The organism is Novacetimonas cocois, from assembly GCF_003311635.1.
In the GTDB taxonomy this organism is placed as follows: Bacteria; Pseudomonadota; Alphaproteobacteria; order Acetobacterales; family Acetobacteraceae; genus Novacetimonas; species Novacetimonas cocois.
The window spans coordinates 2,010-58,103 of record NZ_QEXL01000011.1; the positions used below are offsets into that span (position 1 = coordinate 2,010).

The 56,094-nt window shown below is 59.1% G+C and carries 53 protein-coding genes and 3 pseudogenes (1 of these 56 cut by a window edge); 33 read left to right on the forward strand and 23 right to left on the reverse strand.

Annotated features, from left to right (window positions below):
• A partial coding sequence (locus NJLHNGOC_RS16340; protein WP_456306359.1) for a transposase occupies positions 1-439 on the reverse strand: 439 nt, incomplete at its 3' end.
• A gap of 185 nt (positions 440-624) precedes the next feature.
• Here NJLHNGOC_RS16340 and NJLHNGOC_RS09200 point away from each other — a divergent pair.
• The 15 genes and pseudogenes from NJLHNGOC_RS09200 (at position 625) to NJLHNGOC_RS09270 (ending at position 19,045) form a co-directional block, all read left to right on the forward strand.
• Positions 625-1,647, forward strand: a complete 1,023-nt coding sequence (locus tag NJLHNGOC_RS09200; RefSeq protein ID WP_014106763.1) for a ParA family protein — start codon at positions 625-627, stop codon at positions 1,645-1,647.
• Positions 1,647-2,528 (forward strand): ParB/RepB/Spo0J family partition protein, encoded by an 882-nt coding sequence (locus NJLHNGOC_RS09205; RefSeq protein ID WP_010511481.1) that lies wholly within the window; start codon positions 1,647-1,649, stop codon positions 2,526-2,528. The genes NJLHNGOC_RS09200 and NJLHNGOC_RS09205 overlap by 1 nt, the downstream gene beginning before the upstream one ends.
• A 90-nt stretch (positions 2,529-2,618) precedes the next feature.
• Entirely contained in the window at positions 2,619-3,437 is an 819-nt protein-coding gene (locus NJLHNGOC_RS09210) for a replication initiator protein A (RefSeq protein ID WP_010511482.1), read from the forward strand.
• Positions 3,438-4,596: 1,159 nt separating this feature from the next.
• Positions 4,597-9,696, forward strand: coding sequence for a lactate dehydrogenase (locus NJLHNGOC_RS09220; RefSeq protein ID WP_113596135.1), 5,100 nt, complete (start codon positions 4,597-4,599; stop codon positions 9,694-9,696).
• A 177-nt stretch (positions 9,697-9,873) separates the two neighbouring features.
• The gene (locus tag NJLHNGOC_RS09225) at positions 9,874-11,799 is read left to right on the forward strand and encodes a ParB/RepB/Spo0J family partition protein (RefSeq protein WP_113596136.1); all 1,926 of its coding nucleotides are present in this window, start codon (positions 9,874-9,876) and stop codon (positions 11,797-11,799) included.
• Between the two features lie 182 nt (positions 11,800-11,981).
• Entirely contained in the window at positions 11,982-12,320 is a 339-nt protein-coding gene (locus tag NJLHNGOC_RS09230) for a hypothetical protein (RefSeq protein WP_113596137.1), read from the forward strand.
• Entirely contained in the window at positions 12,313-12,726 is a 414-nt protein-coding gene (locus NJLHNGOC_RS09235) for a hypothetical protein (RefSeq protein WP_110532199.1), read from the forward strand. Before NJLHNGOC_RS09230 ends, NJLHNGOC_RS09235 begins: the two co-directional genes overlap by 8 nt.
• Positions 12,727-12,883: 157 nt before the next feature.
• Positions 12,884-13,915: a phosphoadenosine phosphosulfate reductase domain-containing protein gene (locus tag NJLHNGOC_RS09240; RefSeq protein ID WP_113596138.1), complete on the forward strand. Its 1,032-nt coding sequence runs from the start codon at positions 12,884-12,886 to the stop codon at positions 13,913-13,915.
• 31 nt (positions 13,916-13,946) lie between these two features.
• Positions 13,947-14,255, forward strand: a complete 309-nt coding sequence (locus NJLHNGOC_RS09245; protein WP_113596139.1) for a DUF5983 family protein — start codon at positions 13,947-13,949, stop codon at positions 14,253-14,255.
• 123 nt (positions 14,256-14,378) lie between these two features.
• Positions 14,379-14,585: pseudogene (locus NJLHNGOC_RS09250) on the forward strand (DUF3085 domain-containing protein); the annotation flags it as partial.
• A gap of 608 nt (positions 14,586-15,193) precedes the next feature.
• A complete protein-coding gene (gene ltrA / locus NJLHNGOC_RS15965) occupies positions 15,194-17,053 on the forward strand; it encodes a group II intron reverse transcriptase/maturase (RefSeq protein WP_165837909.1) in 1,860 nt (619 codons plus the stop codon).
• Between the two features lie 91 nt (positions 17,054-17,144).
• A pseudogene (locus NJLHNGOC_RS09260) lies at positions 17,145-17,456 on the forward strand (DUF3085 domain-containing protein); the annotation flags it as partial.
• Between the two features lie 218 nt (positions 17,457-17,674).
• The gene (locus tag NJLHNGOC_RS15970; RefSeq protein WP_010512122.1) at positions 17,675-17,830 is read left to right on the forward strand and encodes a hypothetical protein; all 156 of its coding nucleotides are present in this window, start codon (positions 17,675-17,677) and stop codon (positions 17,828-17,830) included.
• Positions 17,831-17,902: 72 nt separating this feature from the next.
• Positions 17,903-18,802 carry an ArdC family protein gene (locus NJLHNGOC_RS09265; RefSeq protein WP_113596141.1) on the forward strand — a complete coding sequence of 300 codons (900 nt, stop codon included), beginning with the start codon at positions 17,903-17,905 and terminating at the stop codon, positions 18,800-18,802.
• Positions 18,803-18,859: 57 nt separating this feature from the next.
• Positions 18,860-19,045, forward strand: a complete 186-nt coding sequence (locus tag NJLHNGOC_RS09270) for a hypothetical protein (protein WP_239021444.1) — start codon at positions 18,860-18,862, stop codon at positions 19,043-19,045.
• A gap of 31 nt (positions 19,046-19,076) precedes the next feature.
• On the opposite strand, the gene NJLHNGOC_RS09275 is transcribed toward NJLHNGOC_RS09270, so the two are convergent.
• Together NJLHNGOC_RS09275 and NJLHNGOC_RS09280 are read right to left on the reverse strand one after the other, a co-directional pair.
• Positions 19,077-19,499: an SMI1/KNR4 family protein gene (locus NJLHNGOC_RS09275; protein ID WP_113596142.1), complete on the reverse strand. Its 423-nt coding sequence runs from the start codon at positions 19,497-19,499 to the stop codon at positions 19,077-19,079.
• A gap of 229 nt (positions 19,500-19,728) precedes the next feature.
• The gene (locus NJLHNGOC_RS09280; RefSeq protein WP_113596143.1) at positions 19,729-20,241 is read right to left on the reverse strand and encodes a hypothetical protein; all 513 of its coding nucleotides are present in this window, start codon (positions 20,239-20,241) and stop codon (positions 19,729-19,731) included.
• 358 nt (positions 20,242-20,599) lie between these two features.
• Between NJLHNGOC_RS09280 and ssb the strand changes: the two genes are divergently transcribed.
• The 5 genes from ssb (at position 20,600) to NJLHNGOC_RS09305 (ending at position 25,929) form a co-directional block, all read left to right on the forward strand.
• Complete coding sequence (gene ssb / locus NJLHNGOC_RS09285) at positions 20,600-21,070, forward strand: single-stranded DNA-binding protein (protein WP_113596144.1); 471 nt, start codon at positions 20,600-20,602, stop codon at positions 21,068-21,070.
• Between the two features lie 580 nt (positions 21,071-21,650).
• Positions 21,651-22,850, forward strand: coding sequence for a DUF3991 and TOPRIM domain-containing protein (locus NJLHNGOC_RS09290; RefSeq protein ID WP_113596145.1), 1,200 nt, complete (start codon positions 21,651-21,653; stop codon positions 22,848-22,850).
• Between the two features lie 129 nt (positions 22,851-22,979).
• Positions 22,980-23,315, forward strand: a complete 336-nt coding sequence (locus NJLHNGOC_RS09295) for a hypothetical protein (RefSeq protein WP_113596146.1) — start codon at positions 22,980-22,982, stop codon at positions 23,313-23,315.
• Complete coding sequence (locus tag NJLHNGOC_RS09300; protein ID WP_113596147.1) at positions 23,312-25,363, forward strand: ATP-dependent helicase; 2,052 nt, start codon at positions 23,312-23,314, stop codon at positions 25,361-25,363. Before NJLHNGOC_RS09295 ends, NJLHNGOC_RS09300 begins: the two co-directional genes overlap by 4 nt.
• Before the next feature lie 131 nt (positions 25,364-25,494).
• A complete protein-coding gene (locus tag NJLHNGOC_RS09305; protein WP_113596148.1) occupies positions 25,495-25,929 on the forward strand; it encodes a chorismate mutase family protein in 435 nt (144 codons plus the stop codon).
• Here NJLHNGOC_RS09305 and NJLHNGOC_RS09310 read toward each other — a convergent pair.
• Positions 25,923-26,528, reverse strand: a complete 606-nt coding sequence (locus NJLHNGOC_RS09310) for a nuclease-related domain-containing protein (protein ID WP_239021445.1) — start codon at positions 26,526-26,528, stop codon at positions 25,923-25,925. The genes NJLHNGOC_RS09305 and NJLHNGOC_RS09310 overlap by 7 nt on opposite strands.
• A 154-nt stretch (positions 26,529-26,682) precedes the next feature.
• Positions 26,683-27,096 (reverse strand): winged helix-turn-helix transcriptional regulator, encoded by a 414-nt coding sequence (locus NJLHNGOC_RS09315; RefSeq protein WP_206059757.1) that lies wholly within the window; start codon positions 27,094-27,096, stop codon positions 26,683-26,685.
• A 100-nt stretch (positions 27,097-27,196) separates the two neighbouring features.
• Between NJLHNGOC_RS09315 and NJLHNGOC_RS09320 the strand changes: the two genes are divergently transcribed.
• The 4 genes from NJLHNGOC_RS09320 (at position 27,197) to NJLHNGOC_RS09335 (ending at position 30,293) form a co-directional block, all read left to right on the forward strand.
• A complete protein-coding gene (locus NJLHNGOC_RS09320; RefSeq protein WP_113596151.1) occupies positions 27,197-28,216 on the forward strand; it encodes a zinc-binding alcohol dehydrogenase family protein in 1,020 nt (339 codons plus the stop codon).
• A gap of 65 nt (positions 28,217-28,281) precedes the next feature.
• Positions 28,282-28,716, forward strand: a complete 435-nt coding sequence (locus tag NJLHNGOC_RS09325) for a cupin domain-containing protein (protein ID WP_014106786.1) — start codon at positions 28,282-28,284, stop codon at positions 28,714-28,716.
• Between the two features lie 523 nt (positions 28,717-29,239).
• Entirely contained in the window at positions 29,240-29,920 is a 681-nt protein-coding gene (locus NJLHNGOC_RS09330) for a hypothetical protein (RefSeq protein ID WP_113596152.1), read from the forward strand.
• 70 nt (positions 29,921-29,990) lie between these two features.
• Positions 29,991-30,293: a hypothetical protein gene (locus NJLHNGOC_RS09335; protein ID WP_102325775.1), complete on the forward strand. Its 303-nt coding sequence runs from the start codon at positions 29,991-29,993 to the stop codon at positions 30,291-30,293.
• A 352-nt stretch (positions 30,294-30,645) separates the two neighbouring features.
• On the opposite strand, the gene NJLHNGOC_RS09340 is transcribed toward NJLHNGOC_RS09335, so the two are convergent.
• The 5 genes from NJLHNGOC_RS09340 to NJLHNGOC_RS09360 form a co-directional block, all read right to left on the reverse strand.
• Positions 30,646-31,053: a hypothetical protein gene (locus tag NJLHNGOC_RS09340; protein ID WP_113596153.1), complete on the reverse strand. Its 408-nt coding sequence runs from the start codon at positions 31,051-31,053 to the stop codon at positions 30,646-30,648.
• Between the two features lie 13 nt (positions 31,054-31,066).
• Positions 31,067-31,879, reverse strand: coding sequence for a hypothetical protein (locus NJLHNGOC_RS09345; RefSeq protein WP_113596154.1), 813 nt, complete (start codon positions 31,877-31,879; stop codon positions 31,067-31,069).
• 110 nt (positions 31,880-31,989) lie between these two features.
• Positions 31,990-32,484 carry a hypothetical protein gene (locus NJLHNGOC_RS09350; protein WP_113596155.1) on the reverse strand — a complete coding sequence of 165 codons (495 nt, stop codon included), beginning with the start codon at positions 32,482-32,484 and terminating at the stop codon, positions 31,990-31,992.
• Complete coding sequence (locus NJLHNGOC_RS09355; RefSeq protein ID WP_113596156.1) at positions 32,484-33,314, reverse strand: FAD-binding oxidoreductase; 831 nt, start codon at positions 33,312-33,314, stop codon at positions 32,484-32,486. The genes NJLHNGOC_RS09350 and NJLHNGOC_RS09355 overlap by 1 nt, the downstream gene beginning before the upstream one ends.
• Before the next feature lie 3 nt (positions 33,315-33,317).
• Positions 33,318-33,893, reverse strand: coding sequence for a hypothetical protein (locus NJLHNGOC_RS09360; protein WP_113596157.1), 576 nt, complete (start codon positions 33,891-33,893; stop codon positions 33,318-33,320).
• 392 nt (positions 33,894-34,285) lie between these two features.
• Between NJLHNGOC_RS09360 and NJLHNGOC_RS09365 the strand changes: the two genes are divergently transcribed.
• The 5 genes from NJLHNGOC_RS09365 (at position 34,286) to NJLHNGOC_RS09390 (ending at position 40,071) form a co-directional block, all read left to right on the forward strand.
• On the forward strand, positions 34,286-35,038 hold the full coding sequence (locus NJLHNGOC_RS09365) for a BRO-N domain-containing protein (RefSeq protein ID WP_113596158.1): 753 nt from the start codon (positions 34,286-34,288) through the stop codon (positions 35,036-35,038).
• Positions 35,039-35,097: 59 nt separating this feature from the next.
• Positions 35,098-35,391: an HU family DNA-binding protein gene (locus NJLHNGOC_RS09370; RefSeq protein WP_025440137.1), complete on the forward strand. Its 294-nt coding sequence runs from the start codon at positions 35,098-35,100 to the stop codon at positions 35,389-35,391.
• A 126-nt stretch (positions 35,392-35,517) separates the two neighbouring features.
• Positions 35,518-35,739, forward strand: coding sequence for a hypothetical protein (locus NJLHNGOC_RS09375; protein ID WP_373852479.1), 222 nt, complete (start codon positions 35,518-35,520; stop codon positions 35,737-35,739).
• Positions 35,739-38,957 carry a MobF family relaxase gene (gene mobF, locus NJLHNGOC_RS09380; RefSeq protein ID WP_113596159.1) on the forward strand — a complete coding sequence of 1,073 codons (3,219 nt, stop codon included), beginning with the start codon at positions 35,739-35,741 and terminating at the stop codon, positions 38,955-38,957. Before NJLHNGOC_RS09375 ends, mobF begins: the two co-directional genes overlap by 1 nt.
• A gap of 628 nt (positions 38,958-39,585) precedes the next feature.
• Positions 39,586-40,071: a MucR family transcriptional regulator gene (locus tag NJLHNGOC_RS09390; RefSeq protein WP_007396651.1), complete on the forward strand. Its 486-nt coding sequence runs from the start codon at positions 39,586-39,588 to the stop codon at positions 40,069-40,071.
• 389 nt (positions 40,072-40,460) lie between these two features.
• Here the strand turns inward: NJLHNGOC_RS09390 and NJLHNGOC_RS09395 are convergent, their stop codons facing one another.
• Positions 40,461-42,005: a Fic family protein gene (locus NJLHNGOC_RS09395; RefSeq protein WP_113596161.1), complete on the reverse strand. Its 1,545-nt coding sequence runs from the start codon at positions 42,003-42,005 to the stop codon at positions 40,461-40,463.
• A gap of 306 nt (positions 42,006-42,311) precedes the next feature.
• On the opposite strand from NJLHNGOC_RS09395, the pseudogene NJLHNGOC_RS09400 reads away from it, so the two are divergent.
• Positions 42,312-42,540 (forward strand): annotated as a pseudogene (locus tag NJLHNGOC_RS09400) (MucR family transcriptional regulator); the annotation flags it as partial.
• 78 nt (positions 42,541-42,618) lie between these two features.
• Here NJLHNGOC_RS09400 and NJLHNGOC_RS09405 read toward each other — a convergent pair.
• From NJLHNGOC_RS09405 to NJLHNGOC_RS09460, 11 genes are all read right to left on the reverse strand, one after another.
• Positions 42,619-43,224: a hypothetical protein gene (locus tag NJLHNGOC_RS09405; RefSeq protein WP_113596163.1), complete on the reverse strand. Its 606-nt coding sequence runs from the start codon at positions 43,222-43,224 to the stop codon at positions 42,619-42,621.
• A 227-nt stretch (positions 43,225-43,451) separates the two neighbouring features.
• The gene (locus tag NJLHNGOC_RS09415) at positions 43,452-44,756 is read right to left on the reverse strand and encodes a DUF1173 family protein (protein ID WP_113596164.1); all 1,305 of its coding nucleotides are present in this window, start codon (positions 44,754-44,756) and stop codon (positions 43,452-43,454) included.
• Positions 44,753-47,095 carry a type IV secretory system conjugative DNA transfer family protein gene (locus NJLHNGOC_RS09420; protein ID WP_113596165.1) on the reverse strand — a complete coding sequence of 781 codons (2,343 nt, stop codon included), beginning with the start codon at positions 47,093-47,095 and terminating at the stop codon, positions 44,753-44,755. The genes NJLHNGOC_RS09415 and NJLHNGOC_RS09420 overlap by 4 nt, the downstream gene beginning before the upstream one ends.
• Before the next feature lie 3 nt (positions 47,096-47,098).
• Positions 47,099-47,704: a hypothetical protein gene (locus tag NJLHNGOC_RS09425; protein WP_113596166.1), complete on the reverse strand. Its 606-nt coding sequence runs from the start codon at positions 47,702-47,704 to the stop codon at positions 47,099-47,101.
• Positions 47,679-48,860 (reverse strand): secretion/conjugation apparatus DotM-related subunit, encoded by a 1,182-nt coding sequence (locus NJLHNGOC_RS09430; protein WP_113596167.1) that lies wholly within the window; start codon positions 48,858-48,860, stop codon positions 47,679-47,681. Before NJLHNGOC_RS09430 ends, NJLHNGOC_RS09425 begins: the two co-directional genes overlap by 26 nt.
• A complete protein-coding gene (locus NJLHNGOC_RS09435) occupies positions 48,857-49,366 on the reverse strand; it encodes a lytic transglycosylase domain-containing protein (RefSeq protein ID WP_113596168.1) in 510 nt (169 codons plus the stop codon). The genes NJLHNGOC_RS09430 and NJLHNGOC_RS09435 overlap by 4 nt, the downstream gene beginning before the upstream one ends.
• Positions 49,363-49,785 carry a hypothetical protein gene (locus NJLHNGOC_RS09440; RefSeq protein WP_010511856.1) on the reverse strand — a complete coding sequence of 141 codons (423 nt, stop codon included), beginning with the start codon at positions 49,783-49,785 and terminating at the stop codon, positions 49,363-49,365. Before NJLHNGOC_RS09440 ends, NJLHNGOC_RS09435 begins: the two co-directional genes overlap by 4 nt.
• On the reverse strand, positions 49,782-50,030 hold the full coding sequence (icmT, locus tag NJLHNGOC_RS09445) for an IcmT/TraK family protein (protein ID WP_025440148.1): 249 nt from the start codon (positions 50,028-50,030) through the stop codon (positions 49,782-49,784). Before icmT ends, NJLHNGOC_RS09440 begins: the two co-directional genes overlap by 4 nt.
• The gene (locus NJLHNGOC_RS09450; protein ID WP_113596169.1) at positions 50,030-51,193 is read right to left on the reverse strand and encodes a type IV pilus twitching motility protein PilT; all 1,164 of its coding nucleotides are present in this window, start codon (positions 51,191-51,193) and stop codon (positions 50,030-50,032) included. Before NJLHNGOC_RS09450 ends, icmT begins: the two co-directional genes overlap by 1 nt.
• Positions 51,190-52,230, reverse strand: coding sequence for a type IV secretory system conjugative DNA transfer family protein (locus NJLHNGOC_RS09455; RefSeq protein WP_113596170.1), 1,041 nt, complete (start codon positions 52,228-52,230; stop codon positions 51,190-51,192). The genes NJLHNGOC_RS09450 and NJLHNGOC_RS09455 overlap by 4 nt, the downstream gene beginning before the upstream one ends.
• Positions 52,223-52,681, reverse strand: coding sequence for a DotD/TraH family lipoprotein (locus tag NJLHNGOC_RS09460; protein WP_113596171.1), 459 nt, complete (start codon positions 52,679-52,681; stop codon positions 52,223-52,225). The genes NJLHNGOC_RS09455 and NJLHNGOC_RS09460 overlap by 8 nt, the downstream gene beginning before the upstream one ends.
• A gap of 326 nt (positions 52,682-53,007) precedes the next feature.
• Here NJLHNGOC_RS09460 and NJLHNGOC_RS09465 point away from each other — a divergent pair, with 326 nt between their 5' ends.
• Positions 53,008-53,397, forward strand: coding sequence for a hypothetical protein (locus NJLHNGOC_RS09465; RefSeq protein ID WP_113596172.1), 390 nt, complete (start codon positions 53,008-53,010; stop codon positions 53,395-53,397).
• Positions 53,398-53,607: 210 nt separating this feature from the next.
• On the opposite strand, the gene NJLHNGOC_RS09470 is transcribed toward NJLHNGOC_RS09465, so the two are convergent.
• Complete coding sequence (locus tag NJLHNGOC_RS09470) at positions 53,608-54,768, reverse strand: pyridoxal phosphate-dependent aminotransferase (RefSeq protein ID WP_165837911.1); 1,161 nt, start codon at positions 54,766-54,768, stop codon at positions 53,608-53,610.
• Positions 54,769-54,979: 211 nt separating this feature from the next.
• On the opposite strand from NJLHNGOC_RS09470, the gene NJLHNGOC_RS09475 reads away from it, so the two are divergent.
• Positions 54,980-55,351 (forward strand): helix-turn-helix domain-containing protein, encoded by a 372-nt coding sequence (locus NJLHNGOC_RS09475; protein WP_113596174.1) that lies wholly within the window; start codon positions 54,980-54,982, stop codon positions 55,349-55,351.
• Between the two features lie 207 nt (positions 55,352-55,558).
• Positions 55,559-56,094 carry the 5' portion of a type II toxin-antitoxin system HipA family toxin gene (locus tag NJLHNGOC_RS09480; RefSeq protein WP_239021446.1) on the forward strand. 496 nt of this gene lie beyond the right edge of the window, so only the first 536 of its 1,032 coding nucleotides appear in the window; the start codon lies at positions 55,559-55,561; the stop codon falls past the right edge of the window.

Consider the following 56,094-nt stretch of genomic DNA (forward strand, 5'->3'; position numbering starts at 1 on the left):
GTCGGCATCGATTTTCGTGCCGTCGATCGATACTACACCCAGACGCAGCAGACCCGTCTCGCGCGCCAGAAGCAGGACNCTGCGCAAATGTAGCTTCAATGGCTGTCCGGTTCGTCCGGCGGAAGGTCGCAATCGTATCATGATCCGGATGCAGGTTCGCCGCCACGAAACGCACCCCTATGTCGCGATATGTCGCCCGCTCGATCCGGCGTGAGGAAAACAGCCCGTTCGCATAGCTGAAGATCAGAAGGGCCAGCATCAGGCGCGGATGGTACTGTGCCTTGCCACCCGTGCGTACTGGCACGGAAAACGCATTCATCGGAACCCGTTCAACGGCAACTACAACGAAATGCGCCATATCATCAGCCGGAAGCCACAACTTCAGATCAGGAGGCAGAAGATACGGCTGAGACCGGTCAAACGGGATGAAGCTGCTCATCACACCACCTTACAACCTCTCCCCTTCATAGGGTACCCCAACCCGACAGGCTGTTAGGGCTTCATATCAGCCCATATGTCGTCGATTTTTTCCTTGACAAGAAAGACTGATAACAATCAACATCAACCATCATCGTTGATGTTGATGCTATTTTACGCATCAAAAGTCTGTCTGGGGAAGCCATAATGAACGGTCAAACATTTCGAAATAGCCGACTGACTTTGCGATTAAGTCAGGCCGACATCAAAGATGAACTCAACCGCAGACTCGGCCGAAGCTATGATAAACCCAAGATTAGCCGCTGGGAAAACGATAAAGAACCGATCCCGGATGATGTCGCCGAGGTGATACGTAATATGGCTGGCGCAGTTCAAGATTCTGCAAGAATACTTGTGCTGGCAAACCAAAAAGGCGGCGTTGGGAAAACAACGTCTTCGCTCAATCTTGCATACGCGTTGTCATCACTGGGAGGACGCGTTCTTCTCATTGATATGGATCCCCAAGCAACAGCTACAGCCGGAATACTCGCTGGCGCCAGTGTTGAACTTTATCATCAGGGCAAAACGACAGCCCACCTCATTCTCGGTGGGAAACCTCTCTCTGAAATCGTGGTTGCGGCAGGCACGCTACCAGACGGACGCGAACTGCCCTTCGATTTCATCGCCAGCCATATTGACCTAGCTGAAACGGACGGCCGGAGAGAGCCCGGTTTTGACGCCGCGCTACGGGAAGCCATTGATCCTGTCCGTGAGGACTACGACTGGATCGTGATCGATGCACCTCCCAATCTCGGCATGCTTACATGGATGAGCCTTGCTGCTGCCGATGACGCAATTGTCCCTGTGAGAACCGAGCCTTACGACACAATGGGCGTTGGCCTGATTATCGGCACAATTGGCAAGATCCAGCGTCGTCTGAATCCAGGACTTCGACTTCTTGGTATTTTACCGACGCAATATAACGCACGCAAATCTGTGGACCGTGAAGTCCTTCAACACTTATGTTCCATGATGAAAGATCGCGCCCCAGTTCTGGAACCCGTGCCTTCAAGCGCTGTGTACGGTCATGCTGCACGCGCAGGCAGGATTGCGTTGGAGTCCTCTTCTTCAGCGGCCGCAACGGCACCGTACCTTCGGCTGGCACAAGCACTCCAAACGAAGACAGATTTTCCGCTTGCAGATATCGAACAGCCTGAAGGTAATGCGTGATGGCAACCCGACGCAAAACAAAAGCCCCATCTCCTATTCTTGGCGTAGCCGCTGGGCTCATTGACGACGCCAGCAACAGTTTTGTTCGCCAGGACGGCAAATTTCGACATACATTCGAAATTCCTTTGACAGAAGTAGCGCCAGATCCGGACCAACCACGAAAAAGTTTTGACGACGAGAGTATCGCAGCACTGGCAGAAACAATGGTCGCTGAAGGACAGCTTCAGCCCATTCTCGTACGTCGTGTCACGAACTCACAATCCGACAAACGGTGGGTCATAGTCGCGGGCGAACGCCGTTGGCGAGCCGCGCAACATGCTGGCTGGTCCAGCATGCTTGCAATTGAACACGACGGTGATGCTGAAGTCGCAGCGCTCATTGAGAACCTTCAGAGAGTGGACCTAAACCCTCTGGAAGAAGCAACCGGCATCCAACGACTGATTGAAAAAAGAGGCTGGAACCAGAGCCAGGCAGGTGAAGTTCTTGGAAAAAGTCGCGGCGAAATTAGCTCTATCCTGAAAATCCTGACGCTCCCAACCGATATCCTTGAAGAGTTGACGTCAGAGCGAGGTGTGGCACGAAATACCCTTGTGGAACTCGCAAGAGTCCCGGATCCTGTGAGACAACAAGAACTCATTGAACAAGCCAGAACCGGACAACTCACAGTAAAAGCTATTCGACTGGGTCGAGCTGACCTCGAACGGCCGGAATCCGCACCGACCCGCAAACCTTCCGGATTTACGTTTACATCCGTAGACAGGATGGCCCAGCGTCTAAGTGAAGTCCGTGCCCAACAACTCCCGCTTAATTCGGAAGACCGTGAACGCTTGCGAAGGCTCCGGGCCGAGATTGATCAGGTGCTCGGTGACGAAAATACGTAACACTGACGAGAGAATCATTGACCCTGGTTGTATTAACCGGTTTGTTTGCATTCGGAACATCGCGCACAAAAGGCAGGGCTGGGGTAGATAATGGCTAGCAACGAAGCTGACCTGTTTGTCGACTCCCTAATAGGGGCTCCGTTAAAGGATGACAGAGCCCTTATGGAATATCCGTTCTTCAGCATCCAGAAGCAACCGCGCATGGAGCCTCTGGTATATGACGACGGGAAAATACAAATTACCATAGAACCTGGCCCAAAAGGGCTTGCGACGATTTGGGATAAAGACATACTTCTTTATGTCGTCTCTCTTATCAATGAACGCATTGAGCGAGGGATGACTGTCGACCATACAGTCCGCTTCGCTGCGCATGATCTCCTGCGCGTCACCGGTCGAGGAACAGGTAAGCGCAGCTACGACCTTTTGCTCGATGCGCTTCATCGTCTGAGATCTACGAACATCATGACAACAATCGAATCTGCAGACGAACGCGACCGGCGCGGGTTTGGCTGGATAGAGACATGGCGCGTAGTCGAGCGGAAAACATCGACTGGACGTAAAATTATGGCAGCCATTGAAATTACGCTCAATGACTGGATGTTTCGTGCCCTCGTCAAGGAACGCAGGGTGCTGACAATTAACCCCACTTATTTTAGTCTCGATAGTGGGTTGGGTCGCCGTATTTATGAGATCGGACGAAAGCATCTTGGTAACCAAGAAATATGGAAAATTAGTCTAGATAAACTCGCCAAGAAAATCGGTACTACACGCGAATTACGATTTTTCAAAAGAGATCTTCTCAAAATTATAGGCGATGACGTTATCCCCGATTATCAGCTATCCCTCGAAGTAGGTCCAAGGGGAGGGCGTCCCGTAGTGATTTTTGAACATCGAGAATCACAATCTTAGCGATAAAATATGAGCAGGACATGTGCGCGATGTTCCGAACCATGAGACGCTGTCGCGTTTGTTTTCCTGGGCGGCTGTGAAGCGCAAAATACCCAAGATATCAAGCCTGCTAGTTATCGGATGCCATAACTTGTCATCGCCTAAGGAATCAAACGCACGGACGTCCGAACGCCAGAGACCTACCTTAAACGTGCGCGATGTTCCGAATTCATGGCGTTTTGGCAGAGACTGCGCCTCATCAACACCTTGGGCAACTATCGGCGTGAACTTGATAACCGAATTAGCAAGGTGAAGATCGTTAATGTGCGCGATATTCCGAAATTTTCTCTTTCTTATATCCATTCCCAAAAATTGGAGGCCTGTTGCAGTTGTTCTTGACGGTCGCAAGGTATGCCTTCTGCCCTGTCGACGATGATTACTCCCATTATTCACAGCAACGCGATTCTCGTTCGGAATATCACGCACGTCTTATCGGAACATCGCGCACATCCCAACGGAATATCGCGCACGTTTTCTTTCGGAATATCGCGCACGCCTTATCGGAACATCGCGCACAGAAATAGCGCCTAACCAAATGATATTAAACGCGCTTTTCATCCTTTAACTTTTTAACAGTTTAAAAATAACCTTCTAACTCGACCGTTGGGGATAAGTCTGCGTTCATTGCATTCCATCTTCAGTTCGCGCTAAGACGCATTATCTTTCGGTATGTAAGCAGCAGCTTTCCCTCCCCCTTGAAGAAGCAGCTTATTCGACGTTGAATTAACGTCGCAATCTCTGCAACTACACCAATCAAGAAACACCCTTTTAGGGATATGATTTAGATTCGAGAATCCAAAAGCTAATAAACCGAGAATAAAAAGCTATAATAGAACTATAAGCCAGTATGTAAAAGCACCAGATCGACCAGCACGCCGCAAGGGGTAGCTCCTCCCCGTGCTCGGCGTCTGCGTCGCCTGCGCGCGGGTCCGGTGCTGCCGCTACGCGGCACCCTTGCCCCGCACTGCCCGACCCGGTCGCAATAAGAGCTGAAGGAAAGAGTAATCAGGCGACACAACCTGATTAGCACGCCCGTTCCTGACATCCCGAAAACCTGACCCGGAAACATCCCGGCCTGCAGAAGCAGTGCCGGGCTCCGGCGTTTGTACGGAGCACGGCCATGTCGTTCCAGCTCAACCTCTTCGGCACAACCGCTCTCGCAGATACCCAGAACGACCTTTTCTGGGGCGAACTTGAAGGCGAAGACGGCGCGTCCCCCGTCCCGCCCGCCACACCGGCCGCAATGGTCCTTCCCAAGATCGACTTTCATATGGTGGCCGACCGAGGCCTCGCTGACACCTGGAAACAGCGGGCCCGTGACAATGCACTGGCAATCGAACTGCTCAAGGAGATCGAAGAAGCAGACCGAAACGCCTCGTCCCCCGAACAGATCGTCCTCTCACGCTTCATCGGCTTTGGAGCAGGAGAACTGGCGAACAACCTATTTCCATCCGGAAGCAATAGCGCCCGCCCGGGCTGGGAAGAGATTGGCGAGGCGATCCATGTCTCCACGACAGACATTGAGAGGGCAGGACTGAAGCGCGCGACACAATATGCGCATTTTACCCCTGAACTGATCGTGCACGCACTCTGGAACAAAGTGCTGCAGATGGGCTTCAGAGGCGGTTCCGTGCTTGAACCCGGCTGCGGGACCGGTCTTTTCATCGCGGCCCGACCGGAAAGGCTCGAGGGACGCATCGCCTTTACCGGGATCGAGAATGATCCGATTACGGCAAGGATCGCACGCAGGCTCTATCCGAACCAGTGGATCCGCAGCGAGGATTTCACGACAGTGAAGCTCGCAGACGGGTATGACCTTGCGATCGGTAATCCACCCTTTTCCAATCGCACCGTGCGTGGCCCGGAAGGTCTGGGACGGCTTGGCCTGAGCCTGCATGATTTTTTCATCGCCCGATCCATCGAAGCACTCCGCCCGGGCGGCATCGCAATGTTCGTGACGTCCCGCCATACGCTGGACAAGACGGACAGCACCGCGCGCCGGACCATCGCCGAGATGGCTGACCTCGTGGGGGCGGTCCGGCTCCCCGCCGGGGCAATGCGCGATGACGCCGGCACGGACGTGGTGGTGGACGTACTGGTGTTACGCAAGCGCATGATCGGCGACATGGCCGATGACGAGACCTGGCTGGAAACCGACGCCCTTACGGATAGCGACCAGGGTAACGGTCCACTCCTCGTCAATCGCTACTTTCTCGACCATCCGGAGCAGGTGCTTGGCCATCACGGCTGGACCACCACCCAGTTCGGTCCCGATTACACATGCGACGCGCGTGCCGACGGCAGGCTCGATGTGATGTTGCCCGGGGCCCTGAGCCGGATCGGGCAGGACGTGCGCTTTCCGGAACCCCTGGACCAGCGTATTGTCCGGCCGGTGGGAGCCGGTGTGCTGGTCGGCACGGCTGCCGATGGCGCCCAACTGAAAGAGGGCTCCTACTTCGTCACGAAAGGCGTCCTGCAGCAGATCTGCGACGGACAGGCCACCACGGTCGCCATCAGGAAGGGGGATCAGAAGGATGGCCTCTTCCAGAAGCATGCCCGGATCATTACCGCGCTGATACCCGTCCGGGATGCGGCACGCGCGGTCCTGCGGGCGCAGATGGAGAACCTGCCCTATGGACGCCTGCAAGGTGACCTGAAGCGTGCCTATTTCAGCTTTGTCCGACAGTTCGGCCCGATCAACCTGATGAATGTGACGGTCCGAATCGATCCGGAAACCGGGGTCGAAAACGAAACCCAGCGGCGACCGAACCTTACGCCATTTTACGATGATCCCGACGTCTGGCTGGTCTCGTCCATCGAGGAATACGACGAGGCGACACAGAAAGGCCGGATGGGACCAATTTTCTCGGAACGGGTCATTCATGCGCCTGTCGAACCCGAGATCCATTCCGCCCACGACGCCCTGGCCGTCTGCCTGCATGAAACAGGCGGCGTGGAAATGCCGCGGATCGCGGAACTCATGGGACAGTCCGAAGCCGAGGTCGCGGCCGCGCTGGGGGATGCGGTCTATCTCGATCCGGTACGGAGCGTGGATGGTCGCGATATCTGGGTCACGGCTGATGAAATGCTCTCCGGCGCCGTGCGTACCAAGCTGGAAGAGGCACGCGATGCGGCCCGGATCGATGGGCGCTACGCCCGGAACGTCACGGCGCTGGAAGCTGTCCAGCCAGCCGATCTGCGTCCGTCGGAGATCACCGCGCGCCTTGGCGCTCCGTGGTTGCCGGTCAGCGACATCATCGCGTTTACCGCCGAGGTGCTCGGGGTCGAAACGGTCATCTATCACGCGCCTGCTGTCGCCTGCTGGACCGTGGAGAAACGGGCATTCATGGGCAAGGCCGAGGCAACGTCAGTCTGGGGAACGGAACGGCGACATGCCGGCGAACTGCTGGAAGATGCCCTGACGCAGGCATCGCCAAAAATATGGGATGTCTGGCGTGATGGCGATGGCAATGAGCACCGCGAACTGAACACACAGGAGACGGAAGCCGCAAAGGAAAAACTGGCAGCGATCAGGCGTGCGTTCGAGACATGGGTCTGGCAGGATGGCGATCGGGCCGAGCGGCTGGTCAGGCTGTATAACGACACCTACAACAACCTCGTGGCTCGCGCGTTTGATGGCTCCCATCTGCGCCTGCCCGGTGCAAGCACCACGATCAGCCTGCGCCCGCACCAGAAACGGGTCATCTGGCGGATCATCGCCGCGGGCGGCACGTATATCGCGCACGCGGTCGGCTCCGGAAAGACGTTCTCGATGGTTGCGGCTGTCATGGAGCAGAAGCGGCTTGGCCTGATCAGCAAGGCGATGATCGCCGTCCCCGGTCACTGCCTCGCCCAGATGGCTCGCGAATTCCTCATGCTCTACCCGACCGCACGGATCCTCGTCGCCGACGAGACGAACTTCGTGAAGGCAAAGCGCCAGCGGTTCCTCGCGCGGGCCGCGACCGGAAACTGGGATGCGATCATCATCACGCATGATGCATTCAGGTTCATCCCGGTGGAGGGGAATTTCGAGCGCCAGATGATCGAGGCGCAGATCGCGTCTTACGAGGAAGTGCTGGAAAGCGTCGACGCGTCAGACCGTCTGTCGCGCAAGCGGGTCGAGAGCATGAAGGAGAAAATGCAGGCGAAGCTGGAAGGCCTTTCCGCTCGCAAGGACGATCTCGTGCATCTGGGCGAGATCGGTATCGACCAGATCCTCGTCGATGAAGCGCAGCAGTTCCGGAAGCTGAGTTTTGCAACCAACCAGTCCGACCTCAAGGGGGTCGATCCGAACGGCTCGCAGCGGGCCTGGGATCTCTTCGTGAAGACGCGCTACCTGGCGGCAAAAAATCCGGAACGCCCGCTGATCATGGCGTCCGGCTCCCCGATCACCAATACGCTCGCCGAGATGTGGACGGTCAGCCGCTATATGGATCTTGAGGCGCTGCAGAAGCGCTACCTGCATGAATTCGATGCCTGGGCAGCCAATTTTGGCGAGACCCGTACCGAACTGGAACTGCAGCCAAGCGGGCTTTACAAGCCGGTCACGCGCTTCACCGAGTTCGTCAACGTCGCCGACCTCATGGCGATGTATCGCGACTTCGCGGATGTCGTGCAGCACGATGACCTGCGCCAGTACGTGACTCTGCCAGCAATCCGGGGCGGGCGTCGCGAGATTATTGTCGCACCGACAAACGATAACTTCAGGGCCTACCAGAAGACGCTGGCGGCCCGCATCAACGCCATCGAAGCACGCCAGGGGCGTCCCCAGAAGGGCGATGACATCCTCCTGTCCGTCATCACGGATGCCCGTCATGCCGCGATCGACCTGCGCTTCGTCGCCCCTCTCGCCGCGAATGATGACACGTCGAAGCTCAACCTGATGATCGGGAACGTGTTCCGGATCTGGCAGGAGACATCGGAAAGCCGTTACAGCGATCCTGAAACCGGTCGGGCGTACGACCTGCCGGGGGCGGTGCAGATGATCTTTTCGGATCTGGGCACCGAGAGCGCGATGGAGACACGCGGTTTTTCCGCCTACACCTGGATCCGCGATGAACTGATCCGACTGGGCGTGCCGCGCGCGGAAATCGCGTTCATGCAGCACTACAGGAAGAGTGCGGCGAAGCAGAAGCTGTTCGGTGATCTCAATGCCGGCCGCAAGCGGATCCTGATCGGCTCGACGGCGACCATGGGCACCGGCGTCAACGCCCAGCAGCGCCTCAAGGCCCTGCACCATCTCGACGTGCCGTGGCTGGTCTCCGACATCATCCAGCGCGAGGGACGTATCGAGCGGCAGGGCAACCAGCACGCGGAAATCGAACTCTACGCCTACGCCCAGCAGGGTTCCGTTGACGCGACCAACTGGCAGCTCCTCGAACGCAAGCAGCGCTTTATTGGCCTTGCGATGTCAGGTGACCGTTCCATCCGCCGGATCGAGGACATTGGCGGGGAAGGAGGAAACCAGTTCGCCATGGCCAAGGCGCTTGCCTCAGGCGATGCCCGGCTGATGCAGAAAGCCGGGCTGGAGGCCGATCTTGCGCGGCTCGAGAGACTGGCGGCCGCCCATTATGACGACCAGTTCGCCGTAAAACGTGCCATCGACCGGGCCGAGCGTGAGATTGCGGGCGCGGAGCGTCAGATCCCGCTCATCGAGGCGGATATTGCCAGCCGTCAGCCCACGAAGGGGGATGCGTTCGTATTGCGCAGGGACAAGGGGGATGTCAGCGAACGTGAGAAGGCCGGATCATGGCTCCTGTCCCAGGTCCGCCTGGCGGCGAAGAACGGCGAGGCAGGGGTCTGGAACCTCGGACGCATCGGTGGGTTCGCCGTCATGTGCGAAGCTGGGCCTGGCCGTCGCGTGTACTACGAAAAGCGCGCGGTCGACGTGACGCTGTTTGTGGACGCGCGCTCGGGTCGTATTGAAATCGCCGTCGAGGACGACACGAAGGGCCTTGGGCTGACGTCGCGTCTCGAGCATGCGCTGCTTCGGATCGATGACGCGCTCCGTGACGCAATCCGGATGCGGGAGGAAGCGCAGCGTCGCCTGCCATCCTACCGGGCCCGTCTGGGCCTGCCGTTCGCGGAACAGGCGATGCTTGATGAAAAGCGCGCCGAGCTGAAAGCGCTGGAAGACGATCTGGCGGCGACCGCGACCGATGAAGACCCGGTGCATGACGACACCGAGGACAGGGAGAAGGAAAAAGAGGCGGCAGCCTGAGAAGGGCTGCCATCTCCGGTCAGGCGCCGCAAGGGGTGGCGCCTCCCCGTGCTCGGCGTCTGCGCCGCCTGCGCGCGGGTCCGGTGCCGCCGCTGCGCGGCGCCCTTGCCCCGCCAGCCCGGTGCTGGCAGCCGGAGTGCATCAGGAAAGGCGTCCTGAGAACACGGAGTAAAAACCATGGAACTGCGCGAAGTTGATCCGAAAACCCTGCTCGACAACCCCGAAAACCCGCGGAAATCCGCGCCCAACGAGGCGGAAGAGCGCCAGTTGGCGCTGAACGTCAAGGCCGTCGGGATCATCCACCCGCCTCTGGTCCGCGAAACCCCGGGCGGCCTGATGATCGTTGCGGGGCATCGCCGCCGGCGTGCCGCGGTCAAGGCCGGCCTGAAAACCATTCAGGTGACGGTGGCAGGCGACGATGCGGAACTGGACCGGATGCGTGCCGCATCGGAGAACATGATCCGTCAGCCCATGACCCAGGTTGAACAGTGGCGGGTTGTCGCCAGGCTCCGGGAGGAAAAAAAGTGGAATGACACCGCGATCTGCAAGGCGCTGATGCTCACACCGGTGCAACTGAAGCAGATCGGCCGCCTGTCTGCCATCCTGCCTGAGATTCTTGCATGGATCGAGGCGGGCAAGGGTCCTGGCAATCGTGAACTGGCGAGCATCGCCCTTGCGTCAACCGCGCTGCAGGAACAGGTCTGGGGCCATTTCGGGTTTCCGGTTGGCGCGGCGCCGCCCGAGGATGTCGAAGCCTGCGAAGATGAGGGCGCGCAACTGCCCGACGGAAATTGGGAACCCGGTGCTGCCATCCCCGATTGGGACCGGATTGCATCAGCCCTGCGGCAGGACCGTTTTTATGCAATCGAGGCCTCGTTTGATGACGCCATTGCAAAAAGCTGCCGGATCGCCTGGCAGGAAGATCTGTTCGGTGAAGCCGGGAAGGACGGCCGTTATACCGATGACGGCTTCGCCTATGAGAAGGCGCAGCGCCAGTGGCTGGGTCAGAACACGCCTGAAGACGCACCGATCCTGCAGAGCGACGAGAACGGCGAGCCGGTCTTCGAACCCGGCATGGTGCGGATCTACTGGCAGCGCGAGGGCGCCACGAAATTCTTCTGGCTCGATCATCGCCTGAAGGTTCGCGAGGGCTGGTGCGTCCTGCCGGGCAGCGAGGCGGCAGGTCGCGTGATGCCGTCCGCGGTCATTGAAGCCCAGCCCGAAGGGCCACGGGAACGGCCCGATATCTCGGGGCGCGGTTTTGACATGATCGGCAGTTTCCGCACCCAGGCGCTGCATGCCGCATTGGATGGCATGCGGGGTTCTGCCGATCCATGGGTCCTGGTCGGGCTGATGATCGCGGCCCTCAACGCGCAGAATGTCCGGGTGGACGGGGATTCCAACGCGCACTACCCGCAGCGCCGTCCGTCACGCCGGCTCGTGGCTGCCGCCGGACTGTTCCAGGATGGCGAGATGGCACTGGACGAGGCGGTCCTGCGTGGCGCTGCTGTCGACGTGCTCAAAGCCGTGCTGTCCTGCGAGAAGAACGCGACGAATAGCGGCGACTGGGGTGTCCTGGTCGGCCATATCGTGAAAGCGGACGATCATCTGCCCGCCATGGCGGATGAAGACTTCCTGAAAACGCTCAGTAAGTCCGGCATCACGAAGGCCATAAAGGCGGAAGGCATCCTGCCGCGCAATACCGGCAAGGAAATGCGCCGCGCCCTGATGGATCATGTCGGGCAGGGGAGCTGGGTGCATCCTGCAGCGCGTTTCCAGGTCGATGTCGCAGCGCTGAATGCCACCTTCGCGGAAGCGCTCGCCCCGTCATCCGGAGCGGATGACGATGATGGGGACCTGCCGCATGACGACGATATCTACCCGGAAGACGACGCGGATGCTGGTGCGCCGGCGGATGGCCCGGGAACCGATGATCCTGCCGCGACGGGCATTGAGCTCGATGAAGTGACTGACACGCCCACAGACCTGGCGGCAGATCAGGAGGATGACGTCCCGCACGGCAGGGCGGAAAGTCTGGCTCCGCCATCGCAGACACCTGAAGAATTCCTCAGGACGCATGTTGAGTTTGTAGGTTTCAGCTGAGCGAGGCTGTTGCCGCCGTACGGCCCTGGCTCACGGCCCGTCGCCCCCATGATGACGTCCGGCGGTGAGCCAGCAACGGCCTCAGGCAGGACGTCGACCGGGAAATTCTACGATGTGCCCCAACCGGGCTTATCCAGAACGTCAGGTTACGCGTTCACCTGCGTCGGCGAAGGAGAACCGTGATGACCCATGAATACATGACGGAAAAGCGTCTGATCGGCAGGTATGTGGTTGAACTGGGCTTCCACCCGGATGGTGGGGTTCTGATCCGGACGCCTGAAATCTATCCGCCTGCGGCCCGCCGATGGCGGGGACCCTATGAGAGCGTGGAGGCGGCAGTAGTCGAATTTTCCGCTTTCACGGCGGTTCCCAGAGTCACGTCGGACGAACTGGCCCGGCTGAGAGAGCGCGGCTCTGTCGCCGAAATCTGCGGAAAAGACGTGATGGTGTGGCACTGCCCATGGCGGGAAGCCACGACACTGAGCGAATTTGTCCTGGTAAGGGAGGACGGCAATGCCTGATTTTCGTGTCACGCTGGTTGAGCGCCTGTTTGAAGCCGATGCCGGCGATTTCAGGGTCACGGCGACGGATGCCGAGGCGGCTGCGCGGATCGTCCTCAATGCCGTCCCCGACAGTGTGGACTCTGACGGGATCCGGACCACTATTCTGCCTGACGGCCAGGAAGTGGACCTTGAGGTCGAGGAAGTCGTCCATGGCGAGATCGTGGCCATGGTGCACGATGCCGGGACCGGCGTGCTGCAGGGACAGTTTGGGTTTTCCCTTGTTTTCAGCCCGGGCCAAGAGGCAGCCGCCGTTCTCGCCAGAGTGATGGATCGTGTCCTTGCGGATGACGGTGAGCGGGACACCCATGCAGCCTGCATGGTGCTGCGCCGGTATCTGCACGAATACCTGAACGCGGACGCATAGGAAAAGCAGGAAGACACAGGAAAAAATATGCCCGAAGGGCCATCGCGCCTCAAACGGTGGCTCTTGTCCCGCTCCGCGGGCCTGCGATGCCGGCGCACGCGCCGCGTTTGACCCGCGATATCCCGTCGGACCGCCAGAAGACATTCAGACAAGGAGAATGTCCATGGTGACAGCAAGCCTGTCATCCCGCCAGGGAACTGTCGCGCCGGAGCCCGGAGAAATACCTGATCTGGCGCGTTATGATCACGTCATCGTCGCCTGTTCCTTTGGCAAGGATTCCCTCGCCAGTACGCTGCACCTGCTCGAAAAGGGCGTGGCGCCGCAGCGCATCGAGTGGTGGCACCATCTTGTGGACGATGACGGGGACGTTTTTGACTGGCCGCATGTGCCCGATTACGGGCGGCATCTGGCTGCAGCCCTTGGCGTCAGGCTGTATTTTTCCGCCCGCCAGGGCGGGATCGTGCGGGAAATGCTGCGCGAGAATGTGCCGACCGCACCGGTCTGGTTCGATACGCCGACGGGGCGGGTCACTGTTGGTGGCAAGGGACCGCCCAATACGCGACGCCGCTTCCCGCAGGTTTCGGCGAACCTGTCGGTCCGCTGGTGTTCCCCATACGCCAAGATCATGGTTGCGGATGGCGCCCTGCGGAACCAGGCGCGCTTCAGTCATGCCCGGACCCTGTTTGTAACCGGAGAACGCGCGGCGGAGTCCGCGAACCGTGCCCGTTACGCTGTTTTTGAGCGGCACCGGGCAGACTGTCGTGATGGTCGGGCCCGACGGCATATCGATCACTGGCGGCCGGTACATGCCTGGAGTGAAGCGGCTGTCTGGCAGATCCTGCGTCGGCATGGCGTGATTCCGCCGCTTCCCTATCAGCTCGGGTTTGGCCGTCTGTCCTGCCTGGCATGTGTATTCATGTCCGCTGATCAGGCTGCAACGCTGCGTCACATGGACCCGGATCGGTTCGCCCGGCTGTGTGAGTGGGAACGCGCATTTGGCTGCACCATCCGACGCGACCGGGACCTCGGCACGCTGGCCAATGGCGGCACGGTTTACGGCCCCGTGCGCCAGCACCCGGGTCTGGTGCGTCGCGCGCTCTGCCGCCGCTGGCGTGGCTGTGTCCTCACATCCCCCGAACAATGGGTCCTGCCCGCCGGCGCATTTGGCGACAGCGCCGGGCCGGCCTGACCCGCCTCATCCGTAAGCAGGGAGAAACCCGATGTTAGCGCCTTTCCAGATCCGGAAATTCCTCGACCTGAGCACCGGCCACCTCCCCCTGTCGGACCGTGGACACCTTGAGAGATATGCAAGGTCAGGTGGTTCCTTTGGGCTGACCTGCCTGTCCGGCCCGCACGGATGGTTTGTCCATGTCCCGCTGGATCCATACTCCCATGATTGGCCGGGGTCGCGGTCACTGCGGGCCATTCTTGCCCTGGCCCGGAATCACGGCTGTGATTACGTCCTGTTTGACGCGGACGGCCCGGTCGATGCCGCGCTTCGTTTCTTTGATGACGATGAAGATGAATGATCGGCAACGGCATCGGGGGGCACTTCGGGCCAGATGCGCCGGTTGTTATTTCTTAAGGCGGGATACTTCGGTGTCCCGCCTTTTTTGTGTCCTCGCAAGGGGCTCACACAAAGGAATACTGCCATGAAACTTCATTTTGACCACGCCCTGGTGGCGCGTCTTCTCGCTCATGCGCAAGCCGCGAGCGAACATTCCCCTACCTATGATCAGCTTGTTGACCCGGTCTTTCTCAAGGCTGGCGTGTCGTCGCGCCATCCGACCGGTACGGATGTCGACCGTACCAAGATACCGGCAGGCCTCATGCTGGTCGGCGATCATGGGGTGTACCTGAGTGCGCCGGTTCGGCGCTGAATCGAAAGTGCGTTTCAAACGCCGGGAGAACTGACGACTCCCGTCCCCACCAACCTTAGTTGAAATCGAAAGGTGACAATGAACATAGCATGGTTGGAGCAAGGCCCGAATAGCCAAGAACGGTTACGGTTTAGAGGGTCAGGGGAAGATGCATATGGTCAAGGCTATACTGCTTTAACTCCAGTTTCGGTGATGATTAACGCCATAGCAGTCATTAAACCGTTTGATACGACTGTTTCGCAAGGGAAGGGTATCATGAGGTTGCCCAGTCCGAAGCCCCTGTCTATCCGGGGATGTCAGTCTTGCGACACTGCCTCCATACGAGGAATGAAACGAACAGAGGACCTAAGTGCGTCGCATCTTTCATCAGCGCAAAGCCGGGATAACCTAAACAGGCTTCCTAAACCTGCATGGTTACAGAGTCACCATAGTAGCCAAATGCTTTCCTGTAATGGGGCGGACAACCTGCGTTTAAGCAGGGCAAGACACCGTATAAGGTACGAGCGATCGCGCCGAAAGCGTCAGGTCTTGGGTGAAGGGTGGCAGCTCCCAAAACAGTATCCTCTAACGGAAGACGGGTTCTGCTGATGCAAACTGCTATCGTCATGAAGAGATTGGATGCTCTTCCAAAGCTCTCGAAAGCCGGAAAGTCGATTAACGGCCTATTCCGCCTCATGACCTGCCGTGATCTCTGGAAAGCGGCATATGAGAAGGTTGCCCAAAACTCGGGCTCCCTGACCCCCGGTATTGACGGAGATACGCTTGACGGGTTTTCACTCGACAAGCTTGAAGCGTTGATTAGCGAGGTCGTGGAAGGACGTTACCGACCAAATCCGGTTCGTCGGGTCTACATACCAAAATCAAACGGTAAACTCCGACCGTTGGGGATTCCGAGTATTCGGGATCGCCTCGTGCAGGAAACTTTGAGGACGATCCTTGAAACCATATATGAGCCGATTTTCTCTAATCACTCACATGGGTTTCGTCCAAATAGGTCCTGTCATACTGCACTGGAGCATATCCAGAAGGTGTGGAGAGGGACAAAATGGTTCGTTGAGGTCGATATTGTTGGGTATTTTGACAATATCGACCACGACATTCTCGTGAACCTGCTTCGCAAGAGGATTGCTGATAAGAAGATCATTGATCTGATTAGACGCTTTCTTGAAGCTGGATATCTTGAAAACTGGAGGTTCAGCAGGACTTACAGTGGAACTCCGCAAGGTGGCATTGTCTCGCCCATTTTGGCCAACATCTATCTTCATGAACTCGATTTGTTCATGGAAACATGGATGGAGGCTAAAAATAAGGGCGTGAAACGTCGCCGGGAGCAAGAATGGAATCGTCTTTCGAAGTTGATCAATTACAGACAGATGCAAATTCGTCGGATCGTACGATCAGAAGAAAGTCTGTCAGTAGGAGATCAGGGCAGGATAGCGGCTCTCAAACAGGATATAAAAGTCCTCGATAAGGCTCGCAAATCTGTGCCTGCGCTGGCATCACAGGATCCGGATTATCGGCGCTTTCGTTATGTCCGGTATGCTGATGATTTCCTCATTGGTGTTATCGGCAGCAAAGATGATGCCCGGAGAATGATGGATGCCGTTCGACAATTTCTTGGAAACCTGAAACTTAATGTATCTGAGGAAAAGAGCGGCATTCGACATGCCTCGGACGGAGTAGAATTTCTTGGCTATGACATCCATACTTGGAATTCAAACCAAGTAAGGAGCGTGAGGGACACTCTGGGGCGCAACTACACGAAGCGTAATCCAGACGGTCTGATCACGTTGAATGTTCCGCGGACGAAAATCCGCCAGTTCTGTCAACGCCACGGCTACGGTTACCCCGACACGCGTTGGGGTATTGACCGACCGGCATTGATCAATTCGAGCGAGTACGAGATCGCTTCACAGTTCAATGCGGAATACCGCGGGTTTGTTCAATATTACGCGCTGTGCGTGAATGTGAAAGCGCAGCTTCGTTCGCTTCAGTTCGTAGTACAGACAAGCCTTCTCAAGACACTTGCCAATAAGCGACATAGCTCGTTGGCCAAGGTTTTGACTTCCGTCCGTAGTAGGGATGGAGAGTGGTATGTGGCTAGCCGAGACTTAGGTGGGAAATTAAGGAGGGTGCGGGTATGGAAGCTTCGGCATCTCACTCGTCCGTCCGTGAAATTCGCCAAGGTCGACGCACTACCAAGATACATTGCGGCTTTTGCTCGCACGGACTTGGTAGATCGACTGTTTTCTGAAGAATGTGCGCTTTGCGGAACATCAAATCTTCCCGTTGAAGTGCACCACGTCAGAAAGCTGAAAGATCACGTCAACTCGCCTTTGATGGCACAGGTCAGAGCTGCTCGCCAAAGGAAGCGTATCCCGCTTTGCATAAATTGCCATCGCAATGTCCATGCTGGGCGGCAACGTGATCTTCGAATGAGAGCGTAATCGGGGGTGGAAAGCCGTGTGCAGTGAAAGCTGCCCGCACGGTTTGGAGGGGGACGTGGCATTTGCTCTCTGAGCGGTGTCCACGTCTACCCTATTGTCGAATGGTTATCCGGACTTCAGTGACGCTGAGGGTCAGGGGAACCTTGTCGCCTATGCCGTCGAAGCGGACCCGCGCACATGTCCTGACGACTGGTACGACGTCAAACGCGCATCGTTTGGCGGTGATGATGGCGCGGAATTTCTTTCCGCTGACACCATCCGCAAGGCACTGGAAGCGACTGCGGGCAATCGTTTGTGGATTGATGTCACGCCTGCGCGGATCAGTTGCCCCTATCTGGCATCCCCGCAAAAAGCCCGATCCGGACAACCGGATGGCGGCTCTGGAAAGGCCAAATCTGAATAGAAATATAATAAAAATAAAATATAGAAATAAATGAAGCAGTAAAGGAAGGAGGCAGGCACCACAGTCCAGCCTGCCACGCAAGGGGTGGCTCCTCGCCGTGCGCGATGGCTGCGCCATCTGTGCGCGGCTCCGGTGCCGCCGCTGTGCGGCGCCCTTGCCCGCCAGTCTGGCCTGCGGTCGCCGGAAGGGGTCGAAACCCCCGAAAAAAGGATCTGGAAATGGCACAGAACCGCATCGCGCCGCCGTCCCGCCCTGCCGTCGAAATCGCCAAATTCGTCGCCATCGTGCTCCTCTGGACGGCCTCCATGGTCACTTTCCTCCTGCTGCCCGACGTCTTCCTCGATCCGTGCACGGGCATCATCGATCTCAGGTGACACCACCCTCGCCATCCGCTGCCCATCCGCGCCGCCCTTCGGGGCGGCGTCTGTATTTTCTGGAGACTGATTATGGCCAGGACCGAACGTACCGACATCCACCAGTCCGTCACTGACCGCATCATCCGCGAACTTGAAGCGGGAACCGTGCCATGGGTCTGCCCATGGAACCGCGCGAAATGCGGCATTGCCCTGCCGCGTAATGCCGCGACCGATCGGGCCTATTCCGGGATCAACATCCTGATGCTGTGGGGTTCGGTAGAGATGCACGGGTTTTCTACCCAGAAATGGCTGACGTTCCGCCAGGCGCATGCGCAGGGCGGCAATGTCAGGAAAGGCGAGAAGGGAACGACAGTATTTTATGCTGACCGCTTCACGCCAAAATCGGAAGCGGGTTCCGACGAGCCACGTCAGATTCCGTTTCTAAAGCGGTTTACGGTGTTCAATGTTGAGCAGTGCGAGAACCTGCCGGAGAGCATGGTTGCGCCGACCGCGCCGCTGCCGGAACGCGAAATCGTGCCGCACGCGGAAGCGCTGATGCGCGAAACCGGGGCGGATATTCGCATCGGTGGTGACAAGGCATTTTATGCCCCGGATGCGGACTTCATCCGGGTTCCGCCTCAGCAGTCCTATTTCAACCAGATCGACTGGTACCGAACCGTCTTTCATGAGATCGGGCACTGGACCGGGGCTGAAAGTCGGCTGTCGCGCACCTTTGGCAGGCGGTTCGGGGACCATGCCTACGCAGCCGAGGAACTGGTCGCAGAGATGACATCTGCTTTCGTATGCGCGGAACTGCAGATCGAGCCGACGGTCCGCCATGCGAATTACATCGGGAACTGGCTGGAACTGCTGAAGGCTGACAAGCGCGCCATTTTCACCGCAGCGAGCGCAGCTTCAGCCGCGGCCCAATACATTTTCAGCCCATCGGCACATCAGCCGTCCGTCGAGGACGTGGCGTCTGCCGCCTGACATCCAACCCTGAAAACCCGTGCGCCCGCGAGGGCGCGCTGAGCGATGGAGTTCATCATGCCTGTCTTTTCCCTGATTGCCACTCCCGCCGTGCGCATCCGTTCCGACGGCTGCGCCATCCTTCAGGCGCTGCCTATGGAACACCTTGGTGCACGGGGGATGACAGAAGCCCGGACGCTCGCGGAAATCTCGGCTGCCGTAACGCTTTACGGTGAGAGGACCGCCAGCGCGCATCCCGGGTGATCATGGCAGAACAATTATACTCACGTTCGGATTATGCATCTTCCAGCCAGACGTCCTGCACCCAGGTTGCCAGATTTGGCCATGTTTCATCAGATGAACCATTCTGGTCCCAGAAGCGCACAATGCCATTAGGCGTCAGGCAATAATAATCCCCGTTATCTTCACAAATGGGGAGCCAGGCTTTTGGTACGCCCAAAGCATGAGCCTCATCGCATGTCGTTTTGAGTTCGCCGTATACATCTTTCTTCCCGCTCTCCAGGGTGAGCAGTGACAATGTTCCGACAAAAGCATTACTGACGGTTTTCAAAATTTTTTTGTAATCATTGCTAAATAAGAAACCGGTCATTTTTTCATATTTTTCAATAAGTTCGTCGTCCGGCAATGTTCTTTTTCGCCCTGAAGGCGGGTCAATTTGATTTATTTTGTTTATAACTGAGTCTATTGAAGCATTCATGTTCGATTAAATCCGAGTTTATATCCAGGATATTTAGCTATTTTTTAACTGAGAATTTCCAAATCCACCAGTGTCGCGCCGTAATATCCTTGATGTCCATTTGACGTGCGGGTCGCAGCAAAGAACACGTCGTGCGTGACAAAGCGGAATTGGCCCGTCTGCAGGCAAAGCATGGGGGAACAGTGACGGCAGCGGATGCATCCGTGGCCACCGTGCAACTCGGGCTGCTCTAGCCCTGGGCCATGTGCCAGAAGCCATGCCCGTCGAGGCACCTGCCCAGGAACGCCAGTGCGGCACGCGGATATTTCCGGATTTCCAGAACGCTGCCGGTGGGTACCTCCATGTGGTAGGCGCCGATCCGGGCAGCGCAATGCGGCTGGCCGCGCAGGAATTTTATGCCCCTGCCGGTGCGAACTGCCTGCCGTGGACCAAAAACGCCCACAACGTGACGGCCACCGAGGTAAATATCGGCGTTGAACTGGCGCCACAGCGGTGCCCGGACATCCTGCTCGTCGACTTCGACCTGCACGGTGCAGCAGTCATTCCATGCATCTGGCGTGCCATCCACGCCATACAGGGTCTGGCAGAGCTGGCGGATCGCCGGCTCATGTTCGGGCAGGAAGGACCAGCCGATTTCCTTGCCGAGAAATCGTCCCCTGTAACGCCGGGCCTGGATTGCCAGTTCGGGATGAAAGTCGGCCTTCAGGGTGATGCGTCCTTCCGACGCAGTAATCACCGCCATGATGAACTCCCAATGTAGAGACAGGGAAATTCTAGGACGACTATCATAATTGTACAAGAATAAATGACACGATTATGAGCGAAATAGAAAAATAAAACAGAAATCAAAATCCAAAAGCATGACCTCGGCCCCCTGCCGGGTCTCTGACCTGGTCTTTGCGGTCTGAAGCGGTCGTCGTCGGGCGCAACCCCCAGGCCTGCGGTCGGGACGGCACCATGAAGCCGCATGCGCGGCTTCCGCACCACTGCCGCCCCGAGAGGTTGCGCCCGCCGCCTGTGGCCCGCTTCCGCGCGACCGCACCAGGTCAGAGATCCGGCAGGGGCCGGAGACGACCAGGAAGGAAAAAAGGAACAAGACCATGAGCCAGTCAGTCAATCGCGCCATCATCATCGGTCACCTGGGCCGGGATCCGGATCTTGCCGCACGCAGGGAAGGGGAGGGCAAAATCGCATCCTTCGGCGTGGCGACAAGTGAAACCTGGACCGATCGCGCTAGCGGTGAGCGCCGGGAGAAAACCCAGTGGCACCGCGTCGTCTCTTTCAACGATCACCTTTCAGCCGTGATCGAACGTCGGTGCCAGAAGGGAACGCTGGTCTATGTCGAAGGCCATCTCGAGACACGCAAATGGACCGACCAGCAGGGACAGGACCGTTATGTGACCGAGATCATCATTGATCGGTTTGATGGAAACCTGAAGGTGCTGGCCAATGGTCGAAGCACTGGCGATGGACGTTTTGATGAAGAGCGTCCCTCGCGGAGCGCTGCACAGCGCCCCGTTCCTGCCGCAACTTCCAACGCGCAGGAATTGGATGACGAAATCCCGTTTTAGGCCGCGCGGTGTTCCGGGTCGTCAACGACCCGGAGCATTTTGCCCGTTCAGGGAGAAGAAAGTGCGGTTTCTGCCGCGCCAGTTCCCGTCATGAATACTGGTGAGGACTGACAGGCCTGATGGCGCGGGCTGTCGGGAAAGCCTGTCGGCCGATATTGGAACGCCGGTCGTCCGTCCACATCGGGGATGAACTGTGTCTCCCCTGTTTCTCTATCGACCTTTATACGGGCTCGTGAACCTTATTTTTTCGTCAGTCGCATGATGTGGGCGCAGGCAGGATCCTACACAGGGAGTATCTGGCGTCGTGAATGCCCGCTCGTCCATAGTCCCGGTAATGCGTGCGCAGTGGCGCGGGCACGTGCCGTTTGCTGCCGCGCGTAAACTGCGGCCATTCGTGCGTCCTGTATTCTTTTGCAGTTCACGCAGAATAAAAAACCTCAACGCGGATCATCAGGACGCAATATCTCGACGAACCATACAGAGGTCGTCGTGTGTTTCCGCGCGATCATCTCAAATACTCACCGTAAATACCGGAGCGGTCTGAAACACAATCCATGCTGTTCGTGAAGGAGTGTCTTTCATGGCTTACACGTCTTCCCCAGAAGCACAGCAAAGAGAACTTGATGAGCTTCGCAATGCTGTAAACTGCGCCGTTGTTCTGGAGAAAGCCGGGTTCCGGCTGGATCGGCAGGCCACCGCGCAGCGTTCCGCCCGTAACCTGAAATTTCGCCGTGACAGTGAGGCCATTATTGTCAATCACGATGGCAAGGGCTGGTGGGACCCCAAGGGCGACGGCAAGGGCGATGTCTTCAAGCTTGTCCAGTATCTCGATCCCTCGAAGAACCTCGGTCATGTCAGGCAGGAACTTCGCGCCCTGATCGGCAGGAGCCCGACGCTCGAAGTTGTCGAGCGTACGAAGGGAGCCGCTGACAGACCGCGGCGCGATCCCGCTAAACTGTGGAACCGTCGCACCGCACCCGGGCAGGGGACGGCTGCATGGCGCTATCTGACGGAGATCCGTGGGTTGCCCGACCATATTATCGCGATTGCCGGACAGCAGGGGGCGCTGAAGGAAGGCCCGCACGGAACCGCCTGGTTCGGCCACCGGGATGCGGACGGGCAGTTCACCGGGATGGAAATGCGGGGGCCGGATTACAAGGGGTTTTCGACGGGCGGGGTTGGCAAGCGTCTCTTCGGTTTCCGGGCCGACGGGGGAGAAGAACCGGTGACGCGCCTTGTCGTCACCGAGGCGGCCATTGATGCACTGTCCTTTGCTGCACTCGATCGCTTTCCGAAGGGAACGCTCTACACCTCGACAGGGGGCGGCATGAGCCCAGAGAGCGAAGCGAACCTGAAACGGGTCATGATGCAGGTCGCCGCCCAGCCTGAAGCGCGACTGGTTGTTGCCGTTGATAACGACCTGCAGGGGGATCGTTATGCCGGGAAATTCGCTGCGATGGCACAAGACGTCGGTCTCTGGTCAGGACGGGTATCTCCGAAGGGGCCCGGAGAGGACTGGAACGCGGTCCTGAGGACCCGCAGGGAAGGAATGCAGGCAGGTTCTGTTCCCGTTGCGCCCTTGTGCCGCCTGTCCGAAGTCCTGGGTTCGGGGTCGAAAGCGCAGCCGGAGACGGTATCTCCGTCATGGCTGGGTCAGGCCGAGGCGCACGGCACGCAGCGGCCGCCGCGGGTTTCGGCTCCGTTATTGCCTGCGCCGTCTGAACGTGTGGGGAAGCCCGCTGGGCCACGGTCAGGTTCATCACCGGGGCTGTCCTTGTGAACCAGCGTGAGTCCTTTGGGCTCACCGGACAGACGGCATCACGGGATGATCGTCATTTACGGCTAGCGTGCCACAGAGGCGGGCGCCGAACGGTCCTGCGCGCAGGATCATCTCACATAGGAGAGGGTCATGGGATCTGTTTCAGACTATGCGGATCTGGGGATTACGCGTCTGGCGATGAAGGCAGACCTTGCACGAACGTTTGCCCGCTCGCGCCCGGCTCGAGGCATCTGGAACCGCCACCTGCGCCAGCGTTTGGCGCAGGCAGAAGATGATCCCCCGATACCGCAAAGTGCAGTCCGCCTCTACGAGCGGCCGGGCTGTCCTGTCGGCCTGGTTATCGATGGACGCTGGGAAGGTCAGCTTGGGAACTGGGATCTTTCCTATCCGGCGACGATCCTGCTCTCGACCGGTAAGATCACTACCACCCCGGGTTGCGTGGCGGAAGGGCTGGAAGAGCTATGACCGGTGATCTTCCCGTTCCGCGCGCGCTTGCGCCAGTCCTTGACAGTCTGACGCCAGAACAGCGGCGTGCGGCGATGGCACTGGGATATGTTCTGGTTCTGGCAGGGGCAGGCACCGGCAAGACCAAAACCCTGACAGCCGGGGTCGCAACCCGCGTCGAACTGCATGGCATGGTTCCTGGCCAGATCCTCTGTGTAACCTTTACCAACAAGGCCGCCCAGGAAATGCGCAAGCGCATCGGAGACGTTCTTGGGACGCACTCGGTACCCACATGGCTTGGAACGTTTCATGCCCTGGCGGCCCGACAGCTACGGGCCGAGCCTGAAGTGGCGCAATTGCGTAGCGGTTTTGACATTCGTGACGCCGAGGACAGTCTCGCCATTGTCCGCCGCCTGATCAGGACTGTCCCTAAGGAAAAGCTTCCCGTGCCGCAGGAAGGAGCGCCAGGAGATGCGAGACAGATCAAAAAAATGGCCGAGCGGATTGCGCGGCTGAAAGAGGATCTGATCACACCGGTGGCTGCTTTCGCGCATGTTGAAAGCCTGATCGGCAGGCGGCAGTCGGCGAATCTCCATGTGGATCACGAAAGCTGGCGCTTTGTCGTCGGGTTGTATGGTCGTTACCAGGCGATCCTGCGCGAGCAGAACGCGGCGGATTTTGGTGATCTGCTGATGTGGCCGACCCTCGCGATGCTGCATGATGCGGCATACCATCGCCGGTGGTCCGCCCGTTTTACGGCCGTGATGGCGGACGAGTTTCAGGATGTGAACCGCGCCCAGTACCTGTGGCTCACATTGCTCAGCAGGACGTCTGGTGAACTGTTCTGTGTGGGTGATGATTCCCAGAGCATCTATTCCTGGCGGGGGGCGAAAGTCGGCTTCCTGCGGAACTTCCCGCGTGAGTTTCCTGCTGTGAAGACGTTCAAGCTCGAGGAGAACTTCCGTTCCACCAGCAATATTCTTGATGCGTCGAATGCGGTGATTTCATTTGACCCGTCGCGGATCGAAAAGACACTGTTTACACGTCGGGGCGAGGGCCTCCCGATCGAGGTTCTGGGGTTCTCCTACGCCACCGAGGAAGCTGCGGCGATCGTCCGGGAGATTGGCCGTCGCGCAGCGACCGGCGTCGCCTGGCATGACATGGCTATCATTTACCGCCAGAACCGGCTCTCCCGAACGCTGGAGGAAGCATTGCTCCACGCCCGTGTCCCCTACGAGATCATCGGGGATGTGGGTTTCTATCGGCGTACCGCCGTCAAGGACGCTCTGGCCCTGCTGACGCTTTGTGCATGGCCCGATGAGCGCAGGTCGGACGAAGCCTTTCGGCGGATGGCCAACCGGCCCCCGCGGGGCCTTGGCGCCAGGGGCCTGGGGAAAATCGAGATAGAGGCTTCGGCGGGTGGTCTGTCGCTATGCGCGGCGGCCACACGGACCCGGCTGTCCCCGAGATGTGCCGTGGCGCTGCAGGGATTCGTCCAGATTCTCAGACAGATCGGATGTCGGGAAGGGGAAAGCCTTGGGGGGCGCCTTACCGGCCTGCTCGAGGCAACAGGGTATCTGGACATGCTGCGGGCTGATGATTCGGATGAAGCTGCAACCCAGCGCGAAAACCTCGCGGAACTGATCGAACTGGCCCAGGGTTTCCGGCGCGTGGAACACCTCCTGGAGCACGCGGCACTGGCAGGCGGAGCACCTGGAGAAAAAGGGCGTGATCGCGTTCAGCTCATGACCATGCACCGGTCGAAAGGACTGGAATTCCGTCACGTCTTTCTTCCTGCGTGGGAAGAGGCGATTTTCCCCGGTGCGATGTCGCGCAATTCCGAAGAGGAGCGTCGCCTTGCCTATGTGGCGCTGACCCGGGCTATGGAGCAGGCCACGATCACGTTCTGTTATTATCGCCAGGGCGGATCTTCGTGTCCGAGCCGGTTCATTGACGAAATTCCACTTGAGAACCGGATCGGCGGCTGGAATCACGGCAGGAACGAACCACGTCAGTCTGACGGTCATTGGAGGCAGGTTGATCCGGAACTGAATGCGCTTGGCTTGTGAATGCGGACAATGCATGCTCCGGTAGCGGCGACATGCGTTCGCACGGCCGGGGCATTGCACCAAACAGGCTGGTTCCGTCCGACGCTTCGGTCTTAAATTGCTTTTCTTTTTGGTCGAAGGACGTCTGCTTTATGGCGAAAAAGCCAGTGCCGCCGATTGAGCCCGATGACTGGGATGACGACGAGGCGGGTTTCCTGCAACCTCTGGAGCCACCGCCGCCCGTCCGGGACCCGACGGATCTCAGGCCGCATACGCGCCAGCTCACCGAACTTCTCCGGGCCAGATTTCCCGACAGATGGGTCGGTGTGGAAATCGGCACGCTTCCGCTGCGGTGTGAGGACGACCTGTTCTCCGATTTCATCGACCTTGGAGATGGCCTCGGGGTTCGCCTCGATTATGATCCCGAGGAGCCGGAGCGGGTACTCTGGATCAGTGCCGGCAACCGTGACCATGGTGGTGAGCCACTCGACTTTCCCCGCGATGGCGAGGCCTGTCGCGGGCGCATGCTTTCAACCGGGGAAATCGCGGAACTGCTCGATTTTCTCGACAGGAAGGCCGCTTACTGATGCCTGCTGGCATGGCAGGCAAGCCCGATGCGCCGCCATGCGTCAATCAGTGTGCCCCGCGGCACGTTGCGTTCAAGATCGTGCAGCAGGGTTTCCAACCCGGAAAGGGAAAGGGTGCAGGCGACAAGCGCAGGTGACAGGACCGCAGTTCCCGTCATCACGACGTGGCTGAAGACCTGGATGGTCGGGTCCACGAGGCGGGCCAGCGCGTAGACGGCCCGGCAATGGGCGGCATTCTGCATCACCGGGCTGTAAATCAGCCGGGGCGGGGCGTCGGGTGCCTCGCCCGCGAAACGCTGCCGCCACCGTTCATCTTCCGGGTGTCCGGTCAGTTCGCCGCCATACCGCTTTGTCTCCACGACATGGATGCCCCTCGGGTTGAGGAACAGGTGGTCAATCTGGGTGGTCCTGCCGTCACCTGCCGGCAGTATGGCGTTGTGCAGCACGGGCAGGCCGCTCCGGTCGAGCACGTGGGCTACGGCGCTCTCTCCTTTCTCGCCCTGGATGGCGGCGCGAAAGGACCGCCATACCTGCATCTCATGGGCTGTCAGCCGACATTTGCCGGGAAGCTTCACGCGATGACGTCGAAGTCTTACCACGCAGTCTCCCCCTGTGGTTCCATGGCCCCATAGCGTGTCCCGTATATCTGTCCGTCATGCGACTGGGGCGGGAAATACCGGGAACCGCGTATGTTCCGGGTGAGAGTCCGGGTGCATGTCCGCAACGTGGATGCGGATCACCAATAGTGCCCGCTCACCCGCCAGCCTGAACGCAGGAGACCGGACAATCGGCGGCAGGCTCGTCCAGATCCGCAGGGGCTTCAGGATCCCGCCTGAACCCGGTATTCTCGTCCCCCCATTTCTTGAGGGCCATGATGACCGGCTCCAGGGTCCGTCCCCGCGGCGTCAGGCTGTATTCCACCTTCGGGGGCACCTCGGCGTAGACCGTCCGCTGGACAAACCCGTCCTGCTCCAGTTCGCGGAGCTGCGCCGTCAGCATGCGCTGGGTGATATTGGGCAGGCGCCTGCGGATTTCGTTAAAGCGCAGGGTTCCCTCAAGCAGGTGGTAGAGGATGACCCCTTTCCATTTCCCGTCGATCAGCTGAAGCGTCGCTTCAACGGCACAGCCGGGACTGCAATCAAGTGATTTATGCCGGATACGGGCCATGACGGTATCATTTCCGATACTATGGGCGTTAAAAGTGCGTTCTTGTCCGAACCCAGCATAATGCTCACTGTTCTCCTTCATCAACACAGGAGCAGACATCATGCGTGCCGTCGGTTACCAGACGCCTCTCCCGATCGACAATCCCGCATCCCTTCAGGACATCGATCTGCCGAAGCCGGTCCCTTCAGGGCGGGATCTCCTGGTGGAAATCAGGGCTGTGTCGGTCAATCCGGTCGATACAAAAGTCCGTCGCAGCGCCACGCCGGATGCGGGTCAATGGCGGGTTCTGGGTTGGGACGCCGCCGGGATCGTTGTCGGCACCGGGCCTGAAGTCACGGATTTTGCCATCGGGGATGAGGTTTTCTACGCAGGCGCGCTCGATCGCCCGGGAACCGATGCCGAATTCCACCTGGTCGACGAGCGGATTGTCGGCCGTAAGCCCCGTTCCCTGAACTGGGCTGAAGCCGCGGCCCTGCCGCTGACAGCGATCACCGCCTGGGAGATGCTGTTCGATCGCCTGGACATCCGTCGGCCAGTCCCCGGCGTGAAGCCGGCCGTGCTGATTATCGGGGGTGCGGGCGGGGTCAGCTCCATCGCCATCCAGCTGGCCCGGGTCCTGACCGATGTCACGGTCATCGCCACCGCCTCCCGGCCAGAAACGCGCGAGTGGGTAAAATCCCTCGGGGCACATCACGTGGTGGATCACAGCAGGCCTCTTGCCGCGCAGGTCGCCGCCCTTCCGACCGGCGCGCCCGGCTTCGTCTTTTCCACGACGCAGACGGACCGGCATATGCCAGAGATTGTTGCGCTGATCGCGCCCCAGGGGCATTTCGGCCTGATTGATGACCCGGCCGCGCTCGACGCCCTGCCGCTGAAGAAAAAAAGCCTGTCGCTGCACTGGGAGCTGATGTTCACCCGCCCGCTGTTCGGCACAGCCGATATGGGCAGGCAGGGCAAGATTCTCAACGACGTCTCACGCCTCGTGGATGACGGGCGTATCCGCACCACGCTTGGCAGGAACCTCGGCCTGATCAAGGCGGCGAACCTGCGGCAGGCCCATGCCCTGATCGAGAGCGGTCAGGCAAAGGGCAAGATCGTGCTCGAAGGTTTTCCTGGCTGAAATGGAGAAGACCATGAAAGCGCTCGACGAGACATGGTGTGGAACATGGGCGGAGAACAGGCCTCATGACTGATGAAAAGCACCTGATGACCCTGAACCGTACCGGTGGGCGGTTCGATCTCAACAGGATTGCGGCAGCGTTCCCGAAAACCGCGGATACGATGCTGCTGGATACCTATCTGACCGACAGGCCGGAAGCCAGCATCAGGGTGTTCCGGATCTATCGGGACGTGCCGCCGCATTATCATACCCAGTGTGATGAAGTCCTCCATGTGCTTTCCGGAGAAGGGACATTCTGGATTGATGATCCGGCTGAAGAAGCACCGTTTGTCCCCGGGCACCTGCTGGTCTTTCCGCGGCGTGCGGTGCATGCGGTGCCGCGTATCCTGCGTGATCCTGTCATTTTTCTTGCCATCGACACACCGCGCCGGGCACCGGATGACGTGGTGTTCGTCAATCCTGCCGAAGGCACGCCTTCCGGCTTCATCAAGAGTATCTGAAGTCATGTCGCGGGTCACAGATGAACTGGATCTGTGTCCCTGCAGCGCATGCCCGCAAAACGCGGCGTAAGTCCTGGGCGTCTGGAGACGGTTCCCTTTCCTGAAAGGCCCGGTTCGGGAAACATCTCTGTTCAGCAGGAAAAAAAGAAAATCAGGGGCGGCCCCTTCGGGGTTCTCTCACTCTGGTTCGCTAAGCGGCTGCGCCGCTAACCTCACTGGAGCCCCCTGCGGGGTCTCCACGCTTTCGCGCAACGGTTCGACCGCTCGCCCGGGGGTTCTTCAGGATGAATACTTATGAGATGCTTGATAATACTGTGATTAATAAAATGGGCATAAGGAAATAAAGGGAACAAAAACAGTAGTAAACTAATGTTTACTTTTAATATATTGTCTTTTTTATTGTATTTATATTCTGTCTGTACTATTCTTTATTTGTGGAGAGGGAAATGGTTCCCGCCACAGACGCCCCGCCCGGTGCTCCAACACCGGACAGGGCTGACGCCAGACAGAAAGGCCTAGTTTCATGTCCAACGCTACCAACACAATGACCGCCGCCCTCGCTTCCGCGCAAGAGAAGAAAGCCGCCAGCAAGGCAAAAGCGGGCCAGAAGGCCCCCGCCGCCCGCCGTTTCGAGGAAGCGGCCCGGCGCGCGCCTGTCATCACCATAGAGGCCGCCGAAGCCCTGATCCCCGTTCCCGACCAGATCACCAAGATCGTTTCCCATTTCGGCCTTGAGGACTTCGACGCCGACGCCCTCGCGGAAACGGCCCGGCAGGCTTTCACCGTCATCGCCCGCAGCCTCTCGCCCGTGCTGGTCGTGACCACATGGAACGGCGAGCAGAACGACAAGGGGCTGGAAATGCACCTCCAGCGCATGGCTGGTGCCGCTGTCGCGTCCGCGTTCGGGGCCGCCCAGTTCTATGACGCCAAGCGCGCGCAGGCCCGCGAACTGTCCTCACAGTTCAACGAGTATCGCGAAGAGGACCGGATGGGCGTCGACGGGCTGGAAAACAGGGCGGCCAACGCCCGCCGCTTCGCAGCCGAGCAGGGGATCAAGGCCGCCGCTCTGGTCGCGTCCGCCCGCGGGGCCCTTGCCGCCTACGAGGACATGATCGGCACCCCGTGGAAGCCCTACACGGCCAGCAACGCCCGCACCATCGACCAGCGGGCCGCAGCCGCCGAGATGGACGCCCTCGGCTTCTGACCGACCCGGCCGGACCCACGGCGGGTCCGGCCACCCACGGCAAGGTACCTTTCCGCAAGGATCGACCCGCATGAGCGAATATGAATCCATGGCAGACCGCGACGAAGCCCTTGCGCTTTCGCGTGCTGCGCCCCACCACGCCTGGGTCCTGACGGACCGGGATGTCTGGCATCGCAATCCTTTTTATCACGGCCCGGAAATGCCGCATCCCGAAGATGACGGCGCGCATGACTTTATTGCCGACCACGGCATCGACGCATGGCGGGAGGCGACCACGGCCGCAAGGGCCGCAGCCATCGCCGCAGCCGAAGCGAAAGCGCGCGAGATCGCGGACGCCCCCGACCCCTGGTGGCCCGACGATCCAACGCCTTGAGAGACCACGCCGCAGGAGCCCGGAAACCGGGTTCCTGCTTCTGGTGTCCGGGGTCGCCATCGTGCTTGCAAAAAAATGCCCTGAAACCAGCATGTCGCCGCGAGGTGCCCGCCTCAAGCCCGCTGCGCGCCGCGCTTCGCGCGGTGAGGACACGCCCCTTTCAGTGAACAGGGCCGCCCGGATCGCAGGGCGGTGCCCCGCGCTCCGGGCAACCCGGTCCACCTCAGGGGCATGCCCTCAGGCTTGACCCGGGCACCTCGCGGCCCTCCCGGCGGGCAGCGGCCTTCCCTGTTCCGCTCCCGGGAAAAACAATGTCGGTCATGCAGCATGCCGGACTGTGGGGATGACAAATCTACTGTGTCGCCCTGCCGAACACGAAGCCAAGCTTGCCGTCATTCATGACGTAGGGCGTGCAGGTCATGCCGGGATGGACCGCGTCGTAGGGTTTCAGCCATCTTGTCGAGACCCAGCCGGGACGCAATGCAAGGGTCATGCTCCGGACGTAGCCGTTCGTGGGCGGTGCGTCCGTGGCGATCGGGAGTACCGCCAGCGCAGGCGCAAGGCTCGGGGCACCGTCCCGTGGTTCGCTCTGCAGCGGGATCGGATGCCTGAAGTCCATCATGACCCGCTCCGGCGCATCAAGGGCCATGCATCTGTACCCGTCGAGCGCACGGACCGGGGTTCTGTGCAGCGCGAAGGCCGGGTGGCTGAGGCTGCAGGTGAGGGCCGCAAGGATCGCGGCCCGGTGGGAAAACCTCATGCTGGACTCCTCGTCAGCCGGTCAGGATCGAACTGGACGCGGCACTGCCCATTTTTGCTGCGACCGCCGCGCGCCATTGGCCGACCGTGGTGGTTGAACTGATATTGTTCCCCGACATTGCCGTGCTCGATATGTAGGACGACATGAGGCTGCTGTCGTCGGCCGTAGCGATTTCAGCGCCAGCGCTCGGGCCAAAGTTATAATAGGCCCGGGCATCAAGGGCTGTCGGGTTACTGATGCCGCTGTGCTGCAGGCTGGTTGCGGCATCCTTGAGATACTGCGCTGCAGCTACCGCCTGTGTTGCTGGGTCCTGCTGGCCCGCCGTGCCGCTGGTGATGGATGAGGCCAGCGAGGGGTCTGCGGCCAGTGCCTCTCCAAGGGTCTGGCTGTATGTCCCGTTGCTCATCTGGAATGCGCCGGTGATCGTACTGCCGTTTCCGGCCGTGTAGAGGTTCTGGCAGCCGGATTCCACCACGCAGGTTGCGGCGAGCGCTGATGGATTGACGCCCAGCGCCTCGGCGTTCTGGGCTGCCGCATAGCCCCATGACTGCTGGTATAGGGTCTCGAGCGCATCGCTGTCGGACGTGCCTGCTGTCGTTGTCTGCGTGACGGCGCCGCTTCCGCTGGTGGCCTGGGCTGTGCCCGTCGTGTCCGGGGTCCAGCCACCGAGCCCCGGTTCCTGATAGGTTGCGTTGACATGTGTCGGGAGCCCCCCCGGCACGTTTACGGTCTGTGCGTGCCCGATCGGCGGCGCGACGAGGCCGCACGTTACGAGGACCACGGTCGCTTGCGTCGTGCGGCGGCATGGAAAGGGGAGCCGGGTCACCTTGGCCTCCTGTTGCGAGGCGGACAGGATCGGCCGGCATCATGCGACCTGTATCAGTATTTTGTACGGCGTTTCGGTTCCGGCCCTGAGCGTGTCCGTTATGGGCACGCTCAGGGCATCCGTCCGAGCGCAAATCCTGCTATCAGGACGATGGAACTGTAGCCCAGGATGCGAAAGGCCGTCTGCAGGTTGTACCGTCTGGTCATGGCCGTGGCCTGGCTCTCGATGGCGCCCCTTAATCCTTTCGTCATATCCGCCGTGATCGCGAGGAGTTTCTTCTCGACCAGTTTTTCGTTGATGGTGCGCAGCGTGTGCACCGCTTCAATGCCGTCCCTGAGGTGGCTGCGGATGGCGATCGTGTCCTGCGCCAGGGTTTCGCGCTGCTGTTCGGCCACCAGCCTGCTCTCGGCAATGGAGCGGATGGAGGCGCGCCTGGCTTCAATGCAGAGGGTGCCGATCTGGTCTATCGCGGCGACCAGCGCCGAAAGCACTTCGACTTCTGGCGCGATCGGACGCTCGACCCACTGGGCGGCGACCCGGCGCAGGTTCTCCATTCGGACCGCGAATTCACGGTCTGCCGCCTCGATGTTGCCCTGGGCTGCCATCAGACATTCTCCATAACCACGTCGGGCAGTCCCTTCGGCATCCGGGGCAGATAGTCCGCTCCGAGGTCGCGCAGGAAGAGGGGCACGTCCCGCTTGAGCCAGCGATTGACCCGCAGCCTGTCGAAGACCGAGCTTTTCGGCTGTCCGGGAACCGGCTTGTTTGCAGCAAAATCCATGAACGACTGCCCACGATCCGCGATTTTCTTCAGCCCGTTGATCGCGGGGAACACACCGTGCGCGGCTCCCCGGTCCAGAGCGTTGAGCACCGCTTCGTTTTCGAGGATCTGGCTTACCGCCTGCGGTGTGTCGATACCGACGGGAAGCAGGCCTTCATTTATGACAATAGCCGTGCGGGGCGGCAGGAAGCCATGCTGCTCCTGAAGGTCCTGCAGATAGTCGATGTCCGCATTCTCCATGCCGATCATGAAGATCGTCACAAGCGAGATCCCGAGTTCGTTTAGCGCCGCGACAAGGGGAGATGAGCGGATCAGTTCGTGCATCGCGGTCCATCCTCCCCCGATGTCGAGAATCGCATCATGGCGGGATTCAACCAGCTTCTCGATCTGCCCTTCCAGCCAGGCAGCCTGCCCGGTCGGGGACATGCTGTCCGCTTCCAGAACCTGCGGACCAAGCGATGAAAGCGTATGCGAGCGGTTCATGGAATCCGTGTTCCAGATCTCCGGTCTTCCTCCCTGCTGGGCCGTGATCTCGGCCAGTGATTTGAGGAATGTCGTCTTTCCCACCCGCTGGCGCCCGATGGCTACGAGCAGGGTTGGGCGTGTCACCAGCACCGTTGGTTCTGCGGCGTCTGTGATCGTGGCGGATGCCATGCCTTACTCCCGATGAAAACCGGGCTCCTTTCGCTTCAGCCGCGCAAGAAGATCCCGCTTGATGGCCTCGGCCCGGGCGCGACCAATGGGAAAGTTCTTCTCCCCGGTTGTCTCGCTGCCCGAGCATGCTGGCACTGTCGCGGGCAATGATGCGACCTGCGCGTTTTTTTCGGCGGGCACTATTTGTGTGGGAACGCCAGTTCCATCGGGCGCGCGGCTTACGCGACCGTCATCGACAACAGCGGGCGTCCAACCGCGAGGGAAGCGGCTGGGTTGCATGGTGCTTTCGGTGTCAGGAGATTGAGGAACCTGTTCAGCTTCCGGGTGCATGCGGCGGGTGTTGGCCATACGGCGCCAATAGCGTTCCATACGCTTCATCGCTTCCTTTTCGTCCGGAAGGTCAAGGCCATCTGCTCGGGCTGCCGCAACATAGGGAGCCCAGGAATCCCCTTTTGATCGCAGTGCGCTTATGTCCTCGCAGTTGGTGAGCAGCCACCGATAGAGAGGTGTCGCACTGTCTCGGGCCCTATGGTTCTCGATGAGTGATTTCAGCCGTTCCTTGCCGAACCTGCTTGTCATGATTCATCCCCTCCTGCATCCTCGATCGAATGCAATACGGCCAGATCATACCTGGGTCGCAGCCTCGTCAGCATGCAGATTCTCACATGTAATCTGCGTGCGCATACTCATGAGCGACCCATATACCTACCCTTGACGCACGGACGGAACGACTGTTTCACGACCCTACGACGACCCATCGACATACCCGAGGCCGACATTGCGCCTACCCATAAATAGCGGGTCCTCATACACCATTGCACCGTTGGTGCGGGCGGCTTCGCCGCCAGGAGCGGGGGAGTTGGAAAGGGTATAAGCAATGCTTAGACCCTTCCGGATGCCGCTGAGCTCATTTTAACAAGAGGTCGCATGTTCCCCGCGCACAATCTCCTTAGGAAAAGGGGAGATATGAGATGCGAGATACCATCCCTAACAGGCCACGAGTCAGGAAGCCGGTCAGTGATCCGGTTCAACCTATTCTGCATAAAAGCGAACGAGACTATCTGACATTCGAAGACACCCGCATCTCAGTTCAGGAAGTCACCGGAAGGCGATGGATCTCGGCCCGGGAGATTTGCTCCATATTGGGCCTCAGCAATCCTTCTGCGACGGTCAAACGGCTTGATGATGATGAATATTGCCGTATTGGCGTGGTGACGGCAGGCGGGATGCAGGACCAACTCTTCGTTAGTGAAAGCGGAGCCAATCACCTGACGTTCATTTCTCGAAAGCCTGTTGCCAAACGGGTTCGGCGCTGGATTACTGGAGAGGTGATGCCACAGATCAGTCGAACCGGTGCCTATATCCCCGGTGGATGCCCCGGAAGTGGCGTGCAACTTACAGTCACCAGCAGCCAGATGGATCTTCTCAGGCGCCTTTCTCGGCCCGGTCCTCACATGGTTTTTGTGATGCCGGGACAGGAGCCATACATTGAGGAGGTTGATCCTCACCAGTTCATTCGCGATCTGGATCGTCACGACGTGGAGGGGCTGGTTCATGCCATGAACCTGATCGGGTCGGTCTGGAGCGTATGCCGCAAAATCGACGGGGTGATGTATTGTTCCGCCGTTCTGCAGAGTGGTATTGGTCGCCAGCTTGATGACGCCATTCGCATCGGGGTAGACCTGTCCCGCAGCATCATCGTGCCCACCCGAGAGAAATCATAAAGCCGCCACGGTTGTGATTCGATCTTTCCGTGTCACCTTAATTGAAAGAGACAGCGTTGATGAAAAGTACCGATCTGATTGACCGTATCGCCGAAGCCACGGGCGGCACGAAGGCCGATGCGAAGACCGCTCTTGAGACCGTCCTGACCTCTATCGTTCAGGCTGCAGAGGTCGGTGACGAGGTATCGCTGCCCGGCTTTGGCAAGTTTACCGTCCGGCACACCGCTGCCCGCATGGGTCGCAATCCGGCGACCGGTGCTGAGATGCAGATTCCGGCCTCGCGCAAACTGGTTTTTGCGCCGGCCAAGGCCGTCAAGGACCAACTCACCGGGGTCAACCAGAAGAAGGCCTGAACGGTCGCATGATTCCGCGTCACGCTTCCCGTGATTCTGACACGGGGGGTGACGATGATGAGCGAGTCAGTCGGAAAACCTAACACGACCGCAAGTTGGGACGACGATATCCGGGAACGGCTTCGAATGATCGAAGACAAGCTGTCCCTGATCATTGAAATTCTCGCCCCGAAGGAATCTGATGGTCCGACACTTGATGAGATCCTCGGCCGACTGGTGACACTTGTCGCCGCGCAGGGCCCTGTTCTCAGGCATATTGACGCCACAACCGGCAGAACCCTCGATATTCAGGAGGGCCGGGCGCCCCTCACCTCTCGACCCGAGGAAAAGGACGGAACGGGTGTCTGATGATGACGTTCCGGAAAATCTCGGCTGAGAGTAGTGGTCGCCTGATCACTGCCTATTTCACGCAGGAGTTGCCAGAGCCAGAGCACGATTTCCGTACCCAGCCCGGAAAAGTGCCTGACGCGGATGGTGGCCGACTGACCAGCTATTACACCGGTCGCGATGGGCGGGCCTCGTGGCGACCGGACATGCGACCTGAGATTGCAGCGGCTCTTGGCATTGATCCGAAGACACCACCGAAGAACGCGCAACTCAATCGCCTGTTTGAAGCAAAGAGGGCCGATAATGGCGATGACTGGTCAAGGAATGCCCGCAAGATCAGTGCCTATGATCTGACCCTTGCGCCACACAAATCGGTGACGCTTGCGGCCGAGTTTGCGCCGACCGAGGCCGAGAGGGCAGCCATCTGGCACGCCATTGATCGGGCAAACGACGCCACCATGCTTTATGTCGCGCGGGAAATCGGTTTCGCGCGGCGCGGTCATGGGGGCGAAGACGGTGCCAACCCAGGCGAGGTCGCCTGGGTGTCATTCCGGCATGATACCGCGCGCCCGACGGTCGAGGCGCGTGACGCGGGGACAGGCCAGACCTATCTGATCGATACACCAGCAGGCGGCGATCCCCATGCCCATATCCATAATGCCCTGTTCAATGTCGTGGTTACGGAAGAGGGACATGTGGGTTCACTCGACACGAAGCGGCTGCGATCTCGCGTTCACGAATTTGGAGCATATTTTCAGGCACAGCTCGCTGATGAACTGCGCCGGATCGGCATTGCCCAGCAATACGATGCGAATGAACAGGCGACGGTCATCTCGGCCGTGCCGCAGGATATATCGGATTTCTTCAGCAAGGGACGACGCAACGTCATCAGGGCGGCCAAGGAGTATGCCGCGGCGGAAGGAGCGGACTGGGCGCATATGCCGATCGAACGCAAGCGCCGCATCCTGTCCATGGCTGGCCTGGCAGCCCGGCTCGACAAGGACAAAGGCACGAGCGACCATGAGATATGGCGCGAACAGGCCAGGCGTCTTGACTGGGAGGAAAAAAGTCTGCTTGGCACGCCAGCAGCGCCCGTGGGCACCAAAGAACAACGATACGATATTGCCTACCGTTTCGCTGCGCGCCATCTCGCGAGGGAGTTTGAAACAGCCGCCGTGATCGATCACGACAAGCTCAGAACGTATGCTGCCCGGGGCCTGATCGGCACCGGCATCGAGGGCGGCGTGAAGGACATCGATCATGTCGTGGCCCTTATTGAACAGCGTGGTCTTGAACTCGACGGGGAACGGGTCTCGCTGATTCAGGAGATGCGTGGCGACAGGCTGAGGGTGACGAATTCCGCGCAGATCGCCATCGAGGAGGACCTCGCGATTCAGGCAGCTCGTGCGTCAGGAGACCGAAGCGGGGCGCTGTCGGACCGCCAGATCACGGAAGCGATCGGACGATCACCCCTCGACTTCGCAAGCGATCATGGAAAGACGCAGAAGGCTGCGATCTACGCTCTTGGCCGGGGCGGTGCGCTCTCCATGCTTACGGGCGTCGCGGGCTCCGGGAAGACGGCCCTGCTGACTCCGCTGGTTGATGCGTGGAAACATGATACGCGTTATGACACGAATGGTCGCAGGGTTATCGGGATTGCCAATGCCTGGCGTCAGGCGGACGCATTACGTGAGGCCGGCATCTTTGACACGAGCGCGATGCTGCCCTTTCTGGCGCGGCTGGAGCGCGGTGACGTTGATGTGGACCAGAATACGGTGCTGGTGATTGACGAGGTCGGTCAGGTCGGCCCGCGCCAGATGCTTCGCCTGTTACAGTTGCAGCGCGATACCGGTTGCACGATCAAGGCGCTGGGTGACCATGAGCAGGCGCAGAATATCGAGGCAGGGGACTCCATCGAGATGCTGCGCCGGGTTCTGGATCCGGAAGATATGCCGGAACTTCTGTCCAGTGTCCGGCAGGTATCTGCGAGAAATCGCCAGATTGCTGATCTGTTTCGTGGCGCAGAGCCGGAAGAGAGCGATCTGGAATCCCACGAGTTCAGGGGGGCTGCGGCCAACGCGCATACGGACGAGGAAAATGATGACGACGTCCGTAACAGGTTCCATCTGAAGGAAGTCCGGGACGCGATTGATATGAAACGGGCGGATGGAACGATCCGTCTGGTCGGCGGCGACCATGAGGAAGTCCTGCAGGATATTGCCCGGCTGTATGTGACGCGTCGCGATGCCCTGATAGCCGAGGGTGCCGGCTTGCGGCAAGGCCGGGCCAAGACGATCAGCATGTCGGCGCTAACCAATCAGGATGCTGCCGATCTAAGTCGGGCAGTCCGTAAAATCCTGCAGGAGCGCGGCGAGATCTCGACGCATGAAATCACCGTGCAGGCTATTGATCAGCGTGGCGAAACCTATGATCTCGCGATCGCTACGGGCGACCGGCTTCGGCTGTATCGTCGGACATGGGGCAGCGTGGATGGAAAGGGCGCCACAGTCGGAAATAACGGCGATGTGGTGGAAGTTCTGGCCCACGGTGATGCGGGGCTTCGCGTCCGCACGAAGGAGGGGCTTGTTGCTGATGTTGAATGGCGGCGGTTTCGTGACGCGAAGACTGGTCGGGTGTTGCTGGGGTTCGGACATGCCATGACGATTGATGCGGCACAGGGGCTTACTTCAGATGAGCACATCAATGCCCTGCCGCGAGGCGTCGAACTGGCGACGGGATTTACCTCATACGTCGCGGAAAGCCGGGCGCGTGGAACCACATGGACAATGATCTCCGATGGCGCGACGTTTGAGGCGGTCCGGAACCAGAGGCCGCTCGGGGATACCACGCCCATCACCAGTGACGACCTGTGGAATCATGTGGCAAAGAAAATGGCGCATAAACCCTATAAATCATTGGGTACGGATCTGGTTGCCCGAACCCGCAAGGCCCGCGATGCGCGGATCCGGGAACTGATCGCGCTTGGGCGCATGCAGGAGACACTGACGAAGTCAGGTCGCCCCTATGGAAGCGAGATTATTCTGGAAACGCAGGCGCGGCAGGCCGAGCGCCTGCATAAGGCGCGTCTGGCCGAGATCGACGCCAGGCTGCAGGTCATGATCAGGAACGCACCAGCGGTCATGACGGGTGCGGAGCAGACGCTTCGGAGCCAACGGGCCGCCCAGGTGCTGGGCAGGCGTCCCCCTGTGCCATCTGCGTCGCCAGGCGCCGCCAGCTAGAGCGTCCGGCTTTCTGCTGTTCTCACCCGGATTTGAATCCTGCCGACCATGTGCCATACCGCGACAACATCTCAGATCTGACGCACGCTTTGGTCATTTGCGCAACGAAGTCGGATGCGTATCGTTAGGCAGGCGGGGAGCAGCAGATAACAGGCCAATGATGGACGATGTGTCTTTCCGGGGAGATCCTGATCCGTTCGACTGTTGGTTGAAGAACGAATTGCGTGCGCGGTTCAATGATGTTGTGCGTGAACCGATCCCTGAAGGTCTGCTGCGCATTATTGGCGCGACTGAAGCTTCCGGGCATGTTCACGCCTCAAGACCTTCCTGGACCGAGGAGGAAGCTGTGTCTGAGTGTTCTGCTGACACCAGCTCCAGATGATTTCGTATTGCAGATACGGCGTCTTGATGCTGGGCGGGAAACGGGTAACAGGATTGCTGTAGAAAGCAAGAAGTGTTGACGGTCAGATAAAATACAGATGAGCAGGCACAGGATCCTATTGGATATCTGCTCAAGAGCATACCTGTTTTGCAATCTGCCAAATCCTCGAAAACGTCGAGGACTATTCCCAGTAGCGGTGTTATATACAGGGCCAGAGTTTTTTTTCGTCTGTTAAGGTGATGGACAATGCCCGAAGAACAACAAAGACAGCTGGCGCTGACCGTGGAAATCATAACTGCTTATGTATCGGAAAATAAAATATCGCCGGACGAACTTATCAGGCTGATTGGGACTGTTTACAATTCATTGTCCGTCCCGACTGCTTCGGGCGTAAAAGAACAGATACCTGCCGTTCCCATCAAGCGGTCCGTATTTCCGGATTATATCATATGTCTTGAAGATGGGAAAAAGCTGAAAATGCTCAAACGGCATCTGCAGGCGTCCTATGGCATGACGCCTGAAGAATATCGGCGGAAATGGGGACTTCCATCTCATTACCCTATGGTCGCTCCCAATTACACAGTACGCCGATCGGAACTTGCAAGAGAGATTGGGCTGGGGCGGGATATAATGTCCACTGCCACCAAATCTGGTGATGAGGGCGTGACGGATCCTGCATTGCCTGACAAGCCACAAGAAAGGCGCCGGGGTAGAAAGAAGGCCGTCCACTAAAAGGGGAACGCGCCGCCGGACCGGGCGGCGCGGCGATCTCCTGGCTCAGGAACGCAGCAATATGCGAAGGCAGAACTTCTTCGCTATGCCGTTTGGTGTCGACAGTGGATGTTCCTATTTGACCGGACCATGATCCGGTTCGGGGCGTGACGTCGATAAATCCCGACGAAAGATGCCTTTTATACAATCCAGGTTGCGGATCGCGATCCTAAGCCCTTGCGTTATGCACCTTGTGAAAGAATTCAGTTCTCAGTGAAAATCCATAAGCGATGTCTACAAAGTTGTGTTCTCACGAGGGCAACCTGCCTTTTCCACTCGGACAATCCTTTTTCAGATCCCATGTCTGGTGACGAACAGCTTTCTACTTATCATGGTCGGTCCATGTGTAATCATTCAGAGAAGGAACGTCTCAGCGCCTCAGAGATGGCGTTCCAAAGCCTGAATTTTCCGATCATGGGATATTCTTTCTGAATCTTGCCGCTGGGTATGAAACGAGTATCCCGTAATGACCTGATGATGCGGTCGGCATCCATATCCGGCATTTCAATAAGCTCCTTGAGTGCCTGCCGGGCATTATGGTGCGACCGGAGATATATGGCTTCCTCTTTCATGTGGTGCTTGATGGTCATCTCTAGTGCTGCGCTGAGATAGATAACGTGGGGGGCGAAATTGATATAGCGCCAGGCCGGTCTCGCCAGATCAGGGTTCGAGAAGTCGAGATTGGATTTTATCCCATCAGGATAGGTCTTCATGTCACGATCGAAAGAGACATGATCCGTGATCTGTCGCATCAGGGGTTTTGAAACCCTGTCCAGAATCTGGTCGTAGTTTCGCCTGCTCGTCGGGTCTCCAATGATGGTGGCTGAGATGGGAAGGATGATCTGGTCGGGGATGACGCCGTCCCGCCTGAGAACGTCGTTTATCAGGAACCGGTGGACACGGCCGTTTCCGTCAGAAAGAGGATGGATGTAGACGAACCCGAAGGCTGCCACGGCGCTACGCATGACAGGAGACTGTCCTTCCGTCCTGTCGAGGAAAATTTTTAATCCCTCAAGCATATCCGCTACGTCTTGTGCGGGAGGCGCGAGGTAGTGAACAACATTCTCGTACCTCATCGTGTATTCTCCAACGAATACTGGTGACAGCCGCAAGCCAAAATGCTCGGTTATTGTGACGTCACCGAGGATGTTGCGTTGCAATTCGGCAAGGTCAGTATCTGTCAGGGGGACTGTCCCTTGCCCGGTTCTTGTGGCGAGTACGTGGCTGAAGCGCTGGATCCGGTCAAGTTGATGCTCCTCGCCTTCAATGATGAAACTTGCCTTGCTTTCACGATTTGTCAGCCACACTGCGGCCCGGGCAAGCATGCTCTCGCCGAACTCCTGCACCAGTTCACCGTAACCGGCAGACACGTCCATCTCCGCAGCCGTCTTGAGTTGACTGGAAAGCGGGATAAAGGGACAAAAAAAGCGGTTCCCGGGCATGTTGTCACGGACGCGCCATCTGCTGACGTTGCTCATTTTGTCCGGAGAAGCTGTTACCTGAAAAGATGCGTCCAGTGCGGAGACGTAGTTGCCGCCGAGGTCGACTGGCGGCACGAGCGTTTGTCCGGTGACGAATTCATAGAGGAACGATGCCCGTCTGGCGTATTGTCCGGTCGGTGCGCTGTTTATCCACTCCTGGACAAAACCTGGTCCGGTTTTCGCAAAGACGCGCGCCAGCAACTCAAGGCTGGTGGGTTCGTGTCGCAGATGAAACTGCAGATGCGCGGCTGCGGTGTCGGCCGGACGCATGTTTTCAGGATACGTCTCGATGCTGTATAAATTATGATGACTGCTCGACCGGCGACTTCCAAGCTGGCTTTTGACAGCCAGTCCACCGAATGGTTCTGCATCATATTTCAGTGCGAGCCACATGCCGCCAATCGGGTCCGCCATTGGACTTAGATTCCTGCTGAGTTGTCCAAAACCGTTTATTGATGCTTAAAATCGCATATAAATGATGCCTTGTGTAAAAAAATATATATGGACAGCCGTGGCCACGCGTATGCTTCCGTCACTTCGTCTTTGTGATCAATAATTCCCATTCGCTGAAGCGCCCTCACGGCGTTGATTTTCACTGAGAACTGATGATACGGATCAACTGTGGCGTGATGGTTTCCTCCACTGGACAGTCAACTCTTCAGCATCCTCTCAGGACCACTGCGAGCCGTCCACACCATCAGTTCTCATTGAAAATCAACATCCTATGGCGTGACGCTTGAAGAATATCGGCGGAAGTGGGGACTTCCGTCTCATTATCCTATGGTCGCTCCCAATTACACAGCGCGCAGATCGGAACTTGTACGAGAAATCGGATTGGGGCGAGACATAACGTCTGCCGCTACAGGACCTGATGGTGTCGGCGACGGAACCGGCATTGCCAGAGAGGTCGCAGGAGAAGCGTCGGGGCAGAAAGAGTGCCATCCACTGAAAGCGGAGTGCGCCGTCAGACGAGGCAGCTTGGCTGTCCTTTGATTCAGTCATGATGATGAACAGACGGCTGTCTGCCTTATATCCCGACGCTAGAGTCCGGCAGACGAAAGATTCCTTTTATACAATCCAGATTGCGGATTGCGATCTGCGTGTGTGTCTTTTCCCGGAAGGCGCTACCGGGATAGAGTTCGCCGCCTTCCTGGAAAAGGCCGCGCACCGTATCATACGGTGCGAGATGAGACTCTGTGGCTTCAATAGAATCGTGAAGGTACCTGATAACAGCGCAGTCGAGGTTACGAAAAAGTTTATCACTATTTACGTCGTGCCGGGAATCATGATTCACCGGCATCGGTATATCATCCGTGCTTAATGTCTCTCGCAGGCCTTCATAGGCGGTCTTGAGCATCTCCAGGTCTTCGCGTGTCGTTAAATCAAGACAGTTGCCCAGATCTACGACCAGGCCAATAACGAACGGTTTGAAACCGGAATCCCTGCGCTGTTTCTGATATGCCCATTCTTGCGCACGTAACGGGTCGGATTCCCAGACATAGAAACCCGGTCCAAGCCAATCGTAGTCCGTCTCCGACGGAGTTGGCGCGCTTTCTCCGTTAATCAGTTTCCGGCCGACCTCTTCAGAACAACCATGATAACCGAGCACAAAAGATGTATGAAGAGCCGTCAACGCAGTTACGCTTTAAGCATGCCCTCAATGCGTGGGTCACGCGTGTACTCTTTGGTAACCGCGCCTTTGCTATCGATAATCCCCATTCGCAGCAAAGCCGCATGGGCTGTCCGCTTGCTCTTCGTGTTCGCAAGGGTTTGCTTTCTTATCGCTGCCAGAGCAACTTGATGGGAGTTTAGCTTCATGGTGCTACATATAAGGCAGCCAAGTGAAGAAGTCACCCTGTTTTATCTCAGCCTGCCTGCTGGAAAAGGCGGCATCCGGCTCCCTGTTGTCGCATCCCATGACCACCATCCACCCGCTCCGAAGGTCGCGTCGTAGTAATTTTCCTTTTCGGCTCGTCTGGTAGTGTAGGCCTCGTCCGTGCGACCGAAAACTTCCATTGGATATCCGTCATTCCGCGCCGTGTCCTGCAGGATGAAATCCGGGAAAACGAGATCCCGTTCCGCGTCGAAACGCAGTGGTTTTTCGAATGCGCGTCCCGCTGCCACGAGGGCATCGGCTACCGCCAGTTCATGGCTGCTTTCGAAAGGAAGCATGCTGCGAGAGACGGTCATCAGGGCACCGGTCCTGACTTCCGCCTGGATCCAGCCCTTCCATCGGCTATTGGGCGTTCCGATGTTTCGTGCCGTCACATAGAGCAACGCCACAACATGTGCCTGCCGCGCCGCTTCGGGCAGGGCGAGTGTGGCTGCCGCCAGTTGGTGCGACCGGACAAGACGGTTCCTCTCGGCCGCAGGCACTGTCAGAAAGCAGCGGTAACCGTTGCGCTGGCCGCTCAGGGTCATGGTGAAATTGCCCCTGGGATCTGGTTCCAGAGCCTCCACGAACCCGATCAGGAACAGATGGTTTTCCTGTCCTTCTGTCCTGACAACGGCATGGAGACGCCGTCCGAACTTTTCATGCCCTGGGGCAACAGGGCATAGAAGATCGGAGATCAGTCTGCCCTGCGCCCGGATCCGGGTTCCCGCAGAGGCAATCCGGCCCAGGGCAACCGTCGGTGTGCGGTGTCTGGCAAATTGCGGCCGCCATTCGTTCAGCCCCGCCCGTTCCCATAGGAGATGGAGCAGCCCGAGAGGCGTCATTCGGCGCTGTCGCGCCTGTCCGGGCCGATCTGAAGCAGGCAGCGGCGTGTCATCGACTGGCCGGGGTGGCCCCTTGCGGCGCAGGCCGATCGACAGGGTCACAGCGACATCCCCATCCTCACCCTCGCGAATTACGCTATTTACATAGCTGGCGCGCCCACTTTTCTCTGGATCAGGCTTATAGAAGGGGCATGTCTTCTCATGCAGCGGCCCTTCATTTGGCCAGACGGCGAGGTGATAACTGTGACTGTCCGCCCGGTAACGGATCTGTAGAGGCAGTGAGGCCCCGCGATGCTGGCACAGGCATCGCGCCTTGTCAGAACGCTCCGCGCTCCGGCTCTCATCATATTTTGCCTTCAGGCGGCGTTCCCAGCGCTCCGGGTCGGTCCGGCGCCATTCGAGTTGGAACCTTTCCCCGCCGGGAAGGATGATGATCGTGCCGGTCATGCCGAGGTTTTTTCGCGCAATATCCTGATCTGGGCGAGGATTTCCTTTTCGGTCATCCCGGTGCCAGCCGCGCCCTCTTTCGGTGCGCCTTTTGTCATCGCGTCACTTACACCCAATATAAGCAGTGCCTGACGACGGGCTATACCAGGCTGCCGGTCCACGCGGTGTTCAATAGCCTCCAGGCGTCCAAGCAGGTGACCGTCGATGGGAGGTATGGTGCGGGGCTGTGTCTGAAAACCGGGTTTCGGGGTGGAGGCAGCGTCACGCAACATATAGGAAAATGGTGTCAGCATGTCTGTTCCGGCTGCGTGTTCATTCTCTTCATCGTCATTGGCGGTTGCAACCCGGCGCGGTACGGCGGCGACTGCTGCACCAATTTGTGCAAAATTGCGCAGGATGTCTTGAGAACCTGAACCGAGGCGGTCGACTGCTTCCTGGAGTGCACAAACATCCGGCTCGTCGTGTACCGTGGTCAGTTCAGACTGAAACAGGCCGCCTTCGATCGTCGCGAGGAGGGCGAGCAACTGCTGGTCCGGGGGCACCCGATTCAGGTCGAGCGGCGCTGCAAGCATGACCGGTTGGGCCATGCGGATTGCGCCTGACCGCCCATTGACGGCGGCAAAGAATGTCTTCGAATGGACAATGCGACCGGCATACATCGTTATGGCCTCGCCTTCGATGAGCGACTGAAGGTCTGCCCAGGGGATACGGGCGACTTCCCGGACTTCGGCACCCCGTCCTTCCCGGTAACTTCCCGCGGAGTTGCCTTCAAAATGCGTGGCCTGACTGACCTCGATCCGATCGGACTGCTTTTCGATCCACTCGCGTGTGCGCACGGCATCCTGCAGGCGCATGGCGTGGGTGAGGTTGGCGTTGCCGAGCAGGGTAAAGGCTTTGTCGCCGATGCGTGTCGTGAGACCCGGAAGATCCTGAAACCCCAGCCAGAACATGCAGTTCAGGCCGCGTCCCATGGCCAGCTGCCGGTCCATGCCGTCCGTGACGTAGGCGGAGAGTTCGTCGTAGAAAAAATGGAACGGCGCGTCGCCGCTGCCTGCCTTGAGCTTGAAGACCTGCTCGGCGGGGCCGTCAAGGCGGGCGCCAAGAAGCTGGGCCATGACGCCGCGACCGGCAGCAACCACGATCTTGCCCAGTCCGGCCAGCGTATCCGAGGAATTCTCCAGCGCGGGCAGCGTGACGACGAGAATGCGGCGGTTCAGCACCACATCGCGCATGTCGATATCAGGGATCTGGGCGCGGAAGATGTGCCCGAGACTGACGCCAAGCTGCGTGAAGACCCGGGTGAAATACATCTTGGCGTAGCCATGCTGCTCGCTCGGTTTGTTTTCTTTCTGCTCATTCCACGCCAACGAGGAATCATACCCCGGCAGTTCGCCCAGATAGGCCTGGGCCGGATAGAGGATATCATCGGGAATTTCGGGAACGCTGATCTCGATGGGGTGATCGGAGCCGGGATTGCGGATCAGGAATACGCGATGCCGGGCCAGCGTGCCGATCCAGCGCAGTTCCATGGCGTAGCGCATGGTCTCGATGTTGATCGGCACGCCGTGGGTGTCGCGCATCCAGGTCAGCACGGGGGCGATCGTGCCGGCAAGGCCGACGGCACGGTCCCGAAAGACGCCGTTGGCGTCGTTGCTGGACGGCTCCCCAAGCTGGCTGACCAGCATTTCACGGATGGCGTCGGCATTGCCGGTCGCAAACGGATTGAACGTATTGGACTGGCGGATGCCGCTTGCGGTCAGAAAATTGAGATTGAGCACCTGGTCGTCCAGCCCGAAGCGGCGGGCAAGCGCCAGTACATCGCCGTGGACCGTGTTGTCACCCTTGCCGTCGATCAGGATGAACCCGGATCCATGCGCGAGAGGATTGGCCAGCAGGGAGATGGCGGATGTCGTTTTGCCTGCACCCGTTGTGCCGGGCACGGCGGCGTGCTGGCGCCCCGCGTCGGATGAAAGCCAGAGTTGCTGGCCGGTCAGTCCGTCCGTTCCAAGATATATGATGCCTGCCGCCGCCCGCGGCCGACGGGTTTTGGGATCAAGATCGTGTTTGTCCTTCAGGCCGGAATACCTGGGCAGATGAAAAGGCAGCACGGGCTGGCGGGTCATGACCCAGAGCGTCAGGCAGAGGGCAAGGGGAAAGGTGATCCCGACGATCGCGGGAGCCAGCACGCTGAGCCCTGCCAGAATCATGAGGGCGAACCCGGAACTGCTGGATTGCAGCTCTTCGGCGATCCGGACCGTGAAGGGACGCGTGTCGCGATAGGTGGAGCCGTGTTTCAGTTGCTGGTGGACCTGCGGTCCGCCGATCTCGCGCTTCACCATGCTTCAGTCTTCCAGCCCGAAAGGAGATTTTCCCGTGTCGATCGTAGGCGCCACGGGCGCTGTTGGTGCCGTGGGGGAGACCGACGCCGTCGGCGCTGTCTGCGCGCTACCTGGGGAGTGCGGATAAGTGACGACGGGCCGCTGCGTCATGATGCGTCGTGCGGCATCGATTTCCGCGCTCGCCGGGTGACCGTCGGGATTGCCGACCACATTTCCATCGACCGGCATGCGCGCGCCCGGGACATAGGTTGAGCGGACCCCTGGCGCGCCTTCGTCCGTCATGGGCAAGCCGGAGAGTGGGGGTAGAATTGCAGGCGGTCGTAGCATGCCCGCAGGCCCGGTGTCGGGAACAGCGCGGTCGGAAACCATGGCCTGACGTGTGCCGATGATCAGGATGGCGGCCAGTCCTCCAGCGATGAGCGCGGGCAATGCCTTTTTCAGGCGCCCGCGCCGTGCCGCTGCCGCTTCTGGTAAAGTCGGTGCCGCATCGCTCGTCTCCGTCTGCCCGAAATCAGATCCGAGATGGAGATGGAGGGGCTGTAAGCCTGTCCCGTCGAGTTCAATGCTGATGGGCGCCCGGCCATCAGCGTGGAGGATGATACGGGTCATGGGAAGATCCTTGTGCTTCGGGCATCGGGCGCAGGATGGCGAGTGCGTTCTCAACCGCAGGGATGTAGATCGGACGCTGGTAGCGTCGCTCTTCGCTCCAGTGCGCACGCGCGCCAGCGGCCTCGATGCGGGGATTGGGATGAAGGTCTTCGGCCGGGATTTCAGCAGGAAAGCCGAGTGAGTGCAGCGCGTACCACAATGATCGGTCGATAAGCTTCACGATGGCGAATGAGGAGGGTGCCAGTACGCCCGCCTGACGCCGGGCTTCGTGCAGCAGGGTCATGAGCGCGGTCACGCTCCATCCGCTGCGCTCGCAGACCGTATCGATACAGTTTGTGATTTCCTTGTCCTGCAGGGCAGAGCGAGCGCTTCGCACAACGGACTCTGGCACCGTGAGCGGCGCCAGCGGACCATGGGGACCATCAAGGCCAGCGTCGGCCAGGCCGGCAGAGAGTTCACCAAGCAGAGCGAGGGCGTCCCGGCGCCTCTGGAGGTAGTGCATCGCAAAGGCAACGAGAAGCACCTGTTCAACAGGGGATGCGGCGTTGATGCTGGACCAGTGGTGGCCCAACTGGCGCGTGAACGCCTCGAGCGCGCCGGTTTCACTGTAGCGGCCCTGTGCATCGACAGCGAAGCGCGCGCCCCATTCGGCACGTGTCAGGGCCGGGTCTGCCGGCAGCGGGATACCATCAGTGGGCGTTACAAGCCTGTCCAGTCGGCGTCGGACGAAGCCTTTCAGTGTTGGAAACATTTCTGCCTGGACCGCGATCAGACCTTCCAGATCGAGCGCTTTCGCAAATCGGCCGGGGGCAGCACGCCACATGCATAACCCGCCCAGGAGGGCAATCACGATGGCCACCGGCCATTTCAGGGCATTGCCCAGGATCGCAAGGCCATAATAAAGCTGGATCGCCCGCACCAGGTCCGGTCGATATTGCGCGGCCTGCAACTGGACCTGCAGGCGCATCAGGTCGGGATTAGACGTATGCAGCAGGTTGATCTGCCCCATCATGGCCCGCAGATAGAAGGCCGTGATCTGCGTATGCCACAGGCTCCAGGCCATGTAGCTGAACAGCAGGACCCCGACGATGATGATGATCGAGGAAAAGAGCAGATAGTCATCGCTGGATGACCATGGGACGCGGCTCGTGCTCATGAGCGATCGTCCCTGCGGTTTCTGGTCATCATCGTGAGGGCGATGTCGTAGAAACGCCGGAGATAGGCGTTGCCATGGCGTGGGGTGTGAGAGTGATAGAATGCCACGGCCTGCCAGAGGTCGCCGTGTGCTTCGTCCATCGCCTGACCAAGGATCCAGGCGCCTGCCTCGATATTGGCGCACGAACTGTCGCGCAGCGCCGCATATGTTTGCGCGGGCGTGCTGTGCCATCGCTTTGCGATGCGGCCGACCCATGTCGTGTTGACCTGCATCGGCCCGAGATCCGCCGTGCCGTTACTGTTCGGGCTGACCATTCCGGGACGGCCGGCCTCGACATAGAGGAGGACGAGCAGCACGCCACGGGGCACACTAGAGATTTTTGCCGAAGCCTCCAGACAGGCTGCAATCTGGCGGCCATTTTCTTCGATGCTCGCGGCGCGGGCGGTCGTGCCGACGGCAAAAAGGGGAAACGTCCCGAGTGCCGCCAGAGCGAGACGGGGGATCATGTCGCCCCCTGCAAGGTCGGCGCTACATCAGCGATCCGACCATGGGCTTCGCCCCAGAAGTCGATCAGATGATTGAGGACCAGCGCGTCGTCCATCTCCGCAAGCCTCATCGTGACATCGATCAGACATAACATCACGACCGTAAATGAACCGGCGCGCACCTTGCGGACGGCATAGCCGAGCGCGCTGTCGGGCGTCCTGCTGACATCAAGGGCAAAGCCCGTTCCCGTCAGTTCCAGCCACAGGGTTTCGGCACTGATCAGGAAAATGGGCAGATAGGCTTCAGGGTGTGCTGCGTCAGCTGGTGATACGACCACCCGTTTTCCGGTGCCACGGTCCAGCAGTTCAATCGGCTTGCCGATTTCGGCCAGAAGCCGTGTCTGCGCCGCACTGATCGCCGCCAGATCGATCGCGCTCATGAGAACCGCCTCCTTTGCCATGTCGGCAGGGCGGTGCGGACCGGCCCGATGAGAAAGCGTCGGATGGAGCGTATCGCGGCCGGCAGCGTCAGCCCGAAAAACGAGATCGTCCCGAAAAACACCACGCCGAAGACCCCGATCAGCAGGGTGGTGAGGCTCCAGTGTGTCACGGAGATGAGAATGGGAAAGCAGCTGCGGGCGTCGAGAATGAAAACCCGGACAGGATAGGCCGTTGCACGCCACATCACGCGTCTCTCCTTTCTTCCGCCAGAGCGGTGTCTTCGGTGATCAGATCGGCATCAAGCAGTTTGCGGATGGCTCTGCCGAAGGACTGGCCCTGCGCCTCGACCGCGTCGGCCACGACGTCCGGCCAGTCTGTTGGCTCGGTCCGGGTCAGCTTGCGGCGCAGATCACGATCGAAGGTGAGGAATTCGCGGATCGCAACACGCCCGCCACCCTTGCGGGGCACAAGGCGCTGGTTGATGCAGAACCGGAGCGCCTGAGCGAGGGCCGAGACCAGGTTGTCACGTTCCAAGGGGGGACAGAGCGCGATCGCGCGCTGGATCATGAGGGAGACGCTGTCTGCATGCAGCGTCGTGCCCAGGATACCGCCCATCATGGCGATATTGATGGCTGCATTCATGGTCTCGCCGTCCCGACATTCCGTGATGATGCCATCGCTCATCTCGCGGCGTGTCAGGCTGCGGGTGAAGGTGGGAAAAGTCAGGGTAGGGGGGCGGATCTCCGTCTGGCTGATCCGCGATCCTGAAGGCGGACGCAGGTCGTCCAGCAGGAACTCGATGGGCTCCTCGCCGGTTGCCATGTCGCAGTATACGGTCGGGTCCATCAGTTTTTCGATGGCGAGCCCGAATTGCAACGTGGTCTTTCCGGAACCGGTTGCCCCACCAAACAGGACCATGCCGCTTTTGAGCCTGTTCGTGTCCCGGATTTCTTGTTCGACCATCTGCTGGTCAAGGCTTGCGGGCCGGGCGGGGATCGGACGCATGACGATGTGGACGCCACTGCCACGCTTGACCGAAATGGGTGAAAGATTGATCCGGAAACGCAGATTGACCTTGCGGTCCAGTGCCACGCTGTAGGCCGTATCGAGGATATGGCCGACACCAAGCATGGCCATCCCGTCAGAGGCATAGACATGGCCGACGATATCCGCCAGCGCGAGGGAGTCCGTCGCTTTACATGTGGCGTAGCGGATGACGCCGTGCACCTTGATCGTGACCGGATGGCCGGTCTTGATGTCGATGCGCGAGGCGCCGAGGCCATGCGCCCAGCGAAGGAGGGAGTCCAGCCCCGGCGCGTTACGCCGTCGCTCCTCGACCCAGGCAAACGCTTTCCTGCCTTCATCCGGCCAGCGTTCGTCGGTCGTGACGGGGATGGTGATATTCATCGGCAATGCTCCGGATAACCGTAGTCGCTTCCGCGCCGGACGTGGCCCTGAAGCCCCGGCTGGCTCGCGATCCGGATCGTGCGGTCATTGAGGTGGAGGGTGTCTCCTCCTCCCACGGCGTCCTGGTGCTCGAACACGACGCGCGGTTCTTCGACGCGCCCGGCGTTCAGCAGCACCCGGTAGCGGGCCATGCCGGTAATGTCGCGCTGCAGGCGCGACAGATCGGAGAGGAAGATTTCGGTCGCCTGCTTTTCTCCATCTGCCCAGCCTTCCGCCACCCACTGGTTCCAGTGTGACACTTCCGCCTTTGTGCGGGGCAGGGCCGCGGCTACCGGGTGATGCGGTTTGCCCCATGTCCGGACGAGATACGTGCGCCAGTCCGGGGGCGCGGATGTCAGTTGTGCCTCCCGGGTGATCTCGAAAACACATTCTGTCTCGTGCGCCACCTGGCCGGTGTCACTGAGCGCAAAGGCCATCTGTGCCTCGGTGACGATGGGGGGCTGCATGAGGGTCTGGCCACTCCCGATCGGAAGCACGATCGACCGGAAATCATAAGTGGCGTCGAGTGTCTCCTCGTGGCGCCGCAGCATCTCGTTGATGGCGAATGCCCGGGCGGCCAGACCGCCCTGCGCGCCGTAAATATGCGCGGCTTCCCGAAGCTGGGCGCTTCGACCGGGTTTCAGGTCATCGCCTGGTTCGTCATTGGGACGGGTGTTCTCAAGGGCCTCAAGAGAAGGTGGCGCTTCGCCGCCGACCACCTCGTCGAGCGTCGAGGCCCCTGTCACCGGTTTATTGATGGGATTGGCAAGGGCGGGATCAGCTCCGTCCACCTGATCCGCATCCGGCTGGGGCGGCTGTGGCTCCGGGACCAATGTGTCGCTGCGGGCCGGTGGTGGAGATGGAGACGATGTCGGTAGCCGGACGTGCTGCCCCTCCTCAATGACAACCTTCCCCGTGGAGACAGATGCCGCATGGGTCGCGCTTCCTGCGGCCGTCACGACGATGGCCGAAGATAGAAAGAGCGCCATCTTACGCATGCCACGCCACCGTTATCGCGTGGTGAAGCGGGTCTACCGAGACCATGGCCTGATCTCCGGCCTGATCGCCCAATGTTCGAAGGATATCCACCACGGCGGCAACACTGTTGGTCGCGACGCGCATTGCTCGGGGATGGCCGGTGACCGTCACGCTGTAGCCAATTTCCTGGCCGAGTTTTGCGACGGCCTTGCCCAGCGGGCCGTCCCACACGAACCAGATCCGGCGGGTCAGGTCATCGGGGAGCACGGGCTGGTTGGCAGATGCCACGACCGGAGACGGGCGGATACTGCCAAGTTCCCGAAGATCAGTCGTGGTCTCTGCTATTGACCGTTGCAAGGCCAGTTCAGGATTGGCCATGCCGGTCGTCGCAATGGGAGAAGGTGACGACAGGCTCTGCGCACAGGCGTTGAGCGCCATGGGCAAAAGAAAAATGAGCAGAGAATGTTTCATGAGCTTCTCCGGATAACGGGAGAAGCTTCGAAGATCATCTTGCGACTGCTACAGCAAAAATTGGCTGCGTTGCTTTTTCTTTCATGCAGGCCCCGAGAGCAGATTCGTGTCCTCTTTTGGGGTATGCTGTCGCCGGATTGACGCGCAGAATTGCGTGGGACAGGAGCAACCCTTTTCTGTTTTCGGCTCTGAACGTGAGGGGATCACCGGCAGCCATCCATGTTGCTGACAGTCCTACCAAGCATCTGATGTGCGCTGAACAATCTGTATCGATGGGACACAATGAGGTATGTCGATGATATGTAGCCGAGAGGGTAGAGTGCAGGATGAAGATCATCAGAACGGCCATCGTGATGGCGATCATTGCAGGCACGAGTGCCTGTTCGTCCACGGGTGATGCTTCCATAAAAAAAACAACCATCGCGGAAGTTGGTCAGAATATTCATGATGGTGTGACAACTTCATCCCAGGTGCGTCAGATTTACGGTGAACCGGGGCAGAAAACCTATGAAGATGGTTATGAGGTCTGGATTTATAGTTTTACGTCCGGCAGGGAGGATGGTCTTTCAATAGCGCAGGACGTAGTCGGACTTGGCATGCTTGGAGAAAGATCAAATAACAAAAGCAAGATGCTGACTGTTGTGTTGAGTAACGGGATCGTGCTGAAGCATAGTTTTGCCACCTCGCATTTCAGTTCCAGCAGTGGCTTGAGGTAGTAATATCGCAGGCAGGTAATGGTTCGGTATGAATGTATTGATCTGGGTAAGGCATGCAGCAGGGGCTGACTATAATGAAGACGTGTGCCGCAGAACTTAAGTTGGAAGAAACCCCCTGCATGGTCCGTAGTAGTGGGTCGTGGTAAGTGCGTATTCGCATGTCTCCTGATCAGAAACACAGCCATACGCGCTCCAGACGTATATCCCCCTTTAAGTCACTGCATTGACGGGTAAGCGGTCCTTCTGGTGACGAAACCAAGGGACCATGCGGCGGATGGCTTCTTCAATCTGGTCCGTTGCGACCGCAAAGCTGAAACGGATGAAGTATTTCCCGTCTATGGGGTCGAAATCAATGCCCGGTGCTGTCGTAACACCCGTATCCAGCAACAGGCGCTTGCAAAACGCCATGCTGTCATCCGTCAGGTGCCGGATATCGGCATAGATATAGAACGCTCCATCTGGTGGCGCGATATGGCGCAGCCCCATTTCGGGCAGGGCACGCAACAGCAGGTCACGATTGCGCCGGTAGGTTTCCATATGCCCTTCAAGCTCATCGCGGCAATCGAAGGCGGCAAGGGCCGCGTGCTGGCTGAGGGCGGCGGGCGGCAGGAACAGATTACCCATCCGCGCGCGGGCGGCTTCCACCTTTGCTGGCGGGACAACCAGCCACCCCAGCCGCCACGGCGCCATGCTGAAGTATTTGGAAAAACTGTTTACCACCAGCGCATCGGGATCATATTCCAGAATACTGTGCGCGCGTTCGCCAAAACTCAGGCCGTGATAGATTTCATCCGATATGATGCAGATCCCGTGCGCGCGACAGACGTCAACAATGCGCTGTATTTCATCAGGAGACAGGATGGTACCGGTGGGGTTGGCGGGACTGGCCAGGATCAACCCGTCGGGAGCAGGTTCAAGCGCGGCAATGGCGTGGGGGGTCAACTGGAAGCGTTCTTTTTCCCCACACGGAATTTCAACCGGTTTCATATGGAGCGAGCGCACGACATTGCGGTAGGCCACATAACCCGGTCGCGCCATGGCTACATGCGCTCCGGGCACAAAACTGGTCATGAGCGCCAGAACCAGCGCGGGTGATGCGCCACAGGTCAGGATAATCTGTTCAGGCTGGAGCGAAACGCCATATGTTTCGTCATAGTGCAGGGCGATCCGTTCCTTCAGGGGCTGGCTTTCCCAATAGCCCATGGGGTCGGTCGCCAGTATGTGCTGGGCGCGTTCGATCGCCGCGCTTGGCGCGCCGGTAGAAGGCTGGCCAAATTCCATATGAATGATGCTGCGCCCCTGCGCGGCCAGTTCATGTGCCAGTGCGCTGATGGACAGCGCGTGGAAGGGATCGATTGGCGGCACAGGCATCATGACCTCAAGGTGGAAAATAGACTTATAGGGTGATGATCGCCCCGCGACCAGAAACTGCCCGTGGAATTCAGGCGGCCTGCCCAGCGTTTTCTACGCGACGTGCCAGTTCCTGCCAGGAACGTGTTGTGAAGGGCAGAGGCTGTGGAGTTTACAGAATTCCATATATGATGCTATAAGGCGCTTTATATGCCAAATATGAGTGATAGTAATGGGCTCACCAAAATCCCGCGCGGCTCTTGAGCGACTGGGGCGTGACCTTCGTGGCGCGCGCCTGCGGCGCGGCATAGCGATAGCCGACCTGGCCGCTCGTGCCGGCACGTCAGCAAGTTCCATCGCGCGCCTGGAAAAGGGAGACCCGGGTGTGGGGATCGGCACTCTGGCCGACGTGCTGGTCGTGCTTGGTCTTCTGGACCGGTTGGCCGACCTGATTGATATCCGCAAGGATGATCTGGGACTGGCGTTGGCTGCTGAACGTCAGCCTCGTCGAGGCCGGTCTTCTGCGACCACGTTACGCAGGCAGCAGGATAAGGCCACGCATGGGGGAGCGGATGTTATTGATATGGACGGTGCTTCGTTCTGATGCCTGATTTCAGCGCCCATGTCGTTCTTGGCAACAGCCTGACTCCCGTGGGTCAACTGCGTTTTACGCAGGCAGGTCCACGGCAGTTTTCGACCTTCACTTATGATCCGGCCTGGGTCGAGAATTCTCGGGCCTTTGCCATCCAGCCAACCTTTCCCCTTTCCCCTTGGCTCTGGGCCGTTTCATGCGGCTGGCCAACCAGGGAACGTGCGCGATGCCCTTGCGGGTGTCTTTGCTGATGCTGCGCCCGACAGCTGGGGGCGCAGGCTTCTCGAGCGTGCCTACGGTAATGGGCTTTCCGAGTTTGAATATCTCACACTGTCGGATGACGTATGTCGGCAGGGTGCGCTTCGTTTCGCCGATGATAACGGAGAAATCATTCGTGGCGGCGCCGATGACATCATACCGCGTCTGGTCGATCTTGCCGCTATTACGGCTATCGCGCGGGCATATGAACAGGGCAAGGACATATCCGAAAGGGATATGCAGGCGCTCGCTGGTGCAGGTGGTTCGGGTGGGGCGCGACCGAAGGCCAATGTTCGGGACGGCGATGTGCTCTGGCTTGCAAAATTTACCTCGGTTCACGACCAGTGGCCAATAGAACGTATTGAAGTTGCCACGCTTCGTCTGGCAAGAGCATGCGGAATCCGGACGCCAGAGGTCAGGCTGGAACTGGCTGAAACGCCGTTTCCTGTGGCTCTGATCCAGCGGTTTGATCGGCGTGGGGCTGGCCGGATTCCTTA

Excerpts from the sequence above, each read along its gene's own strand:
- NJLHNGOC_RS09200 (WP_014106763.1), top strand. The coding sequence starts at position 625 with ATGAACGGTCAAACATTTCGAAATAGCCGACTGACTTTGCGATTAAGT.
- NJLHNGOC_RS09205 (WP_010511481.1), top strand. The coding sequence starts at position 1,647 with ATGGCAACCCGACGCAAAACAAAAGCCCCATCTCCTATTCTTGGCGTA.
- NJLHNGOC_RS09210 (WP_010511482.1), top strand. The coding sequence starts at position 2,619 with ATGGCTAGCAACGAAGCTGACCTGTTTGTCGACTCCCTAATAGGGGCT.
- NJLHNGOC_RS09220 (WP_113596135.1), top strand. The coding sequence starts at position 4,597 with ATGTCGTTCCAGCTCAACCTCTTCGGCACAACCGCTCTCGCAGATACC.
- NJLHNGOC_RS09225 (WP_113596136.1), top strand. The coding sequence starts at position 9,874 with ATGGAACTGCGCGAAGTTGATCCGAAAACCCTGCTCGACAACCCCGAA.
- NJLHNGOC_RS09230 (WP_113596137.1), top strand. The coding sequence starts at position 11,982 with ATGACCCATGAATACATGACGGAAAAGCGTCTGATCGGCAGGTATGTG.
- NJLHNGOC_RS09235 (WP_110532199.1), top strand. The coding sequence starts at position 12,313 with ATGCCTGATTTTCGTGTCACGCTGGTTGAGCGCCTGTTTGAAGCCGAT.
- NJLHNGOC_RS09240 (WP_113596138.1), top strand. The coding sequence starts at position 12,884 with ATGTCCATGGTGACAGCAAGCCTGTCATCCCGCCAGGGAACTGTCGCG.
- NJLHNGOC_RS09245 (WP_113596139.1), top strand. The coding sequence starts at position 13,947 with ATGTTAGCGCCTTTCCAGATCCGGAAATTCCTCGACCTGAGCACCGGC.
- ltrA (WP_165837909.1), top strand. The coding sequence starts at position 15,194 with ATGCAAACTGCTATCGTCATGAAGAGATTGGATGCTCTTCCAAAGCTC.
- NJLHNGOC_RS15970 (WP_010512122.1), top strand. The coding sequence starts at position 17,675 with ATGGCACAGAACCGCATCGCGCCGCCGTCCCGCCCTGCCGTCGAAATC.
- NJLHNGOC_RS09265 (WP_113596141.1), top strand. The coding sequence starts at position 17,903 with ATGGCCAGGACCGAACGTACCGACATCCACCAGTCCGTCACTGACCGC.
- NJLHNGOC_RS09270 (WP_239021444.1), top strand. The coding sequence starts at position 18,860 with ATGCCTGTCTTTTCCCTGATTGCCACTCCCGCCGTGCGCATCCGTTCC.
- NJLHNGOC_RS09275 (WP_113596142.1), bottom strand. The coding sequence starts at position 19,499 with ATGAATGCTTCAATAGACTCAGTTATAAACAAAATAAATCAAATTGAC.
- NJLHNGOC_RS09280 (WP_113596143.1), bottom strand. The coding sequence starts at position 20,241 with ATGGCGGTGATTACTGCGTCGGAAGGACGCATCACCCTGAAGGCCGAC.
- ssb (WP_113596144.1), top strand. The coding sequence starts at position 20,600 with ATGAGCCAGTCAGTCAATCGCGCCATCATCATCGGTCACCTGGGCCGG.
- NJLHNGOC_RS09290 (WP_113596145.1), top strand. The coding sequence starts at position 21,651 with ATGGCTTACACGTCTTCCCCAGAAGCACAGCAAAGAGAACTTGATGAG.
- NJLHNGOC_RS09295 (WP_113596146.1), top strand. The coding sequence starts at position 22,980 with ATGGGATCTGTTTCAGACTATGCGGATCTGGGGATTACGCGTCTGGCG.
- NJLHNGOC_RS09300 (WP_113596147.1), top strand. The coding sequence starts at position 23,312 with ATGACCGGTGATCTTCCCGTTCCGCGCGCGCTTGCGCCAGTCCTTGAC.
- NJLHNGOC_RS09305 (WP_113596148.1), top strand. The coding sequence starts at position 25,495 with ATGGCGAAAAAGCCAGTGCCGCCGATTGAGCCCGATGACTGGGATGAC.
- NJLHNGOC_RS09315 (WP_206059757.1), bottom strand. The coding sequence starts at position 27,096 with ATGGCCCGTATCCGGCATAAATCACTTGATTGCAGTCCCGGCTGTGCC.
- NJLHNGOC_RS09320 (WP_113596151.1), top strand. The coding sequence starts at position 27,197 with ATGCGTGCCGTCGGTTACCAGACGCCTCTCCCGATCGACAATCCCGCA.
- NJLHNGOC_RS09325 (WP_014106786.1), top strand. The coding sequence starts at position 28,282 with ATGACTGATGAAAAGCACCTGATGACCCTGAACCGTACCGGTGGGCGG.
- NJLHNGOC_RS09330 (WP_113596152.1), top strand. The coding sequence starts at position 29,240 with ATGTCCAACGCTACCAACACAATGACCGCCGCCCTCGCTTCCGCGCAA.
- NJLHNGOC_RS09335 (WP_102325775.1), top strand. The coding sequence starts at position 29,991 with ATGAGCGAATATGAATCCATGGCAGACCGCGACGAAGCCCTTGCGCTT.
- NJLHNGOC_RS09340 (WP_113596153.1), bottom strand. The coding sequence starts at position 31,053 with ATGAGGTTTTCCCACCGGGCCGCGATCCTTGCGGCCCTCACCTGCAGC.
- NJLHNGOC_RS09350 (WP_113596155.1), bottom strand. The coding sequence starts at position 32,484 with ATGGCAGCCCAGGGCAACATCGAGGCGGCAGACCGTGAATTCGCGGTC.
- NJLHNGOC_RS09355 (WP_113596156.1), bottom strand. The coding sequence starts at position 33,314 with ATGGCATCCGCCACGATCACAGACGCCGCAGAACCAACGGTGCTGGTG.
- NJLHNGOC_RS09360 (WP_113596157.1), bottom strand. The coding sequence starts at position 33,893 with ATGACAAGCAGGTTCGGCAAGGAACGGCTGAAATCACTCATCGAGAAC.
- NJLHNGOC_RS09365 (WP_113596158.1), top strand. The coding sequence starts at position 34,286 with ATGCGAGATACCATCCCTAACAGGCCACGAGTCAGGAAGCCGGTCAGT.
- NJLHNGOC_RS09370 (WP_025440137.1), top strand. The coding sequence starts at position 35,098 with ATGAAAAGTACCGATCTGATTGACCGTATCGCCGAAGCCACGGGCGGC.
- NJLHNGOC_RS09375 (WP_373852479.1), top strand. The coding sequence starts at position 35,518 with ATGATCGAAGACAAGCTGTCCCTGATCATTGAAATTCTCGCCCCGAAG.
- mobF (WP_113596159.1), top strand. The coding sequence starts at position 35,739 with ATGATGACGTTCCGGAAAATCTCGGCTGAGAGTAGTGGTCGCCTGATC.
- NJLHNGOC_RS09390 (WP_007396651.1), top strand. The coding sequence starts at position 39,586 with ATGCCCGAAGAACAACAAAGACAGCTGGCGCTGACCGTGGAAATCATA.
- NJLHNGOC_RS09395 (WP_113596161.1), bottom strand. The coding sequence starts at position 42,005 with ATGGCGGACCCGATTGGCGGCATGTGGCTCGCACTGAAATATGATGCA.
- NJLHNGOC_RS09415 (WP_113596164.1), bottom strand. The coding sequence starts at position 44,756 with ATGACCGGCACGATCATCATCCTTCCCGGCGGGGAAAGGTTCCAACTC.
- NJLHNGOC_RS09420 (WP_113596165.1), bottom strand. The coding sequence starts at position 47,095 with ATGGTGAAGCGCGAGATCGGCGGACCGCAGGTCCACCAGCAACTGAAA.
- NJLHNGOC_RS09425 (WP_113596166.1), bottom strand. The coding sequence starts at position 47,704 with ATGACCCGTATCATCCTCCACGCTGATGGCCGGGCGCCCATCAGCATT.
- NJLHNGOC_RS09430 (WP_113596167.1), bottom strand. The coding sequence starts at position 48,860 with ATGAGCACGAGCCGCGTCCCATGGTCATCCAGCGATGACTATCTGCTC.
- NJLHNGOC_RS09435 (WP_113596168.1), bottom strand. The coding sequence starts at position 49,366 with ATGATCCCCCGTCTCGCTCTGGCGGCACTCGGGACGTTTCCCCTTTTT.
- NJLHNGOC_RS09440 (WP_010511856.1), bottom strand. The coding sequence starts at position 49,785 with ATGAGCGCGATCGATCTGGCGGCGATCAGTGCGGCGCAGACACGGCTT.
- icmT (WP_025440148.1), bottom strand. The coding sequence starts at position 50,030 with ATGTGGCGTGCAACGGCCTATCCTGTCCGGGTTTTCATTCTCGACGCC.
- NJLHNGOC_RS09450 (WP_113596169.1), bottom strand. The coding sequence starts at position 51,193 with ATGAATATCACCATCCCCGTCACGACCGACGAACGCTGGCCGGATGAA.
- NJLHNGOC_RS09455 (WP_113596170.1), bottom strand. The coding sequence starts at position 52,230 with ATGCGTAAGATGGCGCTCTTTCTATCTTCGGCCATCGTCGTGACGGCC.
- NJLHNGOC_RS09460 (WP_113596171.1), bottom strand. The coding sequence starts at position 52,681 with ATGAAACATTCTCTGCTCATTTTTCTTTTGCCCATGGCGCTCAACGCC.
- NJLHNGOC_RS09465 (WP_113596172.1), top strand. The coding sequence starts at position 53,008 with ATGAAGATCATCAGAACGGCCATCGTGATGGCGATCATTGCAGGCACG.
- NJLHNGOC_RS09470 (WP_165837911.1), bottom strand. The coding sequence starts at position 54,768 with ATGCCTGTGCCGCCAATCGATCCCTTCCACGCGCTGTCCATCAGCGCA.
- NJLHNGOC_RS09475 (WP_113596174.1), top strand. The coding sequence starts at position 54,980 with ATGGGCTCACCAAAATCCCGCGCGGCTCTTGAGCGACTGGGGCGTGAC.